The sequence below is a fragment of the Enterococcus plantarum genome, from assembly GCF_001730295.1.
Taxonomy (GTDB): Bacteria; Bacillota; Bacilli; order Lactobacillales; family Enterococcaceae; genus Enterococcus_L; species Enterococcus_L plantarum.
In genome coordinates, this window is record NZ_MIKA01000001.1 from 57,672 (window position 1) to 115,342 (window position 57,671).

General features: G+C 36.1%; 60 protein-coding genes and 1 other annotated feature (2 of these 61 cut by a window edge). Of the genes, 51 read left to right on the plus strand and 9 right to left on the minus strand.

Going from position 1 to position 57,671, the window contains the following annotated elements; translation table 11 throughout:
- From dnaE to holA, 17 genes are all read left to right on the plus strand, one after another.
- Window positions 1-772, plus strand: the end of a protein-coding gene (gene dnaE, locus BCR22_RS00245; protein WP_069652996.1) for a DNA polymerase III subunit alpha. It extends 2,561 nt beyond the left edge of the window; the window shows 772 of its 3,333 coding nt (coding positions 2,562-3,333); its start codon lies off the left edge, out of view; it ends in the stop codon at window positions 770-772.
- A gap of 171 nt (window positions 773-943) precedes the next feature.
- A complete protein-coding gene (pfkA, locus tag BCR22_RS00250) occupies window positions 944-1,906 on the plus strand; it encodes a 6-phosphofructokinase (protein WP_069652997.1) in 963 nt (320 codons plus the stop codon).
- Between the two features lie 97 nt (window positions 1,907-2,003).
- Entirely contained in the window at window positions 2,004-3,761 is a 1,758-nt protein-coding gene (gene pyk, locus BCR22_RS00255; RefSeq protein ID WP_069652998.1) for a pyruvate kinase, read from the plus strand.
- A gap of 188 nt (window positions 3,762-3,949) precedes the next feature.
- A complete protein-coding gene (gene adhP, locus BCR22_RS00260) occupies window positions 3,950-4,969 on the plus strand; it encodes an alcohol dehydrogenase AdhP (RefSeq protein WP_069652999.1) in 1,020 nt (339 codons plus the stop codon).
- A 629-nt stretch (window positions 4,970-5,598) separates the two neighbouring features.
- Complete coding sequence (locus BCR22_RS00265) at window positions 5,599-5,901, plus strand: Fpa/YlaN family protein (protein WP_069653000.1); 303 nt, start codon at window positions 5,599-5,601, stop codon at window positions 5,899-5,901.
- Window positions 5,902-5,904: 3 nt separating this feature from the next.
- Window positions 5,905-7,095: an FtsW/RodA/SpoVE family cell cycle protein gene (locus BCR22_RS00270; RefSeq protein ID WP_069653001.1), complete on the plus strand. Its 1,191-nt coding sequence runs from the start codon at window positions 5,905-5,907 to the stop codon at window positions 7,093-7,095.
- 36 nt (window positions 7,096-7,131) lie between these two features.
- Window positions 7,132-10,560: a pyruvate carboxylase gene (locus BCR22_RS00275; protein ID WP_069653002.1), complete on the plus strand. Its 3,429-nt coding sequence runs from the start codon at window positions 7,132-7,134 to the stop codon at window positions 10,558-10,560.
- Between the two features lie 19 nt (window positions 10,561-10,579).
- Entirely contained in the window at window positions 10,580-11,701 is a 1,122-nt protein-coding gene (locus BCR22_RS00280) for a CAP-associated domain-containing protein (protein ID WP_069653003.1), read from the plus strand.
- A 2-nt stretch (window positions 11,702-11,703) separates the two neighbouring features.
- Window positions 11,704-12,135 carry a YlbF/YmcA family competence regulator gene (locus BCR22_RS00285; RefSeq protein WP_069653004.1) on the plus strand — a complete coding sequence of 144 codons (432 nt, stop codon included), beginning with the start codon at window positions 11,704-11,706 and terminating at the stop codon, window positions 12,133-12,135.
- Window positions 12,125-12,475, plus strand: coding sequence for a YlbG family protein (locus BCR22_RS00290; RefSeq protein ID WP_069653005.1), 351 nt, complete (start codon window positions 12,125-12,127; stop codon window positions 12,473-12,475). The genes BCR22_RS00285 and BCR22_RS00290 overlap by 11 nt, the downstream gene beginning before the upstream one ends.
- A gap of 104 nt (window positions 12,476-12,579) precedes the next feature.
- A complete protein-coding gene (rsmD, locus tag BCR22_RS00295) occupies window positions 12,580-13,143 on the plus strand; it encodes a 16S rRNA (guanine(966)-N(2))-methyltransferase RsmD (protein ID WP_069653006.1) in 564 nt (187 codons plus the stop codon).
- On the plus strand, window positions 13,136-13,639 hold the full coding sequence (gene coaD / locus BCR22_RS00300) for a pantetheine-phosphate adenylyltransferase (RefSeq protein ID WP_069653007.1): 504 nt from the start codon (window positions 13,136-13,138) through the stop codon (window positions 13,637-13,639). The genes rsmD and coaD overlap by 8 nt, the downstream gene beginning before the upstream one ends.
- Entirely contained in the window at window positions 13,629-14,690 is a 1,062-nt protein-coding gene (locus BCR22_RS00305) for a SepM family pheromone-processing serine protease (protein ID WP_069653008.1), read from the plus strand. Before coaD ends, BCR22_RS00305 begins: the two co-directional genes overlap by 11 nt.
- A 149-nt stretch (window positions 14,691-14,839) precedes the next feature.
- Window positions 14,840-15,463, plus strand: a complete 624-nt coding sequence (locus tag BCR22_RS00310; RefSeq protein ID WP_069653009.1) for a helix-hairpin-helix domain-containing protein — start codon at window positions 14,840-14,842, stop codon at window positions 15,461-15,463.
- Between the two features lie 165 nt (window positions 15,464-15,628).
- Entirely contained in the window at window positions 15,629-16,138 is a 510-nt protein-coding gene (locus BCR22_RS00315; RefSeq protein ID WP_069653010.1) for a ComE operon protein 2, read from the plus strand.
- 187 nt (window positions 16,139-16,325) lie between these two features.
- Window positions 16,326-18,443: a DNA internalization-related competence protein ComEC/Rec2 gene (locus BCR22_RS00320; protein ID WP_476729617.1), complete on the plus strand. Its 2,118-nt coding sequence runs from the start codon at window positions 16,326-16,328 to the stop codon at window positions 18,441-18,443.
- 49 nt (window positions 18,444-18,492) lie between these two features.
- Complete coding sequence (gene holA / locus BCR22_RS00325; protein ID WP_069653012.1) at window positions 18,493-19,524, plus strand: DNA polymerase III subunit delta; 1,032 nt, start codon at window positions 18,493-18,495, stop codon at window positions 19,522-19,524.
- Between the two features lie 160 nt (window positions 19,525-19,684).
- On the opposite strand, the gene rpsT is transcribed toward holA, so the two are convergent.
- Window positions 19,685-19,939, minus strand: a complete 255-nt coding sequence (rpsT, locus tag BCR22_RS00330; RefSeq protein WP_010764753.1) for a 30S ribosomal protein S20 — start codon at window positions 19,937-19,939, stop codon at window positions 19,685-19,687.
- A gap of 278 nt (window positions 19,940-20,217) precedes the next feature.
- Between rpsT and BCR22_RS00335 the strand changes: the two genes are divergently transcribed.
- The 3 genes from BCR22_RS00335 to BCR22_RS00345 all read left to right on the plus strand — a co-directional run bounded on the left by BCR22_RS00335 (window position 20,218) and on the right by BCR22_RS00345 (window position 22,541).
- Window positions 20,218-21,195, plus strand: coding sequence for an inorganic phosphate transporter (locus BCR22_RS00335; protein ID WP_141706519.1), 978 nt, complete (start codon window positions 20,218-20,220; stop codon window positions 21,193-21,195).
- A gap of 12 nt (window positions 21,196-21,207) precedes the next feature.
- Entirely contained in the window at window positions 21,208-21,831 is a 624-nt protein-coding gene (locus BCR22_RS00340) for a DUF47 domain-containing protein (RefSeq protein ID WP_069653014.1), read from the plus strand.
- A 71-nt stretch (window positions 21,832-21,902) separates the two neighbouring features.
- Entirely contained in the window at window positions 21,903-22,541 is a 639-nt protein-coding gene (locus tag BCR22_RS00345; RefSeq protein ID WP_069653015.1) for an HD domain-containing protein, read from the plus strand.
- Window positions 22,542-22,593: 52 nt separating this feature from the next.
- Here the strand turns inward: BCR22_RS00345 and BCR22_RS00350 are convergent, their stop codons facing one another.
- Both BCR22_RS00350 and BCR22_RS00355 read right to left on the minus strand, forming a co-directional pair.
- Window positions 22,594-24,507, minus strand: coding sequence for a heavy metal translocating P-type ATPase (locus BCR22_RS00350; protein WP_069653016.1), 1,914 nt, complete (start codon window positions 24,505-24,507; stop codon window positions 22,594-22,596).
- Between the two features lie 314 nt (window positions 24,508-24,821).
- Window positions 24,822-25,652: an undecaprenyl-diphosphate phosphatase gene (locus BCR22_RS00355; RefSeq protein WP_069653017.1), complete on the minus strand. Its 831-nt coding sequence runs from the start codon at window positions 25,650-25,652 to the stop codon at window positions 24,822-24,824.
- A gap of 178 nt (window positions 25,653-25,830) precedes the next feature.
- On the opposite strand from BCR22_RS00355, the gene BCR22_RS00360 reads away from it, so the two are divergent.
- From BCR22_RS00360 to BCR22_RS15590, 4 genes are all read left to right on the plus strand, one after another.
- On the plus strand, window positions 25,831-26,322 hold the full coding sequence (locus tag BCR22_RS00360; protein WP_069653018.1) for a PTS sugar transporter subunit IIA: 492 nt from the start codon (window positions 25,831-25,833) through the stop codon (window positions 26,320-26,322).
- Between the two features lie 209 nt (window positions 26,323-26,531).
- Complete coding sequence (locus tag BCR22_RS15135) at window positions 26,532-26,687, plus strand: MupG family TIM beta-alpha barrel fold protein (protein WP_167351491.1); 156 nt, start codon at window positions 26,532-26,534, stop codon at window positions 26,685-26,687.
- 111 nt (window positions 26,688-26,798) lie between these two features.
- Window positions 26,799-27,044, plus strand: coding sequence for a hypothetical protein (locus BCR22_RS00365; protein ID WP_069653019.1), 246 nt, complete (start codon window positions 26,799-26,801; stop codon window positions 27,042-27,044).
- 174 nt (window positions 27,045-27,218) lie between these two features.
- The gene (locus tag BCR22_RS15590) at window positions 27,219-27,338 is read left to right on the plus strand and encodes a phosphoheptose isomerase family protein (RefSeq protein ID WP_240485833.1); all 120 of its coding nucleotides are present in this window, start codon (window positions 27,219-27,221) and stop codon (window positions 27,336-27,338) included.
- Here the strand turns inward: BCR22_RS15590 and BCR22_RS15140 are convergent.
- The 3 genes from BCR22_RS15140 to BCR22_RS00375 form a co-directional block, all read right to left on the minus strand.
- Window positions 27,285-27,479, minus strand: coding sequence for a transposase (locus tag BCR22_RS15140; RefSeq protein ID WP_141706515.1), 195 nt, complete (start codon window positions 27,477-27,479; stop codon window positions 27,285-27,287). The genes BCR22_RS15590 and BCR22_RS15140 overlap by 54 nt on opposite strands.
- Window positions 27,480-27,567: 88 nt before the next feature.
- Window positions 27,568-28,269, minus strand: coding sequence for a histidine phosphatase family protein (locus tag BCR22_RS00370; RefSeq protein WP_069653020.1), 702 nt, complete (start codon window positions 28,267-28,269; stop codon window positions 27,568-27,570).
- Between the two features lie 43 nt (window positions 28,270-28,312).
- Window positions 28,313-28,939, minus strand: coding sequence for an MBL fold metallo-hydrolase (locus BCR22_RS00375; protein ID WP_069653021.1), 627 nt, complete (start codon window positions 28,937-28,939; stop codon window positions 28,313-28,315).
- Between the two features lie 200 nt (window positions 28,940-29,139).
- On the opposite strand from BCR22_RS00375, the gene BCR22_RS00380 reads away from it, so the two are divergent.
- The 6 genes from BCR22_RS00380 to BCR22_RS00405 all read left to right on the plus strand — a co-directional run bounded on the left by BCR22_RS00380 (window position 29,140) and on the right by BCR22_RS00405 (window position 35,062).
- Window positions 29,140-29,499 (plus strand): hypothetical protein, encoded by a 360-nt coding sequence (locus BCR22_RS00380; protein ID WP_083241704.1) that lies wholly within the window; start codon window positions 29,140-29,142, stop codon window positions 29,497-29,499.
- Between the two features lie 190 nt (window positions 29,500-29,689).
- Window positions 29,690-31,066, plus strand: a complete 1,377-nt coding sequence (gene guaD, locus BCR22_RS00385) for a guanine deaminase (protein ID WP_205634343.1) — start codon at window positions 29,690-29,692, stop codon at window positions 31,064-31,066.
- A 1-nt stretch (window position 31,067) separates the two neighbouring features.
- The gene (locus tag BCR22_RS00390; protein WP_069653023.1) at window positions 31,068-32,438 is read left to right on the plus strand and encodes a uracil-xanthine permease family protein; all 1,371 of its coding nucleotides are present in this window, start codon (window positions 31,068-31,070) and stop codon (window positions 32,436-32,438) included.
- A gap of 193 nt (window positions 32,439-32,631) precedes the next feature.
- The gene (gene guaC, locus BCR22_RS00395; protein ID WP_069653024.1) at window positions 32,632-33,609 is read left to right on the plus strand and encodes a GMP reductase; all 978 of its coding nucleotides are present in this window, start codon (window positions 32,632-32,634) and stop codon (window positions 33,607-33,609) included.
- Between the two features lie 140 nt (window positions 33,610-33,749).
- Complete coding sequence (locus BCR22_RS00400; protein ID WP_069653025.1) at window positions 33,750-34,079, plus strand: PadR family transcriptional regulator; 330 nt, start codon at window positions 33,750-33,752, stop codon at window positions 34,077-34,079.
- Window positions 34,079-35,062 (plus strand): permease prefix domain 1-containing protein, encoded by a 984-nt coding sequence (locus BCR22_RS00405; protein WP_069653026.1) that lies wholly within the window; start codon window positions 34,079-34,081, stop codon window positions 35,060-35,062. Before BCR22_RS00400 ends, BCR22_RS00405 begins: the two co-directional genes overlap by 1 nt.
- 54 nt (window positions 35,063-35,116) lie before the next feature.
- Here BCR22_RS00405 and BCR22_RS00410 read toward each other — a convergent pair whose 3' ends face one another.
- A complete protein-coding gene (locus BCR22_RS00410; RefSeq protein ID WP_069653027.1) occupies window positions 35,117-35,665 on the minus strand; it encodes an ECF transporter S component in 549 nt (182 codons plus the stop codon).
- A gap of 4 nt (window positions 35,666-35,669) precedes the next feature.
- Window positions 35,670-36,500 carry a bifunctional hydroxymethylpyrimidine kinase/phosphomethylpyrimidine kinase gene (gene thiD, locus BCR22_RS00415; RefSeq protein ID WP_069653028.1) on the minus strand — a complete coding sequence of 277 codons (831 nt, stop codon included), beginning with the start codon at window positions 36,498-36,500 and terminating at the stop codon, window positions 35,670-35,672.
- A 386-nt stretch (window positions 36,501-36,886) separates the two neighbouring features.
- On the opposite strand from thiD, the gene BCR22_RS00420 reads away from it, so the two are divergent.
- The 8 genes from BCR22_RS00420 (at window position 36,887) to thrB (ending at window position 45,671) form a co-directional block, all read left to right on the plus strand.
- Window positions 36,887-38,320: an aminotransferase-like domain-containing protein gene (locus BCR22_RS00420; RefSeq protein ID WP_069653029.1), complete on the plus strand. Its 1,434-nt coding sequence runs from the start codon at window positions 36,887-36,889 to the stop codon at window positions 38,318-38,320.
- Between the two features lie 38 nt (window positions 38,321-38,358).
- Window positions 38,359-39,084 (plus strand): nitroreductase family protein, encoded by a 726-nt coding sequence (locus BCR22_RS00425; RefSeq protein ID WP_069653030.1) that lies wholly within the window; start codon window positions 38,359-38,361, stop codon window positions 39,082-39,084.
- Between the two features lie 117 nt (window positions 39,085-39,201).
- The gene (locus BCR22_RS00430; RefSeq protein WP_069653031.1) at window positions 39,202-40,926 is read left to right on the plus strand and encodes a phospho-sugar mutase; all 1,725 of its coding nucleotides are present in this window, start codon (window positions 39,202-39,204) and stop codon (window positions 40,924-40,926) included.
- A 191-nt stretch (window positions 40,927-41,117) separates the two neighbouring features.
- Complete coding sequence (proC, locus tag BCR22_RS00435; RefSeq protein ID WP_069653032.1) at window positions 41,118-41,894, plus strand: pyrroline-5-carboxylate reductase; 777 nt, start codon at window positions 41,118-41,120, stop codon at window positions 41,892-41,894.
- A gap of 143 nt (window positions 41,895-42,037) precedes the next feature.
- Window positions 42,038-42,325, plus strand: a complete 288-nt coding sequence (locus BCR22_RS00440) for an ArsR/SmtB family transcription factor (protein ID WP_069653033.1) — start codon at window positions 42,038-42,040, stop codon at window positions 42,323-42,325.
- Between the two features lie 134 nt (window positions 42,326-42,459).
- The gene (locus tag BCR22_RS00445) at window positions 42,460-43,749 is read left to right on the plus strand and encodes a homoserine dehydrogenase (RefSeq protein WP_069653034.1); all 1,290 of its coding nucleotides are present in this window, start codon (window positions 42,460-42,462) and stop codon (window positions 43,747-43,749) included.
- 3 nt (window positions 43,750-43,752) lie between these two features.
- Window positions 43,753-44,811, plus strand: coding sequence for a threonine synthase (gene thrC / locus BCR22_RS00450; protein WP_069653035.1), 1,059 nt, complete (start codon window positions 43,753-43,755; stop codon window positions 44,809-44,811).
- Window positions 44,808-45,671 carry a homoserine kinase gene (gene thrB / locus BCR22_RS00455; protein ID WP_069653036.1) on the plus strand — a complete coding sequence of 288 codons (864 nt, stop codon included), beginning with the start codon at window positions 44,808-44,810 and terminating at the stop codon, window positions 45,669-45,671. The genes thrC and thrB overlap by 4 nt, the downstream gene beginning before the upstream one ends.
- 60 nt (window positions 45,672-45,731) lie before the next feature.
- Here thrB and BCR22_RS00460 read toward each other — a convergent pair whose 3' ends face one another.
- The gene (locus BCR22_RS00460; RefSeq protein ID WP_069653037.1) at window positions 45,732-46,589 is read right to left on the minus strand and encodes a pyruvate, water dikinase regulatory protein; all 858 of its coding nucleotides are present in this window, start codon (window positions 46,587-46,589) and stop codon (window positions 45,732-45,734) included.
- A 99-nt stretch (window positions 46,590-46,688) separates the two neighbouring features.
- Here BCR22_RS00460 and BCR22_RS00465 point away from each other — a divergent pair, with 99 nt between their 5' ends.
- The 13 genes from BCR22_RS00465 to glyS all read left to right on the plus strand — a co-directional run.
- The gene (locus BCR22_RS00465; protein WP_069653038.1) at window positions 46,689-47,117 is read left to right on the plus strand and encodes a Fur family transcriptional regulator; all 429 of its coding nucleotides are present in this window, start codon (window positions 46,689-46,691) and stop codon (window positions 47,115-47,117) included.
- A gap of 207 nt (window positions 47,118-47,324) precedes the next feature.
- Complete coding sequence (gene rpsU, locus BCR22_RS00470) at window positions 47,325-47,501, plus strand: 30S ribosomal protein S21 (protein ID WP_002356740.1); 177 nt, start codon at window positions 47,325-47,327, stop codon at window positions 47,499-47,501.
- A 25-nt stretch (window positions 47,502-47,526) separates the two neighbouring features.
- A complete protein-coding gene (locus BCR22_RS00475; RefSeq protein ID WP_069653039.1) occupies window positions 47,527-47,976 on the plus strand; it encodes a GatB/YqeY domain-containing protein in 450 nt (149 codons plus the stop codon).
- Window positions 47,977-47,981: 5 nt separating this feature from the next.
- Window positions 47,982-48,107: a hypothetical protein gene (locus tag BCR22_RS15815; protein WP_258379373.1), complete on the plus strand. Its 126-nt coding sequence runs from the start codon at window positions 47,982-47,984 to the stop codon at window positions 48,105-48,107.
- A 57-nt stretch (window positions 48,108-48,164) separates the two neighbouring features.
- The gene (locus BCR22_RS00480; protein ID WP_069653201.1) at window positions 48,165-49,133 is read left to right on the plus strand and encodes a PhoH family protein; all 969 of its coding nucleotides are present in this window, start codon (window positions 48,165-48,167) and stop codon (window positions 49,131-49,133) included.
- 32 nt (window positions 49,134-49,165) lie between these two features.
- Window positions 49,166-51,364, plus strand: coding sequence for an HD family phosphohydrolase (locus tag BCR22_RS00485; protein ID WP_069653040.1), 2,199 nt, complete (start codon window positions 49,166-49,168; stop codon window positions 51,362-51,364).
- On the plus strand, window positions 51,364-51,840 hold the full coding sequence (ybeY, locus tag BCR22_RS00490) for an rRNA maturation RNase YbeY (RefSeq protein ID WP_069653041.1): 477 nt from the start codon (window positions 51,364-51,366) through the stop codon (window positions 51,838-51,840). The genes BCR22_RS00485 and ybeY overlap by 1 nt, the downstream gene beginning before the upstream one ends.
- On the plus strand, window positions 51,824-52,225 hold the full coding sequence (locus tag BCR22_RS00495; protein WP_205634344.1) for a diacylglycerol kinase family protein: 402 nt from the start codon (window positions 51,824-51,826) through the stop codon (window positions 52,223-52,225). Before ybeY ends, BCR22_RS00495 begins: the two co-directional genes overlap by 17 nt.
- 12 nt (window positions 52,226-52,237) lie before the next feature.
- A complete protein-coding gene (gene era, locus BCR22_RS00500) occupies window positions 52,238-53,140 on the plus strand; it encodes a GTPase Era (protein WP_069653043.1) in 903 nt (300 codons plus the stop codon).
- A gap of 92 nt (window positions 53,141-53,232) precedes the next feature.
- Window positions 53,233-54,024: a DNA repair protein RecO gene (recO, locus tag BCR22_RS00505; RefSeq protein ID WP_069653044.1), complete on the plus strand. Its 792-nt coding sequence runs from the start codon at window positions 53,233-53,235 to the stop codon at window positions 54,022-54,024.
- A gap of 460 nt (window positions 54,025-54,484) precedes the next feature.
- Window positions 54,485-54,651 (plus strand) — a binding site (T-box leader).
- Between the two features lie 70 nt (window positions 54,652-54,721).
- Entirely contained in the window at window positions 54,722-54,964 is a 243-nt protein-coding gene (locus BCR22_RS00510; RefSeq protein WP_069653045.1) for a hypothetical protein, read from the plus strand.
- Between the two features lie 103 nt (window positions 54,965-55,067).
- Window positions 55,068-55,976, plus strand: a complete 909-nt coding sequence (gene glyQ / locus BCR22_RS00515) for a glycine--tRNA ligase subunit alpha (RefSeq protein ID WP_069653046.1) — start codon at window positions 55,068-55,070, stop codon at window positions 55,974-55,976.
- A 1-nt stretch (window position 55,977) separates the two neighbouring features.
- Window positions 55,978-57,671: the 5' portion of a glycine--tRNA ligase subunit beta gene (gene glyS, locus BCR22_RS00520; protein ID WP_069653047.1), read on the plus strand. It continues 388 nt past the right edge of the window; only the first 1,694 of its 2,082 coding nucleotides appear in the window; the start codon lies at window positions 55,978-55,980; its stop codon lies off the right edge, out of view.

Genomic DNA, 57,671 nt, shown 5'->3' on the forward strand with positions numbered 1-57,671 from the left:
TGGGGCCTTTGATGGACTACAAGCAAATCGTCGTCAGTTAGCGGTTAGTTTAGACAGTGAAATTCAAAACATCATTTATAGTGGTGGCAGTATGAATCTTTTAGAAGATACGCTGAAACTGAAAGAAGTAGAAGTTGCTGATTATACGTTGGAAGAGAAACTGGAGCAGGAAGAACAATATTTAGGTGTTTATTTATCAGGACATCCTACAGAGGAATTTAAGAAGACACGTTTAGCTAAGCAAGTGATGTTAGTTAGCGATGTCGTGGAAAATCAAACGGCACGTTTATTGATTTATGTAAAAGATAGCCGAGTGATCCGTACAAAAAAAGGCGAACAAATGGCGTTTGTGGAAGGTGATGATCTAACTGGATCACTCTCTTTAACACTTTTCCCGACAGTATTCAGAACACTTCGTCAAACTGTTGAAAAAAATCAAGTCTATTTTGTAGAAGGCAAAGTAGAAAAAAGTAATTACAATCAAGAACTTCAATTGTTGGTAAATCAAATTGAAAAAGCTAGTGCTATTGAAAACAGTATTAGTGCAACAACTTGTTATTTAAAAATTGTTGCGGCGAAAGATCAGAAAGAAGTGTTGCAAAGTGTCCACGAGGTCATTCAACAAAATAAAGGCAATACGCCAGTAATTATTTACTTTGAAGAAAATGGTAAAAAAGTAGTCTTAGGAGAAGAGAATTGGGTAGCGGATACGCTAAGTGTAAAAAAACAATTAGAGGCGATTTTAGGGAACCAAAATGTTGTTTTCAAATAATTTACGGTAAAAAATACTAATTGTTTTCATCTTTTTTCAATTATTTCTTCTTAAATCAAGACATTTTGCACTATTAATGGTAAAATGAGTGACGTAATATTTTTGAGTAATGAATAACTGTGACTAAATTTGTTACAGCTTAAAAGTATAATATATGAGGTGAAAGAACGAATGAAACGTATCGGTATTTTAACCAGTGGGGGAGACGCCCCAGGAATGAACGCTGCAATTCGTGCAGTGGTACGTAAAGGGATTTTTGACGGAATCGAGGTTTATGGAATAAACTATGGTTTTGCAGGTTTGGTGGCAGGTGACATTCGCCGTTTAGACATTGCTGATGTTGGTGACAAAATTCAACGTGGAGGAACATTCTTATATTCTGCCCGTTATCCAGAGTTTGCAACAGAAGAGGGGCAATTAAAAGGAATCGAACAATTGAAAAAATTTGGGATTGAAGGTTTAGTTGTTATTGGTGGAGATGGTTCTTACCATGGCGCGATGGCACTAACAAAACGCGGTTTCCCAGCTGTAGGTATTCCAGGAACGATTGATAATGATATTCCAGGAACCGACTTTACGATTGGATTTGATACAGCAATTAATACAGTGTTAGAATCAATCGACCGTATCCGTGACACAGCAACATCACATGTGCGTACTTTCGTTATTGAAGTAATGGGACGTGGTGCAGGTGATATCGCCCTTTGGTCAGGTGTTGCCGGTGGAGCTGACGAAATTATCATTCCAGAACATGACTTTGATATGGTCAATGTTGCTAAACGCATCAGAGAAGGACGCGATCGCGGCAAGAAACATTGCTTGATCATCCTAGCAGAAGGCGTAATGGGTGGTAATGAATTTGCTGATAAACTTTCTGAACATGGCGATTTCCACACACGTGTCTCTATTTTAGGACATGTTGTCCGTGGCGGTTCACCAAGTGCTCGCGACCGCGTATTAGCAAGTAAATTCGGTTCGTATGCAGTTGAATTGTTAAAAGCAGGAATTGGCGGACAATGTATCGGGATGCTGGATAACCAAGTTGTCTCAGCAGATATCGTTGAGACATTGGAAAATCACAAACATAAACCTGACTTATCACTTTATGATTTAAATCAAGAGATTTCTTTCTAAAGATATGCTGAGCAATTTCAGCTATCTTAGGTATCCCTTGAGGAAAATAGATAATCTTTATGACGTATAAACAAAAATGGAATAGGAGCGTTTGGTAATGAAAAAAACGAAAATCGTATGTACGATCGGACCAGCTAGTGAAACTGTTGACATGCTAGTAAACTTAATGAATGCAGGAATGAATGTTTGCCGTTTGAACTTCTCTCACGGTGATTTTGAAGAGCATGGTAACCGCATTAAAAATATTCGTAAGGCTGCAAAAATCACAGGAAAACGCGTAGCAATCTTGCTTGATACAAAAGGACCTGAAATTCGTACAAACGAAATGGAAAATGGGGCAATCACATTAAGAACTGGTGATTCAGTGCGCCTTTCTATGACAGAAGTTTTAGGAACAAACGAAAAGTTTTCAATCACTTATCCAGAATTAATCAACGATGTAAATGTTGGCTCTCATATTCTTTTAGATGATGGACTGATTGACTTAGAAGTAACAGATATCGACCGTACAGCTAACGAAATCGTTACGCTCGTTAAAAACGAAGGCGTTCTAAAAAATAAAAAAGGTGTTAACGTACCTGGCGTTTCTGTAAACCTTCCTGGTATCACAGATAAAGATGCTGCTGATATCCGTTTTGGTATCGAACAAGGCGTTGACTTTATCGCGGCAAGTTTCGTTCGTCGTGCAACTGATGTTTTAGAAATTACGAAAATTTTGGAAGAAGAAAATGCAACACACATCCAAATTATTCCTAAAATCGAAAACCAAGAAGGTATCGATAACATTGATGAAATCCTAAAAGTTTCTGATGGTTTAATGGTTGCTCGAGGCGACATGGGTGTTGAAATTCCAACAGAAGACGTTCCAGTTGTTCAAAAAGACTTGATTAAAAAATGTAATGCTTTAGGTAAACCAGTTATCACAGCTACTCAAATGCTAGATTCTATGCAACGTAACCCGCGCCCAACACGTGCGGAAGCAAATGACGTTGCGAATGCAATCTATGACGGAACAGATGCAGTAATGCTTTCTGGGGAAACAGCTGCTGGGGATTACCCATTAGAGGCTGTTCAAACAATGGCTCGTATCGCAGTCCGTACTGAAGAAGCATTGATCAACCAAGATTCATTTGCATTAAAACTTTACAGCAAAACGGATATGGCTGAAGCGATTGGTCAATCAGTTGGACATACTGCACGTAACTTGGGTATCCAAACAATCGTAGCAGCAACTGAATCAGGTCACACTGCTCGTATGATTTCTAAATATCGTCCAAAATCTCATATCGTTGCGATTACTTTCTCAGAACAAAAAGCTCGTAGCTTATCATTATCTTGGGGTGTTTATGCAACCGTTGCTGACAAACCATCAAGCACTGATGAAATGTTCAACTTAGCAACACGCACTTCTCAAGAAGAAGGATTTGCAAGTGAAGGTGATTTAATCATTATCACAGCAGGCGTTCCAGTAGGTGAGAAAGGGACAACAAACTTAATGAAGATCCAAATGATCGGATCAAAATTAGTTCAAGGTCAAGGAATCGGTGAATCATCAGTTATTGCTAAAGCAGTTGTAGCAAATACAGCAGAAGAAGCAGTTGCTAATGCAGTAGAAGGTTCTATTCTAGTTGTTAAAACAACTGACAAAGATTATATGCCTGCAATCGACAAAGCAATTGCGTTGGTTGTTGAAGAAGGTGGATTAACTTCCCATGCAGCAGTTGTTGCAATTGCGAAAGATATTCCAGTAATCGTTGGGGCGGCGGATGCAACAAACTTAATTGCTAATGATGAATTGATCACTGTTGATCCTCGTCGTGGTATTGTATACCGTGGAGCAACAACAGCAATCTAAATTTTTTAATTATAACTTATACAAGAACCGGAATGAATCAGGAAAAGTGATTCATTTCGGTTCTTTTTTATGTGTGTTAAACGAATTTTTATTATTTGTGAAATTCTTCTCAAAAAGACTTTTAAAACGATTTCATACATGGTACAATATAATTGTTACCATATATTAAAAAACACAGGAGTGATAGAATGAAAGCAGCTGTTGTAACGAAAGAAAATAATGGAAAAGTAGAGATCAAGGAATTAGATATCAGACCGCTTGAAACTGGTGAAGCTTTAGTGGATGTTGAATATTGTGGTGTTTGTCATACTGACCTGCATGTCGCTCACGGAGATTTTGGTGAAGTTCCAGGGCGAGTGATTGGTCATGAAGGAATCGGGATCGTTAAAGAAATTGCTCCAGGTGTCGAGAGTTTAAAAGTAGGAGACCGCGTAAGTATCGCTTGGTTCTTTGAAGGATGTGGCACTTGCGAATATTGTATCACAGGCCGTGAAACGTTCTGCCGCCAAGTAAAAAATGCTGGATTTTCAGTGGATGGTGCAATGGCTGAACAATGTATTGTTAAAGCAGACTACGCTGTTAAGGTACCAGAAGGCCTAGATCCAGCTCAAGCCAGCAGTATTTCATGTGCAGGGGTTACGTGTTACAAAGCAATCAAAGTTTCTGATGTAAAACCAGGACAATGGGTTGCTATCTACGGTATTGGTGGCTTAGGAAATTTAGCGATTCAATATGCTAAAAATGTGTTTAATGCTAAAGTCATTGCTGTTGACATCAATGATGATAAATTAGAATTCGCCAAAGAATTAGGTGCTGATTTAGTTTGCAATCCATTAACAGATGGTGATGCTGGAGCGTGGATTCAAGAGAAAGTCGGCGGAGCACATGCAGCAGTTGTTACGGCTGTTTCGAAAGTTGCGTTTAATCAAGCAGTAGATTCTGTAAGAGCTGCTGGTAAAGTAGTTGCAGTTGGATTACCGCCAGAAACGATGGATCTAGCAATTGTTAAGACTGTTTTAGATGGAATTCAAATCGTAGGATCATTAGTTGGAACACGCAAAGATCTTGAAGAAGCATTCCAATTTGGAGCAGAAGGTAAAGTTGTACCCGTTGTGGAAACTCGTTGTTTACATGAAGTCAATGACATCTTTGAAGAAATGGAACAAGGAAAAATCAAGGGTAGAATGGTTGTAGATTTAAAAAAATAACACAATTATAAATTAAATAAATAAACAGAATAGCAAAGACCCTAAAAGAAAGAGCTGAAATTCTAACTTTGTAGGGTCTTTTTTTATAACAAGCAAGTGAATAGTAGCCTTTTCTAGATACTTTGATAGCTTCTTAAAATAGATTCTGTTACTATTGATAGTAGAATTTATTGGAAATTTATCAAGGATAAAATAGTTGAATGAACGGGTTCGATTCCCTAATCAAATCTATGTCATTTATTTTTATGGAATTTTAGGAGGAACAAAGATGAAGGAAAGTGCAAAAGCAGGTATTTCATTTGGAGGTGCATGAGCATTAGTCATTTCGTATGTAAATTGGCATAGTATTCTATGGGCAATGTTTCACGGGGTGTTGAGTTGGTTTTATGTAATCTATTACGTAATTGTATATGGCGTAAATTGATAGCGAGCAGTTAGAGCTGACTAGTATAAAAGAGTTGATTTTTGGATCAATTTTGAAATAGACTGTCATAACAATGAGATTTCCATTTATTTCTGTTTGCTAAACATAAAAAAATTTTTTAAACGAGTGATTTTCAGAAAATTTCTGTTAATCAAGGGACAAATTATGCTATAATTACATAATTAAGATGGGAGGTTTAGTGCAAATGGAATCCATTTCAAAAGATTTTGCCGTTCAGCTGTTAAACGATGATGCACAAAGGATTATGATGTTGATTCGTAATCAAAAAAATAGCCTATGCATTTCCCAGTGTAAGGCGTTTGAAGAAGTCGTAGACACGCAAATGTATGGTTTTTCTCGTCAAGTGACTTATGCCATTCGACTAGGTATTTTAAGTTCAAAACAAGGACATCAAATGCTAAGTGATTTAGAAAAAGAACTTAATCAATTATATAGTGACGTTTATGAGGAAACACAAGAAAAAAAAGAGATTGGCAAGGAGGTTTAAGCTTTGCCGAACAAGATAAAAAAAAGGCATCTGTTAGATTATAGTATTTTGATTCCCTATTTGGTTCTTAGTGCAGTGGGATTAATCATGGTTTACAGTTCTACTTCTTCTCTGTTAGTGTCACAAGGCAAGCCACCGACCGGAATGGTTATCACCCAACTGCAATTTTGGCTTTTAAGTTTAGTAGCAATGTTTTTTATTTACAAGATGAAAACAAGCGTCTTTCAAGTCAAAGGCTTTATTATGTTTGCAATTGTGGTTATTTCGGTTCTTCTCTTAGCCGTTCGATTTACGACATTAGGTTCAGAAATCAATGGTGCTAAAGGTTGGATTCAAATTGGTTCGTTCTCAATGCAACCGGCTGAATATCTAAAAATAATGGTGATTTGGTATCTTGCCTATATTTTAGGCCGAAGACAGAAATATATCGATAAAGAATTTAAAAAAGCAGTGTTTAGACCGATGCTTTTGGTGGGCTGTTTAATCTTCCTTGTTGCGATCCAACCGGATTTCGGAAACGCAGCCATTTTGACCTTATTGGTTATTATTATGATACTCTCTAGTGGCGTAAATTATATGTATACATATATAGTGGGCGGCGCTGGGATTTTGGGTAGTATTGCTGTTATTCAAACGTTACTTTTAACTGGAGGAAAGATTATTCCAGAAAGATATCGATATGTGTATCCGCGCTTTGCCATTTTCTTAAATCCATTTAAAGATGAACGGAATGCGGGGCATCAATTGGCAAATTCTTATTACGCGATCAATAATGGTAGCTGGTTTGGAAAAGGTTTAGGAAATAGCATTCAGAAAAAAGGATTTTTACCAGAAGCACATTCAGATTTTATTTTTGCTATAACGATTGAAGAATTGGGCTTATTTGTATCACTAATCATACTAGCAATTTTAATGTTTATGATTGCGCGAATCATTTTAGTTGGCGTACGCTCAAAAAAACCGTTCAATTCACTAATGTGTATTGGTATTGGTACAATGTTGTTGTTGCAGGTTTTTATCAATTTGGGCGGAATTACTGGAGTGATTCCTTTAACAGGTGTAACATTTCCTTTCCTAAGCCAAGGAGGGAACAGTGTATTGATTATTTCAATTGCAGTTGCATTCGTATTGAATATCAGTGCAGATGAAAAAAAACAAAAAATGGACCAAGAATACCAATTACTTGGTAATTAATAATTGAAGGTCAAATAAACAGGTAGGAGTGAAAGAATGAAAAAAGTTTTAGTCGCAAATCGTGGAGAAATCGCAATTCGTATTTTTAGAGCCTGTACAGAGATGCACATCGGGACAGTGGCAATCTATGCAGCAGAAGACGAATATTCAGTTCATCGTTTTAAAGCTGATGAAGCCTATTTAGTTGGTAAGGGAAAAAAACCAATAGAAGCCTACCTTGACGTGGAAGACATAATCAGAATTGCAAAACAATCTGGTGCTGATGCTATACATCCGGGTTATGGTTTTCTTTCTGAGAATTTGGAGTTTGCCCGTCGTTGTAGAGAAGAAGGCCTTATTTTTGTAGGGCCATCACTGCATCATCTAGACATTTTTGGCGATAAAATCAAAGCGAAAGAAGCCGCTGTGGCTGCTGGGATTTCTTCGATACCGGGTTCAGATGGTCCTGTCGATACAGTAGAAGGTGTCTTGGACTTTGGTCGGACACATGGTTTTCCGATTATGATCAAAGCGGCACTTGGTGGTGGCGGTCGTGGCATGCGCGTAGCTCATGACGAAAAAGAAGCAAGAGAAGGGTATGATCGAGCGAAAAGTGAAGCTAAGGCAGCTTTTGGTTCTGATGAAGTCTATGTTGAAAAATATATTTCCAATCCAAAACATATTGAAGTTCAAATTTTAGGTGATAGTCATGGGAATGTGATTCATTTATTTGAACGTGATTGCTCTGTTCAACGCCGTCATCAAAAAGTTGTGGAAGTAGCTCCATGTGTTTCAATGAGTGAAGAAAAACGCAAAGAAATTTGTGGTGCTGCGGTTCAATTAATGAAGCACGTTCAATATATAAATGCTGGGACAGTTGAATTTCTAGTTGAGGGCGATCAATTTTATTTTATCGAAGTGAACCCACGTGTTCAAGTAGAGCATACCATCACTGAAATGGTCACAGATATAGACATTGTAGTTTCACAATTACAGATTGCTCAAGGTCTTGATCTTCATAAAGATATGAAAATTCCACAACAAGAAAATATTACGCTAAATGGCGCTGCAATCCAATGCAGAATTACAACGGAAGATCCATTGAATCATTTCATGCCTGATACTGGTAAGATTGATACTTATCGTTCACCAGGTGGTTTTGGCGTCCGTCTAGATGTTGGAAATGCCTATTCAGGTGCGGTTGTTACGCCCTATTTTGATTCATTGTTGGTTAAAGTTTGTACTCATGGTTTTACGTTTGAAAAAGCGATTCAAAAGATGGAACGTAGTTTGAGAGAATTTAGAATTCGTGGTGTTAAGACGAATATTCCATTTTTACACAAAGTAATTGGCCATCCAGAATTTCAATCAGGGGAAGCAAAAACTACCTTTATCGACAATACACCGCAATTATTCGAATTTCCTAAATTAAGAGATCGCGGGAATAAAACAATGAAATTTATTGGTGAAGTTACAGTCAATGGATTTCCTGGTATTGAAAAATCAACGAAGAAATATTTTGATGCACCGCGTATACCAACTGATTTAGAGTTACGTAATGATTATGTAACGGCAAAAAATGTTTTAGATACAGATGGAGCGCAAGGCGTAATCGAATGGGTCAAAAAACAAGAAAATGTTTTATTAACAGATACAACTTTCCGCGATGCACATCAAAGTTTATTAGCTACTCGAGTAAGAACACAGGATTTCAAAGAAATCGCACGTTTAACTGGCGAAGGGTTGCCTGAGCTATTTTCGAGTGAAATGTGGGGCGGTGCAACTTTTGATGTTGCATATCGTTTCTTAAATGAAGATCCATGGCAAAGACTACGCAAAATTCGTAAGTTAATGCCGAACACATTATTACAAATGTTGTTTAGAGGGTCAAATGCGGTTGGCTATCAAAATTATCCAGACAATGTAATCGAAGAATTTATTAAAGAGTCAGCAAGACAAGGAATTGATGTTTTCCGTATTTTTGATAGTTTGAATTGGTTACCGCAGATGGAAAAAAGTATTCAAACCGTTAGAGATACCGGGAAGATTGCAGAAGCTGCTATTTGTTATACAGGGGATATCAATGACCCTTCAAGAGCAAAATACAATGTTGAGTACTACAAAAATATGGCCAAAGAACTTGAAAAGATGGGTGCTCATATTATTGCAATCAAAGATATGGCAGGTTTATTAAAGCCACAAGCAGCGTATCGTTTGATTAGTGAGTTAAAAGATACGACTGATTTACCGATACATTTGCATACACATGATACAAGCGGTAATGGTATAATCACCTATTCAGCTGCGACTAAAGCTGGAGTGGATATCGTAGATGTGGCTACAAGTGCAATGAGCGGGGCAACAAGTCAGCCTAGCATGAGCAGTTTATATTATGCGTTAGTGAATGGTGATCGTACCCCCGATGTTAACATCGATAATACGCAAAAAATCAACCATTACTGGGAAGATGTTCGTATGTATTACCAATCATTCGAAAATGGCCTAAATGCACCGCAAACAGAAGTTTATATGCATGAAATGCCAGGTGGACAATATTCTAATTTACAACAACAAGCTAAGGCTGTCGGCTTGGGTCACCAATGGGATGAAATCAAAAAAATGTATCATACTGTCAACTTAATGTTTGGCGATATTGTTAAAGTGACGCCATCTTCAAAAGTCGTAGGGGATATGGCATTATTCATGGTTCAAAATAATCTAACAGAAGAGGAAATCTATGCCAATGGAGAAGACTTGAGTTTTCCAGAGTCAGTCGTTACCTTCTTCCAAGGGGACTTAGGTCAACCAGTAGGTGGGTTTCCTAAAGAGTTACAGAGAATTATTCTAAAAGGACGTCCAGCCTTCACAGAAAGGCCTGGAAGTTTGGCAGCGCCTGTAAAATTTGATAAGGTAAAAGCAGAATTAACTGAAAAAATTGGTTATGAACCAAAACTAGAAGAGGTATTGAGTTATTTAATGTATCCTCAGGTATTCTTGGACTATCGTACTTCTTATCAAAATTTTGGTGATGTGACGTTATTAGATACGCCAACCTTCTTCCAAGGAATTCGGCAAGGTGAATCAGTAGAAGTTCAAATCGAAAAGGGTAAGACGTTGATTATTCGTTTAGATGAAATCGGTGACCCTGATATTGAAGGAAACCGGGTATTATTCTTTAATTTAAACGGTCAACGACGTGAAGTAGTTATTAAAGATACCTCTATCAAATCCTCTGTCCAAGCAAAACGCAAAGCAGAACCAACAAATAAAGAGCAAATCGGTGCTACAATGTCAGGCTCTGTTCTCCAAGTTTTAGTTCAAAAAGGGGACAAGGTTAAAAAAGGAGATGCTTTGTTGGTAACAGAAGCGATGAAGATGGAAACCACTATTGAAGCTCGTTTTGATGGGATTGTTGAACATATTTATGTATTTGAAGAAGAACCGATCAGTTCAGGCGATCTGTTGATAGAAGTAAAAGAAAATTAACCGAAAAGTGGGGGAAAAGATGAAACGATTTTTAGCTTTTTTAGGCGTTTTCTTGATAGTCATTGTAGGTGGCTATTTGCAGCCAGTCTTTTTCCCTGCTGAAAAAATGCAGCAAGAAGCAGATCATGGGAGACAAGTTGCCTCCCATACTGCTTTACCTTATGAAGAAATACCAACTTCGGGTTATGCTACGTACATAGGAAAAAAAGCAACTGATTTCGTTACTGAGTTTGGTGAACCGCTTGAAAAAAAAATGACAGTTATGGGATATGAGTTATGGATATATGGTGTGAAAGATTCAGATTATCTAGAAGTGAATGTTCAAAACGAAAAAATCTCTTCAATCAAAGCATTGAATGACTCAAAAGAAACGTTACCATTTTCTATTGGTATGAAGTTGTCTGATGTTTCAGAATTGATGACCATTTATTCGAATTTTGCCTTTACATACAAAGAAACCAACTACAATGTGGAGTTAATGGAAGAAGATATGAATTATCGTCCTCTGATTGCATTTGATAATAAAACATTCGCTATTTTATTTTTCAATCATGGCACAGGTAAGCTTTCAGCAGTTACTTATTTAGATAAAAAAACATTATTAACCTTAATGCCATACCAATTAGTAGAAGGTGAACTTGTGCCTTTTCCGGTAAAAGAACAGCCTCCTGGATTTGATGCTGTCACAAGTAATCAAGTGCTCAGAACAATCAATTTGTTGAAACTTGCAGAAGGATTACCAGCATATCGTGTGAATACTGAAAGTCAAAAAAATGCTCAAAAGCTTTTTGATACATTAAATAAAAATTCTAAAAATGTTCTTTCAACAGAACGAGTAGAAAATTGGCAATATAGCAAAGAACAAATGACTTCTGAGACCATGTTTACACTGACCAATGATGAATACCAAAAATTATTAAAAGCGGGTCAATTAGACAAGAAAAAAGCAACAGGGATGTATACAGAACCCGTTTATGATCCAACCTTCACTGTGCTCTCATGGTTTTCTGATTCATTATATCATTCTCGATTTGCTCATCAAGAAAATGAACACATTGGCGTTGCTTTCTCTAAAGCAAGTATGTTAGTCTTATTACAAGAGACTGAAAAAGAAATAACTCAAACAGAGGAAAGTGAATAAGTATGATAGTGACAGAAAAACTTTTTGAAATAGAAGATCAGACAGAAAAACTTGTTCAAGCCATTTTAGCAAGTGAGACCATTGAATCTTATAAAATAAATCGTCAAGCAATGTATGGATCTAAGGACGTCCGAGAGAAGCAAAAAGCATTTTTAGAGGCAAAAGATTCCTTCGAGCGCATCGAAGCTTATGGAAACCATGCGCCGGATTTCCGCACTAAACAACGAGCAGTTCGCCAAGCGAAGCGTGCGTTAGATCTGAGTGAAGAAGTTGCTGAGTTTCGATTCTCTGAAACTGGTGTTCAAACGATATTAGATTTAGTGGGTATGGCAGTAGCGAAAACAATTTCAGCTGATATCAAAGTAGACGCTGGAAATCCATTTTTTGAAAAGGGAAAACATTCGGGGTGTGGAGGTAATTGTCATGCAAGTTAAGGAAGAAAAAGAATTTACCATTCAAAAACGTCGTTGTTTAGTTGTTTTTGTATACAGTTTAAAGCAATTAAAGACATTGAAACGCTATGGATTGATTCATTATGTCTCACGTCGGATGAAATATGTTGTGCTTTATATGAATGAAGAAGATATTGAAAGCTCAGAAGCTAAAATAAATGGTTTGCATTTTGTACGGAAAGTAGAACGGTCTTATCGTCCAGATGTGGAAATGAATTTTGCTGAAAAAATCGGAACAAAAGCGGCGTATCAGTACGAGAAAGAAGAAGGCTTTGAGGTCGAAGAATTAAGTACTCAAATTCGTTTAGCTGAAAATGTGTAAAAATTGAGATGAAAAATGTGTACGAACTTCAAACATTTTTCATCTTTTTTCTGTATAGTTGATATACTATTAAAGTACATTAAGTGATAAGGAGCGTTTAAAGAATGCGGGTTATATCTGGAGAATATGGTGGACGACGTTTAAAAGCATTAGTTGGTGATAATACACGCCCTACAACGGATAAGGTAAAAGAATCGATTTTTAATATGATAGGACCGTATTTTGATGGTGGAACGGTGTTAGATTTATATGCAGGAAGCGGCGGTTTAGCGATCGAAGCTGTGTCCAGAGGAATGGATCTAGGGATTTGTATTGAAAAAAACTTTTCTGCTATTAAAATTATTAAGGAAAATATTGAAGTAACAAAAGAACCAAACAAGTTTATCGTAAAAAAAATGGATGCTAATAAAGCATTATTATTTTTAAAAGAAGAAGAAATAACGGTCGATTTGGTGTTACTTGATCCGCCGTATGCCAAACAGGAAATCGAAGAGCAAATAGAACAAATGCTTGCTCAAGATTTACTAAGTGAAGTGGGTATCATTGTTTGTGAGACGGATAAATCTGTGAAGCTTCCAGAAATCATTGGTACATGTGTAAAATCTCGTGAAACAACCTACGGTATCACTCAAATAACGATTTATAAACAGGAGGTAAGCGATGAGTAAAATTGCTCTTTTTCCTGGAAGTTTTGACCCATTGACGAATGGCCATTTAAATATGATTGAACGTAGTACACTGTTGTTCGACAAAGTCATTATAGGCGTTTTTGTCAATACAAATAAAACAGCTCTTTTTTCCTTAGAAGAAAAGCTTATCTTCATTAAGGAAGCTGTTGCCCATTTAGAAAATGTGGAAGTTATCGTTCAAGAAAAGAAACTCACTGTTGAAAGTGCTGAAGAATTAGGTGCTAACTTTTTAATTCGTGGAATCAGAAATATCAAAGACTATGAGTATGAAAAAGACATAGCGAGAATGAATCATCATTTAGCACCTCATTTAGAAACTGTTTTTCTATTAGCTGACGAAACCTATGGTCACATCAGTTCAAGTTTACTAAAGGAAATGCTGGAATTTGGCGGGGATGTCTCTGAATATCTTCCTCAATCTGTCAATCGAGCACTAAATCAAAAGAATCGTGAGATGAAACGAAATGAAGAATGAACATGAAGAAAAATTATCAATCAAGTCGACGCTCCCTTTTATTATCGTTATAGTGTTGATTATTATAATGATCTTTCCAATTCCTTTTTACATTGAAGGGCCTGGTACAACGGAGAATTTAAAAGATTTTGTGACTGTGAATAATAAAAAAGATACGGAACCAGGTGCGTTTTATTTAACAACTGTTGGCGTTCGTAAAGCAACAGTAGGTTCTGCTTTAAAAGCAAAATTTTCAACTTTTGAAGAACTAGTAAGCAAAGAAGAATTGATGGGATCAAGTACAAGTAGTGAATATGATCGAATTCAGCAATATTATATGAATTCGTCGAAAAATGCTGCAATTGAGCAGGCGTTAAAACTCGCTGATGTACCCTACAAAATGAATTTCAAAGGTGTATATGTTTTAGCAATAGAAGATAATTCAAGTTTTAAAGGAAAAATTTCTGTTGGAGATACTGTTACAGGAATCGATGGACATACATTTAAAAGCAGTGAAGAATTTGTAGACTATGTAAAAAAACAAAAAATTGGGCAAAAAGTGACTGTAAGCTACTTACAAGATGGTAAGGCTAAGAAAGCAGAAGGTAAATTGATTGAATTACCAACCGATAAAAAGGCAGGTATTGGCATCGGATTGACTGATCATACTGAAATTGAGTCTACGGTTCCGGTTGAAATAGATGCAGGTGATATCGGTGGTCCATCAGCAGGCTTAATGTTTACCTTAGAGACATATGAGCAACTAATACAAAAAGGGATTCGTAAAGGACATAAGATTGCTGGTACAGGAACAATCAATACTCAAGGAGTCGTTGGGCGAATAGGTGGTATTGACAAAAAAGTTGTTACTGCTAGTAACAATGGAACAGAAATTTTCTTTGCACCGGATGACGAAATCACGAAAGAAATGAAAAAAGCTGAACCAGAAATTAAAACAAACTACGAAGAGGCAAAAGCAGCCGCTGAAAAAATAGGAACAAAAATGAAAATTGTACCTGTAAAAAATGTACAAGATGCTTTAAATTATCTTGAAACATTGAATGAAAAATAAAAAAATGGACAACGAGGTGTTAACTTCGTTGTTCATTTTTTGTTTTATTGCAAAAGCCTAATAAATATCGGGAAATCAAAGAATTTTTTTATTTTTAATCATGAAAATAAAAAAGTAATGCGTATCTTTATTTAGAAGGGGGGGAAATCATGGATTATCGTAAATTAATACAACAATACAAACAGTATATTATCAGCGGTATTATTTTGTTTAGTATTACTTGCAGTGTTATTGTCATCGTTCTTGTTAACTCTCGTCAAGATACGTTACCAGAAGACGAATTGGTTCCAAATTCGGTGAGTTCACTTCAATCGAGCGATCAAGAATCAACTATAGCACAAATATACGTGGATATAAAGGGCGCTGTAGAAAAACCAGGATTGTATGAAGGAACTCTGAATATGCGCGTCTGGGACGCTGTGATGCTTGCTGGTGGGGTGAAGGATATTGCGGATACGAAAAGAGTCAATTTTTCTGAGCGAATTGCCGATCAGATGGTCATTTACATACCAGAGATAGGTGAAGAAGCCCAAAGCGCCGAAAATAATAGTCAGTCAGAGGAGAGTCAAAGTGAAGACGTAAATAAAATCAATCTAAATCAAGCCAGTGAAGCTGAATTACAAACGTTGCCTGGTGTTGGTCAAAAGAAAGCTCAAGAGATCATTCGTTATAGGGAAGAAAATGATGGATTTAAAACAATAGAAGAGATAAAGAATATCTCAGGTTTTGGTGAAAAAACATTTGAAAAATTAAAAGATGCTATTACTTCATAGAATTGACGAGAGTTAATCGATATAAGATGCAACAATTTTATAAATATCATGTGTCGGTTCTTGACGAGACTTTTTCTATAATTTACTATTTGTATATCCTATTACTAATTCAAAAGAATCAGCAAAAATAAATTGGACAATAACTACATAAAAAAGGAGAATAAAATGACATTAGAACGAATTCCTTGGGATCAATATTTTATGGCACAAAGCGTGTTATTATCATTAAGAAGTACTTGTACACGTTTGGAAGTTGGGGCAACAGTTGTGAGAGATAAACGAATTATCGCAGGGGGATACAATGGGTCGGTTAGTGGAGACGTACATTGTATTGATGATGGCTGTTATATGGTTGACGGACACTGTATTCGCACGATTCATGCTGAAATGAATGCTATTTTACAGTGTGCCAAATTTGGTATCCCGACAGATGGAGCTGAAATTTATGTGACTCATTTTCCTTGTTTGCAATGCACGAAAATGATTCTACAAGCAGGAATCAAAAAAATTCATTATTTAAAAGATTATCGGAATGACCAATATGCAATGGCCTTGATTGAGCAAGTTGGCGCAACGGTAGATCAAGTAACGTTATCCAAAAAATACTTTGCTGAATTACAATTAGGAGAAGAAGAGACTGCTTCACTGGAAGAAGCTTCTCAAACAGATCAATAACTACTGGATTTTTCCAGTACTTGTAGGTATAGGAACAGTTTTTTTAATTTTAGAACCTAGCTTTTTAAATGGTATTATTTGGTTTTATTTTATTAGTCGAATTCTTGGCACAAGAAATAAGGCGATTATCAGCGTCAGTATTTTGTGCCTGTTTATTCTAGCTATTTCTTGCTGGTTGACCTTAAACGTGGAGCACCAAAAAAAGTTTCCAGAAGCAGTCGAAGTGGGTGGCCATCTATCTGTGTTGCCTGATAAATATACAATAGATGGTGATAGTCTTCAAATGGAAGGAAGCTTCTATATATCTAAAAAAGAAAAGCGTAAAGTGGTCGCTTTTTATCGATTTCGTTCAGAACGGGAAAAACAAAGTTGGCAAAAAATAAATATGCCTATTGATATTACTCTTTTGGGGGAATTTGAAGTACCGTTAGCTCAAACAAACCTTAATGGATTTAATTATCGAAAGTATTTAAAAGAGAAGGGCATCTATCAAACCTTATCGATTAGAGACATTTACAAAATCGAAACTGGAAATCCAAAGATGTATGATGTTTTTGCTTGGTTAAGTTGTTTTAGAAAAAAAGCGATTGATCATTGTGATAATCTGTTTTTGAAAGAAACCTCGTTACATCTTAAAACACTGATTTTTGGGTTTAAATCTAGTGAATTTTCTCAAAAAGAAGACATGTTAGCTAACTTGGGAATACTTCATTTGTTTAGTTTGTCTGGAATGCATGTGACATTTTTTATTGGAAGTTTCAGGTCTTTCTTCTTACGATGTGGGATCACGATTGAAAGGTTATTTTGGTTACAATTGTTGTTCTCAATTATTTATGCAGGATTAACTGGCTTCTCTATAAGTGTTGTTCGAGCATTGATCCAAAGTATGATTTCACTTGGAAATCGTGAATTTAAATGGCGCTTATCTGGGTTGGATTGTTGGAGTTTGTCATTAGTCGTTAACTTGGTTTTTCAACCTTATGTATTATTTTCAACTGGCGGTCAGTTGAGTTATGGCCTATCTTTTTTCATTTTATATGTTCATCCTATTGTAGAACGGGTTAACAAGCGATTTATTCGGATGTATTGTTTTTCACTTCTATTAACAGTTACGATGATTCCGTTAGTCGGACGAACATTTTTTGAATGGCAGTTAACAAGTAGCCTGTTTACGTTTTTGTTACTACCCATTTTTGAGCGAGCTATCTTACCCTTGTTAACGATTAGCTTTTTAGGATCATTCATTTATAAAATAAAACTAGTGATCGATAGTCTAGAACTATATTTCGTCATGCAACAATCCATTTTTGAGTGGTTAAGTCGATACAGCACCTTTACAATTGTTACGGGCGTTTTTACACCAGTTCTTTTTTTGTTGATTGTTATAGTCCTTTTTTTAATGCTACACTTGATGTATCAACGTTCAAAAAAAGTTTATTTGTTAGGTGCAGGGTTACTATTGTTGATGAATAATAAGTATTTTTCTTTCATTGGTACGATTGCTTTTATCGATGTTGGACAGGGAGATAGTATTTTTATCCAAACGCCGTTTCATCAAGAGAATATTTTGATTGATACGGGTGGGAGAATAGCGTTTGACAAAGAAAAATGGGCAATTAAAACCAACCAAACAATAAATGCTGATTATTCCGTCATCCCATATTTGAAAAGCAAAGGAGTAAAGTATCTTGACAAAGTATTGATTACTCATGGTCATATGGACCACTTCGGTGATTTACTTAAGATCAACGAAAAAATACCGATTCGTTCATTATACTTCCCGGAAGGAACAGAAAATAAATCTGCTTTTCAGCAAACGCTAAATCGTTTAAAGGCTAAAGGGATAAAATGTTATCCAGTTTTAGCAGGAGCATCTATTCGCCATTCGATTTCCTTAGAGATACTGGCTCCAACTACTGCAGGAACGGGTGAAAATAAAGATTCTATGGTTGTTTACACAAAGGTTTCTGGTCAACGCTTCTTATTTACAGGCGATTTAGAAAAAGAAGGGGAGCGACAATTGATACAGCGTTTTCCAACTTTGCGGGCAGATATATTAAAAGTAGGGCATCATGGGAGTAAGACGTCATCTGATTCTTTATTCATCAAGAAGATTAAACCCAGAGAAGGAATTATTTCTTGTGGACGCAATAATCGATTTAATCATCCTCATGAAGAAACGATTGTCACATTTGAGCAAGAGCAGATCGTTCAATTTCAAACAGATAAAAACGGAATGATCTATTATGAATGGACACCATTTTCAAAAATGTCATCAGTTAAAACAATCATGGAAGAAGACTAGCATTTCTTATAGTGCCATGATAGGATGGAAAAGAGAAATGAGGGAATTTATGAACTTACAAGAGGCATTAAAACAAGTCAGACAACAGCAGTTTGCTTCTGTTTATTTAATCCAAGGAACAGAAGGATATTTAAATGAGTTATTTAAAACAGAATTGATGGAGCAATTAATTAAAACAGAGGATGATCAATTTAATTATTCTTCCTTCGATATGGAAGAAGTACCGTTATCTGTAGCAATGGAAGAAGCTGAAACTATTCCTTTTTTTGGTGACTATCGGTTAGTTTTTATCGAAAATCCTTATTTTTTAACTGCTGAAAGAAAAATGAATGGATTAGACCATGATATTGATAGCTTACTCAACTATTTAGAACAACCATCTCCCACAACAATTTTAGTATTTAGTGCACAAGTTGAAAAATTAGATGAACGAAAAAAAGTAACGAAATCACTAAAAAAACAGGCTGAAGTTATTGATGTTAATCCAATGGGAGAACGAGAAGTAAGGCAATATTTAGATCAGACGATTCAAGGTGAAGGCTATGAGATTAGACCAGAGGCTTTTGATTTACTGCTGCAGTTGACGGATTTGAATTTATCCAAAGTCATGGGAGAACTACAGAAATTGTTTTTGTATTCCTCTGACAGCAAAATTATTTCGTTAAATGGCGTCAAGGAACTTGTACCTAAATCCTTAGAACATAATGTATTTGATTTGACCAATGATGTTTTAACTGGAAATGGTGAAAAAGCAATTCAATTGTATGAAGATTTATTACTGCAAGGTGAAGAAACTATTAAATTAAATGCGATTTTATTAAATCAAATCCGTTTATTTTTACAAACAAAAATTTTAGCAAAAGTAGGATATCAACAAGCGAATATCGCTGAAACACTTAAAATTCACCCTTATCGTGTTAAATTAGCTCTACAGCAAGTTCGTCGATTTGAACTAGATCGTTTGGAGGCCATCTACGATGAGCTAGTTGAGAATGATTATAAAATGAAAACAGGAAAAATGGATAAAGAGCTGCTATTTGAATTATTTATTCTTAAATTGTCTGGGCAAGTGAACAGATAACAGGAATGCGAATAAACCAATCGTCTATATCTCTAGCGCTGTTTATATAAAAAAAGAAATTAAAACCAAAAAAAGAAGTACGTGATCAAATCTGTTAGAGTTGATTACGTACTTTTTACACTAAAAAAGAAGCTAACACGAAGTTAGCTTCTAAAAATCCTTATTTTGCTAATTTTTTGCTTAGACGTGATTTATCACGGCCTGCTTTGTTTTTATGGATTAATCCTTTTGTTTCAGCCATATCAACAGCTTTAATAGCTTCTGTATATAACGCATCAACATTGTCAGCGCCAGCAGCTACAGCATCTTCAAATTTCTTGATAGCTGTACGCATTGCATTTTTTTGAGATGAATTTTGAGCATTCTTATTAGCATTAGTACGTACACGTTTAATTGCAGATTCAATATTTGGCATTTCTTTCACCTCCGATAAATTAAGGTCTTACACAGGAAAATCCATATGTAATTCAACACTAATCATTATACCTAATCCAAACAGGCATTGCAATAAAAGATGACAAGTTTTTTTCCTTAACAGTAAAAATATTGATTTTATCGCATGGAAATCGTTTTGAATTTACGGTTGATAGGAAATTTAGATACTTTTTTTTAAAAATATGCTATCATAACAGGGTAAAATGAAATGGTGGTGTCAATGTGAATATTGCTCTAATTGTAACGATTACCCTTGTGATGGGCGTTATTTTCGTCAATGGTTGGACTGATGCGCCTAATGCAATTGCAACCGCTGTCTCAACTCGCGTTTTAAAGCCGAATGTTGCGATTTGGATGGCTGTCGTAATGAACTTTTTTGGTGCGTTGGTGATGACATATTTTAATGCACAGGTGGCAGAAACGATCAGTAACATTGTTAGTTTTGATGCACAAGGGAATGCTTCACAAGTGGCTTTAGCAGCATCTTTATTTTCAATCGTGGTCTGGTCAGTAGCAGCATGGTATTTTGGTATTCCAACTAGTGAGAGTCACGCGTTGATTGCTGGCTTAACAGGTTCTGCAATGGCTTTAGGAGGAATCGGAGCAGTTAATGGTTCTGAATGGTCGAAAGTACTTGTTGGACTAGTCGTCTCAACAGTCATGGGCTTTGGTGGAGGTTATCTTGTCACAAAGCTAATTGTAATCCTTTTCAGAGGTGTAGCTAGAAGAACAGCAAATAAAGTTTTCACCTACGGACAAGCATTTGGTGCTGCTGCAAATGCCTTTTTCCATGGTGCGCAAGATGGTCAAAAATTCATGGGCGTATTCATGTTAGGACTTTATTATAATAATTTGGCAGAAAAGTCTGGTTCAGGATTTATCATTCCAATTTGGGTCATGATTCTTTGCTCTGTCACAATGGGGTTTGGCACATCTGTAGGTGGTATGAGAATTATCAAATCAGTTGGGATGGACATGGTAAAATTAGAACGGTATCAAGGATTTGCAGCTGATTTAAGTACAGCTGTGTGTTTATTTGCGGCTTCAATCTTTGGTATTCCTGTTTCTACTACACACACTAAAACAACTGCAATCATGGGTGTGGGTGCTTCCAAACGAGTATCAAGTGTTGATTGGCGTATTGTAAAAGAAATGCTGATTGCTTGGATCTTGACATTTCCAGGTTGCGGGATTATTGCCTTTATTATGGCAAAATTATTTATAGCACTATTTTAAGGAGAGAATAAAATGGCTAGAAAAAAGCAATTTGATTATTTTGGTGAATTAGAGCATTTAGCAAAAAATGCGCATCAAGCAGCAGAATTATTAGAAATGATTACGCTTAATTATTCACTTGAAACATTGGAGAATGAAGCAGAGAAAATTCATTTATTAGAACGTGAAGGGGATCAAATCGTTCAAAAAATCATGAATGAATTATATATTTCGTTTATTACTCCTATTGATCGTGAAGATATCGTAGAAATTACACAATGTCTAGATGACGTACTTGATACTATCAACAGTATTACTTACTTACTTAGCAGCTTAGTTGTGAAAGAGCTAAATGATAATGCCATGGTCTTTATTACATATGGAGTAAAAGCTACGGCAGGTGTATTAACTGCAACTAAAGAGTTTGCAAAATTTAAAAACTCAAAAACATTGCATACAATGATCAATGAAGTAAGTGAAATTGAGGGGAAAGCTGATAAATTATACAGTGAAGCGTTAAAAGATTTGTTTACGAATGAGCAAAATCCCATTGAAGTTATTCGCTGGAAAAATGTCTATGATCAATTAGAAGAATTTTTAAATGCCAGTGAATCAGTTGTAGATGTAATTGGTGGCTTAGTCATAAAAAATAGTTAATAACGATAATAGGTTGAGGTAAATCAAAATTTATCTCAGCCTAATACTCTACATTTAGTCGGAGGAATTGAATGGATAATAAATACATTGATGAAATTAGACGTTTTAGCCTGTCAAAAATGGAAAAAGATCAAACAGGTCATGGTCTGGATCATATAAATAGAGTTGTTCGCTTAGCAGATAAAATCGCTGGAACTGAAACGTGTAATCATTTTATCGTTACAGCTGCAGCCTATCTTCATGATACTGTGGATGATAAATTAGTGCCTGATTCGCACCAAGCATTTCAACAGATGGAAGAATTTTTACAAGATATTAACGTTCCCAATGATCAAATTCAGCAAATAACTCATATAATCATGAACCTTTCTTTTAGTCAAGAGATTAACGGAACAGCAGAAAAACTAACGATTGAAGGACAAATCGTGCAGGATGCTGACCGCTTAGATGCTATGGGCGCAATTGGAATTATGCGGACGATTTATTATGGCGCACGCAGAGGAAATCCAATTTATAATCCTGAAATCAAACCAAGAACCCTTCAGTCAAAAGCCGAATATCGAGAAGAAAGCACGATCATCAATCATTTTTATGAAAAAATTCTTTTACTTAATAAAAGCTTGAATACAGAATATGCGAAAGTATTAGGCCAAAAACGCCAAGAATTTTTAGAAGTTTTTTTAACTGAATTTTTTGAAGAATGGAATTAAAAGAAGCAACTGAAAATAACGCTATCAGTTATCCAGTTGCCCTTTTTTACGCTTATACAAATTTCGTTTTTTGTGTGTGGTATTTTTTAGAGACGTGACGTTCATTTGGGATCGTTTTTAACATTCTTAATCCATTTAAAATAACAAGAATTGTGCTTCCTTCATGCCCTATAACGCCTAGTGGCAAATTAATCATTTGAAAAAAATTAGATAGAATCAACAATACGATGACTCCAGATGAAAAAACAATATTTTGAGTGACGATTCTTTTTAATTTTTTTGAAAGAAGGTGACTCATTTGAAGCTTCTCTAAGTCATTTTTCATTAACACCATATCTGCTACATCCATCGCTATATCAGTTCCTTGCCCCATGGCAACACCAATTGCAGCATTGGCTAAGGCAGGTGCATCATTTATGCCATCTCCGACCATTGCGTTGATTCCATAACGCTCTTTTTGTTTCTTGATTATAATGGTTTTATCTTCAGGCAAGCAATTTGCATGGATTTCATCTATCTCAAGTTCAGTTGCCACAGCGGCTGCTGTTTTATCGTGATCTCCTGTAATCATTGTAGTATGGATACCCAATTGTTTAAAATAACTGATTACTTTTTTTGCTTCTGGTTTTGGAACATCTAAAAGACCAAAATAGGCAATGATTTCTTGATTTTTAAATAAACAAATCACCGTTTTACCTTCAATTTGCAGTTGTTCAATTTCTTGTTGTATTTCTTCATTTATTCTTGTTTGATCATCGAATTCACTTTTTCCAATTCGCCAAACGGTTGAATCAATCGTTGTCTCCATCCCGAAACCGATAATATTTTTTACATCGATTTGACCATAGACTTCTGTATTATCATGATCAAAACGGGTAATAAGCGCTTGTGCTAATGGATGAGTTGATTGTCTTTCCATCGCTAAAAGTATATCTAAGCCTTCTTGCTTATTTTTTAAAAATACGGCATCTGTCACTACAGGAATGCCACGAGTTAACGTTCCAGTTTTGTCAAAAGCGATTGCTTTTAGAGAAGCTAAATTTTCTAAATAAACGCCACCTTTAAACAGCACACCATTTCTTGCACCATTAGAGATAGCAGCTAATGTTGCAGGCGTGGCTGAAGCGACTAAGGCGCAAGGGGATGCAACGACTAATAAAACCATGCCTCGATAAAAACTTTCATTCCATGACCAGCCTAAAAATAAATAAGGAATCAAAATCATTAATGGGATTGCAATCAAGACGATTTTCACATAGCGATTTTCCAGTTTTTCAATAAAGCTAGCTGTTTGTGAAGGTGTATTTTGAGCCTCATTTACGAGTCTGATAATTTTAGCAAATAAAGTATCTTCACTATTTTTACTAACGGTCATCGTAATTGCCTCACCTAGATTGATTGTCCCACCAAACAACTCGTCATTGCGTTGTTTTTCAACTGGAACAGATTCTCCAGTGATTGCCGCTTCGTCAATAGTGGAAGTCCCTTTACTTAAAACGCCGTCGATTGGAATACTTGCACCTTTAGGGACTAGTAAATGATCACCAATCTTTAATTGAGTAACAGCAACCTCAGTTGTTTTACCTAAATCATTTAGTAAGTAGGCTGTTTCTGGCTGTAGATTCATTAAACTGGCTATTTCTTTTTTACTTTTAGTTGTCGTATATTCTTCTAGCGCACCACTAAGGCAGAAAATGAAAGTCAGCATAGCGCCTTCGAACCAATTACCAATAATACACGCTCCAATTGCTGCTAAAGCCATAAGTAAATCGACATTTAGATGTTTATGTTCAAGCGTATCAACTACCCCTTCTTTTGTTTGTTTATATCCACCAAATATGATTGCGAAAATGAAACTAATCGGATAAAATGCTGTTCCTGATTTTTCTAAAATAAATCCTACGATCATAAATACTAAACATAAAATAGTGGATAGTAATGCTTTTTTTTCTTCTGAATACTTCATGATTATCACTCCTCACAAAAAAGAATAGCATAAAATAAATCTAATTGATAATCATAATACCTAAATGAGAATGATAGTGATTATCATTTAGTTTAAATGCTTATTTAAAAGTGTTTTAATATATTTTTGAAGAATATTTATTCTAATTAATATTGATAATCATTATCAACAAAAATAGAAAGTATGTATCAATTTCTAAATAAAAAAAGGGTGTGGGACATGACTCTAAAAGTCACACCCCACACCCCTAAGGAATCAGGATAAACGATGGTAGAAGAAGCAACTACTACGCTTTGCTTCAATCTCAATTGTTATTATGAAAATAGCCAATAACTGATGAGTAATACACCAAGTACAATTCGATACCAACCAAAAGCAGTAAAGTCGTTTCGTTTTAGATAGTTCAATAAGAACTTGATCACAATAATTGAAACAACAAAAGCTACAATCGAACCAGTCAGTAGAATAAGAATTTCACTAAATCCAAATGTATTTCCTTTCATGACGAACTTTACAATTTTTAGGAAGCTTGCGCCGAACATAACAGGAATACCAAGGAAAAATGAAAATTCTGTTGCGACAAATCGTGATGCACCGATAATGATAGCGCCAAGAATTGTTGCACCTGAACGAGAGGTACCTGGAATCAATGATAAGACTTGAAAAAAGCCGACAATTGCGGCAGCTTTATAGGTAAAGTCTCTCAAATCAGTACATTTTGGTTTACGATCTCGATTTCTTTTTTCAATCACTACAAAAGCAACCCCATAAATAATCAGCATCAATGCTACGGTAAAGAAGTTATGGAATTTTGCTTCTAGCCAGTCATCTAACGGAATCCCAATGATAGCAGCTGGGGCACAGGCAACAACAACTTTTGACCAGAGAATCCATGTATCTTTCTTTTCTGTTTCATTTTTTTGCGGTGAGAAGGGGTTTAACTTGTGGAAATAAAGAACGACGACAGCCATAATCGCACCAAGCTGAATCACGACATTAAACATTTCCATAAAGTCTTTGCTGAGGTTCATTTTAATGAATTCATCGACTAAGATCAAATGTCCTGTACTACTGATCGGAAGCCATTCAGTTACGCCCTCGATAATACCTAGAATAATTGCTTTCCATAAATTTGATAAAAGCATAGGTTCAATCCTTTCCAGCATAAAATAGTAAATCACTAATAGTATACCTTTTAGTATCAGAAAAACCAACTAACTTTTAATGCGTGCAAAAAAAATTAGAAACAAGCTACTTCAGTGTTGTAATTATTCTGAGAATTTTTTATACTAGTACTATTCATAAAAATTGGAGGAAAAATAAATGTTTGGATTTTTGAAAAAGAAAGAACCAGTTCAATTAAATGAAACGCTATATGCAGTAGCAACGGGAAATTTGATCCCAATTAGTGAAGTCAATGATCCTGTTTTTTCACAAAAAATGATGGGGGATGGCTTTGCGATTATTCCGGAAACAGGGGAAATTTATTCGCCAATTGAAGGAGTTGTCTTAAGTGTTTTTCAAACAAAGCATGCTGTGGGCATGAAAATGGCAAATGGGCTTGAAATTTTACTTCATATGGGTATCGATACAGTTGAGCTTAATGGAGAGCCTTTTAATATAAAAGTAAGTGAAGGGTCTAAAATATCACAAGGAACGTTAATTGCTGAAGTTGATTTACAAGGCATCATATCTGCTGAAAAAGCAATCGATATGGTGGTTGTGATTACGAATATGGATGCAGTAAAAAGCTTCGATCTTAATAAGACAGGACAAGTCAATGCAGGTGAAGAAATAGGAACTGCTAAAGCATAAGCAAGTAGTTAGGATGACTCAAAAGGGCAGAAAAACATTAAACCGTTTTTCTGCTCTTATTTAGTTTTTATTGAAAATAAATGTTGAAATAAATATAAAAATACACTTAAGTTGAACTATAATTTTATAAAAACTATGGATGAAAGCAGATTAGAAAAGAGTGGATACGATGTATGGAATGTCGAATTCCTTAAGTGAAGAGAGGACTTTTGAAATGCGTATGTATTCAAAAAATGAGCGAAATCAGTTTTAAAGGAATATTTACTTCCTTACATATCCCAAAAGATGATGCATTAGTATTTGTGGGACGGTTGAAAGAACTTGATCAAATTGCTAAAAATACAGAGATGAAATTGAAAGTTTGAAACCTTAGCATAAATATTATACGTGATCTGAAATAGTTATTTTTCAGATAGTGGCTTTTTTTCTGGGAAACAAATAGTAAAGAGGACCAATAAAAGACAGGTTGCCTACTCTTGAAAAATCGCTATGATAATCCATTTTCAGCGCCTTTAGATTTAAGTGAGAATTATCTGGTCGATGATGTTTATCTGGGCGAACACAAAAATTGTATAGACGAAGTCCTTGATGTGATTCGCATTGAGGATACACGTTTCAAAAAGATAAAAATAATCCAGCCAGAATTATTACTAAAGCGAAAAATCGATAGCGTAACAATTGATAATTTTTTTATGGAAGGGATCTGGGCGGAATTCAAATAAAAAAATCAATGTCGTTGCACAACTTGTATTAGAGGACTGTTCATTATTGCGGTTAATAAAAGTAAACAGATTCACAATGGATCATCATTTGTTTGCATCTGCAATTGGCACAAATAAACGAAAGGAATTTTTATTGGAATCTCACATTCAGGTACAAATCAGGAAATAAATGCTTTGGCGGATCTTGCTATTGAGAAAGGCTTGGCGGTAATTGGTTTGACCGCTAACTCTAATTCAGCGTTAGCACGAAAAAGTTCGATTCTGTTGCTGACACCTATTGGAGAAGAAGCCTAATTTGTCTACAATCTTTACCCATTTGTTTACATTTAAATCAGCTGGAATACCGTATCGGCGAGCTAGAGTCACATACCCAACTTCACCCCTCTGATACGCTTGAACTACTGATTTTTTAAAGTCATAATCATATTTAACCATTATAAAAAGCCCCCCCAATTTAGATTTTCTGGTCTAACTTAAGGGGCTCACTTCACTTGTTTTTTCTCGCACTCTTATTTTTGATAGTTTAGGTAGTAGAGAAAATCGCATGTCCTTTGTCGATATAGTGGGTATCATTGACTGTATCAATTGTAAATTTACCATTTTCATAGATTAATTTAGTCACACTGCCATTTTCAAGAGCAATCTGCATAGGTAAACGATTATCGATCAATGACATTAAGAATGAAATCGTCAATCCATGAGAAACAATCATGACATTACCACCACCATGTTTCTCTCGATGGTAGGCAATATCTTTAAATCCGCTCCAAACTCGGTCACGGATTTTATCGTAAGGTTCTGCCCAGTTTGCCGTGTCAGCAGTGATGATAGCGTCAGCCAATTCTTTATAGCTGATGCTATTTGTCATCATATCCTCATAGTTTTTATATGCTAAGATTCTAGGAACAACACCCCAAAGTTCGCCATCATACCCTCCATCCAGAGAGCCAAAACACCATTCACGAATGCGGCTATCGGTATTGTAAGGAATGTTTGCGCCATTTTGATGTTCTTGTAAAATGATACGCGCAGTTTGCATTGCGCGTCCGCTGTCACTAGAGTATGCCTCTTTAAAATCGATCTCTCGTAAACCAAGACCTAAATAGAGAATCGTCTTTTCTCCCTCTCTAGTCAAGGGGGTATCTGACCAGCCTTGAGTTCGACCTATTGTATTGAACATCGTCTTACCGTGACGGATGATGTAGAGTGTTGTTGGTTCATTCATATCCTAGTTCCTCCTTTAGTAGCTCGATAACGATTGATCCTTTTTAGTTAAAAAATGGATTGGTTTTCTTTTCGTGTTCGATAGTCGTTGCGTCTCCGTGTCCAGAATAGGCTGGAAATTCATCAGGTAACGTGAAAAGATAGGTTTTGATACTGTGAAGTAATTGCTGCATGTCACCAGTGTGTAAATCAGTTCTACCAATGCTTCCTTTAAATAACGCATCACCTGTAACAACAAAGTCATCAAACACGAAACTTACACTCCCAATTGAATGGCCAGGTGTTGGTACTACAGTAAACGACATACCACCTAAATTGTAATCAGTCATTTCAAATTCTACTTCAGCAGGTTGTACAATAATATCAGCAATGTCATTGTGGCGGCCCAAGCCAGATAAGTTAAGGACCGGGTTAGATAACCATTCTTGTTCTAATGGGCTAACATAAACAGGAATAGTGTATTGGTGGCGGAGTTCCTCAACTGCACCGATGTGATCATAATGAGTATGTGTTAGTAAAATAGCAATCGGTTTTTTACCTGTCTTTTCAATTAATGCAGCTATTTTTTCTGCTTCAGCACCTGGATCAATGATTAATAAATTCGTTTCATTATAAATTAAGTAACAATTTTCTTGGATAACACCCGTTTGGATTCGTTCGATTTTAAGCATAGTTATTTGCCTCCTAATAAATATGATTTCTACTTCAGTATAACTCAATTATCGCCAGAATCAAAAAACATCGCTATCCTTATTAGCATATTATGAAAACTTAGATGAGAAATATAGAGCCAATGGATGAAGTATCAATAATGTACATTTATTTTCCAATCAATCATAATAGAGAAAGAGTAAAAAGGAGTCGATTGAAAATGAAAAAAGTTAATGCGTTTTTAAAACAAATTCCAGCTCTATTATCCAGTAAAGTCTCTATATTTATTTACCTATTTCTTTTTTTCTATCTCGTTGTTTTCGCTGTTCTAACAATGTGGATTCCTATATTGAAAAATGTACAACCTTCTGCTAATGTTCAATTGATTTTAGGGAATTACACCAATGTCTTGAGTGCTTTAGGTGCTTCTTTGGCCGCAGGAAGTGGTACTCTTATCCATCACAGCTTATCAACACTGCATAAGAAACACGATAAAATGCATGATGAGCTGCAAAAAACGATTGCCGAACTGCATGATAAAATCGATCATTTAGAGGCTGAGAAAAAACAACTAAAATAATGGATGATAGTTTGCTTTGTAAAACAAAACGTTGTAAGTTTTGTTTTACTTTTTTTGCTTCGAACAGGATGAAAGTTCGTGTTTTGGATATTTTTAGCAAATTTTCAACACGGGATTAAGAAAAAATGTGGAATAAATACGAATTATTCTATATAATGATGTTTGTATTGTTATGAGAGGAGCAATTATCTTGTTTAAATTTATTGTAAAAGGAACTGGATTTTCAAGTATTGACTCAAAAAATGTAAAAGCATTCAAGAACTGTCTGTTTTGTATCTCAGAAGAAGGTACGGTAGGTGCCATTATCTCTCCAGAAGAAAAGGAATATCAAGCACTTATTAAAGAGTATTCCGAAAAAAATAAATTTCAAGAATTAACTCAGGGACAGTTTATTCTCCCTGGTTTTATCGATCTTCATATCCACGCACCTCAATGGGCGCAAGCTGGAACTGCGTTGGATCTTCCTTTATATGACTGGCTGAATACGTATACTTTTCCGCTAGAAGCCAAATTTTCTGATAGGCACTTTGCAGAGACTGTTTATTCAGATTTAGTTTCCCAATTAATAAAAAATGGCACTACAACAGCCTTGTATTTTGCGACAGTGCATCGTCAGTCTAGTTTGCGTTTAGCAGAAATTTGTAGCGAAAAAGGGCAGAGAGGTTTAGTTGGTAAAGTTGTTATGGACGATCCAGAACAGAACCCTGAATATTATCGAGATGCGACAGCGAATGAAGCGTTAGCGGAAACAGAGCTATTCATTCAAGAGGTACTAGAATTAAATAAGCGAACACCTCAAGGAGTCTATCCAGTTGTAACGCCTCGTTTTATTCCAAGCTGTACAGATGATTCTTTAAAAGGTTTGGGTGCTTTGGCGGCTAAATATGATGTTCATATTCAATCTCATTGTAGTGAAAGTGACTGGGCACATTCATTTGTTCAAGAGCGTTTTGGTAAAAATGATGCATTTGCATTAAATGATTTTGGATTACTAACAGAAAAAGCTATTATGGCACATTGTGGTTTTCTGTCAGACGATGATATGGCATTATTTGCCGATAAAGGAACGGCAGTTGCGCATTGTCCGATTTCCAATGCATATTTTGGTAATGCCGTTACACCAATTGCTAAACTATTAAACAATTATAAAATAGAAACAGGATTAGGTAGTGATATTTCCGGTGGGTTTTCACCAAGTTTGTTTGATAATATTAGACAAGCAGTAATATCTTCTCGAATGCTAGAAGACGGGGTCGATAAAGAATGTTGCAGTGAAAAGCGTGGTGTTGCAGGTTCTAGTATTTCTTTAAACGAAGCTTTTTATCTAGCAACCGCAGGCGGTGGGGAATCATTGAGCTTACCAATAGGAAAGTTAGCGGTTGATTATGCTTGGGATGTTCAAATTGTGGATAGTAAAACATTACCTATCTTTTCTGACGAAGAACCGTTATTGTCTATTTTCCAAAAGATTCTTTACTTATCGCGCCCTGAACATATCCATGAGGTTTGGATTCAGGGAAAAAAAGTTCATGATAGAAATAGGATGGAAGTAGAGGTGCAAGCATAAAATGGGTGAAACAAAAACAAAACCATCAAAACTAACGGTTGGTCCGAATGATGATTTATCAATTGGGCAATCAGTCCTTTTAGGCATTCAGCATGTTTTAGCAATGGATGTTTATGTCGTACCGTTTATTATTGCGTCAATTATTGGTTTGACAACAAAAGAGTCTTCGGCGTTGATTCAATCAACCTTTATAGCTGCAGGGCTTGCTACGATTATTCAATCGTATTTTTGTATGAAACTACCTGTGGCACAAGGTCCATCATTTATCCCGATTGGATCCGTTGCAGGTATTTATTTTGCCAATAGTCAAAATGGCAATGGATGGGGAACTGTTTTAGGTGCAAGCTTGATTGGAGCAATTTTAGTTATTATTTTAGGTGTAACAGGTATTTTTAATCGTTTGATCAAAGCTTTTGTACCACCGATTGTTGGAGGGACAATCATCTTTATTGTTGGTTTGTCGTTGATGCCAGTTGCGTTAAATGACAATGTTTTTAATGCTTCAGGAGATTTAGGTCAAAACATTTTACTTGCAATCATTGCGGCAGTATCACTCATTTTCTTCGCGATGATCGGATCGCGTTTTACTGGAAAAGGTCGGATTTTTAGAATTTCTTCAGTTATTTTGGCATTAATTATTGGGAGTTTTGCAGCTCAATTTATGGGGATTCTTGACGTATCTCAAGTTGGAAATGCACCATTAATAAGTGTTCCGCAATTACCTTTTGTTGATTTTCATTTTTCATTTGATGTTTCATCTATTTTAACAATGGCTATTATTTACATTGTGCTGATGGCTGAAACGACAGGAACTTGGTTTGCAGTAAGCAATGTCTGCGAAGAGCCATTGACTGATGAAAATATCAATAGAGGAGTTGTAGGAGAAGGATTGGGCTGTTTGATTTCATCATTACTAGGGACAACCCCAGTTACAGGATACTCAACCAATGCAGGAATCATTTCGATCACAGGCGTTGCTAGTAAAAAAGTATTCGTAGCAGCAGGTGCCTGGTTTGTCGTTTTTGGTTTATCGGGTAAACTGTCAACGCTGATATCTTCAATACCTGCGCCAGTGATTGGCGGTGTTTTTGTCATTGTTTGTGGCATTATTTCAATAAGCGGACTCAAAGTAATGAAAGAAGTTGATATCAATGAGAAACAAATGTACGTAATTGCGATACCAATGATCTTAACACTTGCATTAACGTTGATCCCTAAAGAATTTATTCAATCATTACCACAATTTTTGCAATATCTTTTCAGCTCATCTGTCGCCACTGCTTCGATTGCTGCTATACTTTTAAATTGCTTATTGCCTAACGAAAAGATTGAGGAATCAATAACTGAACATGAAGGTGAAAAAGCCATATAAAATAGCAGAAAAATAAATTTTCGATCAAAACACGAATAATGTTCTTCATATTATTACATTTTTCGTTATTTACCTTTGACTTTTGCAGATGAATAGTGTAAATTAGCATAGGTGTTCGAAAATGCGAACTTTTATCAAGTTAATGTTCGTGTTTTTGCGTGTTTTATTAGAATTTATTAGGAGGCAATACAGTATGAAAGTTTTTGATTACGAAGATGTCCAATTAATTCCCAATAAGTGTATTGTGAACAGTCGTTCTGAATGTGATACAGTCGTGAAACTAGGGAAACATACCTTTAAAATGCCTGTCGTACCTGCGAACATGCAGACGATTATTGATGAAGATATTGCGGAGTTTCTAGCAAAAAATGATTATTTTTATATCATGCATCGCTTTGATGAAAATGCTCGAATTCCTTTTATTGAAAAAATGAATGCGAAAGGCTTGATTACATCTATAAGCGTAGGTGTAAAAGAAGCTGAATACGGTTTTGTAGAAGAATTAGCGGAGCGGAATTTAGTTCCTGATTATGTAACGATTGATATTGCCCATGGGCATTCCAATGCAGTGATCAATATGATTCAACATCTGAAAAAACATTTACCAGATACGTTCGTTATTGCTGGAAATGTTGGGACACCTGAAGCTGTGCGCGAATTAGAAAATGCCGGAGCGGATGCAACGAAAGTCGGTATTGGGCCGGGGAAAGTTTGTATCACGAAAATCAAAACAGGTTTTGGCACTGGCGGGTGGCAGTTAGCTGCACTACGTTGGTGTGCTAAAGCTGCAAGAAAACCGATTATTGCAGATGGTGGGATTCGTACACCAGGAGATGTGGCAAAATCAGTTCGTTTTGGTGCAACTATGGTCATGATTGGGTCATTATTTGCTGGTCATGAAGAATCACCAGGTGAGACCAAAGTAGAAAATGGTGTAGTCTATAAAGAATATTTCGGTAGTGCTTCGGAATTTCAAAAAGGTGAAAAGAAAAATGTTGAAGGTAAGAAAATTTGGATTCAACATAAGGGCAGCTTAGCAGATACGCTAACAGAAATGCAACAAGATTTACAATCTTCCATCTCTTATGCTGGCGGACGTGATCTTGAAGCAATTCGTAAAGTCGATTATGTTATTGTAAAAAATTCGATTTTTAATGGTGATACAATTTAACAAAAATAAAGAGGTTAGACTATTGCGCATAGAGCAATAGTCTAACCTCTTTATTTTTACTTTACCTGTCGTAGTAATTGTGCTATTATTATTACAACGACAGACGTAGTACGACAGATAGAGTAATTGGAGGTGATTTAATGATCGGCAGTGATGCAATCAGAGGGTATAACGATACATTTATTTTATCTGTATTGCAGGAAGGAGATTCATATGGTTACGCAATCTCCAAAAGAATTACTGAAATTTCAGAAGATAATTATTCAATTAAAGAGACAACATTGTATTCTGCCTTTAACCGTTTGGAAAAAAATGGTTTTATCGATTCTTTTCCGGGTCAAATCACACACGGTAAAAAAAGAACTTATTATAAAATCACATCATCTGGAAAAGAATATTTAGAAGAAAAAATCGCAGAATGGGTATTAACTAAAAAAGTCGTTGAACGTTTTATCAAGGAGGAAAAATAATGAACACTATTAAGGATTATATCGACAGTTTATTTTTAGGAATAACCGAAACTAGTCAAACCAAACAATTAAAAGAAGATTTATTAGCAAGTGCAGAAGATCGGTATGAAGATTTAAAAAAACAAGGCAAATCTGAAAATGAAGCAATTGGTAACGTCATTTCAGAGTTTGGATCAATTGATGAATTAGTCGAAGAAATGAATATAAAACAAGAGTTTATCGATGACAAAGGATTCGAGTTAGATGGAATTACTTTAGACGAGTCTATTCGTTTTTTTAATATTCGACGTAAAGGCGCTACATTCATTGGTTTGGGTGTGATGACAATTATGATAGGTGCAGCAGCTTTCTTCACATCTGTGGGGGTGTCAGGCGGGACGTATGGTACAGGTTTTGGGTTGCTATTTTTCTTTCTCGGTGCGGCCGTGGGTGTTCCTTTATTTATTATCGCCGGAACAAGCATGGGTAACTCAACTAGAAAGCTAGACGATCGTTTTATTCCCACTCAAGTAAAAACAGAAGCTAAGAAAAGAAAAGAGGACTTTCAACGATCGTTTGTCTTTTGTATGGTAGCTGGAGTAGTATTGTGCATTTTGTCAGTGATACCTGTAGTCTTATTCTCTTTAGTGGATCCAACAGTTGGGAACGAATTATTTGGCGTTGGTTGCATGTTTCTGTTAGCATCTTTAGGTGTATTCTTCTTTATTTTTGGTGGTGTCATCATGGGAAGTTTTAGTAAAATCCTTGAACAGACCTATTTTATTTCAGTTGAAGGAGAATTAGGGCCAAAAGCGAAAGCTGAACGAGATGGTCAAAAACCTAGTTGGTTCCAGACGCTTGAAAAAATTTATTGGCCAATTATAGTTGCTGTCTTTTTGTGCCAAGGTTTCTTCTTAGGAAATTGGGGAACAAATTGGATTATTTTTCCAATAGGTGGGATTGCTTTTGGAATACTGGAAAATATTTTTAGTAAAAATGAATAAAAAGGCGAGGCAAAACTAATGATCTGTTTTGTCTCGTCTTTTTTTTAAAACTAACTAAAATGATTGTCTCGTGAAGATGATTGTCATTGCCTTTTTTAACGGGAAATAGACAAGTGATACAATAACGATGGTCGTTGCGACATTAATAAAAGTAGCCGGTAGTTTTGACAAGGCACTTATAAAAGAGATGCTAAAGTCTGCGCCTGCAAGTAGTCCCATTGCCGTATTCTTTAATTGAGTCATAATGATCTTGACAATACCAGTTACAGCAGCTACGACAATAACTTTCCATACGGTATCAATATTTTTCTGGAAAAATAAAATGGTTAGAGCTGCTGCACCGCCAACGATAAAGCTTTCTAAAATAAAATAAGGAGCTTCAGCAGCAAAACCATTTAAAATATCAAAAATAGCAAAACCTAAACCACCAGCAAGAGCTCCTTTTTTGTAGCCGATCAAAAGAACGGCTAATAATAAAACTGAATTACCCAAGTGAGCAAAAGCACCAGTAGGCATAGGAATTTTAATCATTGTACCTAAAACCGTCAAAGCCGCAAATAGGCCGACTAAAACAATTGAAGTTGTTGAACTTTTCTGATTCATTAAATCACTCCTCTTTTTTGCCCATTCGATCTTCGGCGTGATTGTAAGCACCATGCCAAACATGACCGAGAAAAGGATTGATTTTTTGACCATTTTTAATAGCGGCGGATACAAATTTTTTAGCAAGAGCAACAGCATCAATGACTGGATAGCCTTTAGCAAGACCAGCAGTTACAGCTGCTGCGAAAGTACAACCTGCTCCATGATTATAGTCAGTAGAAAATAACTCATCCTCAAAAACAGTAAACGTACTTCCATCATAAAACAGATCGACTGCCCTATCTGTTTTTAAGCGGTGACCACCTTTAATTACAACATTTTTAGGTCCCAGCTCAATGATCTTTTTTGCTGCATCTTTCATTTGTTCAACAGAAGTCAGTTCACCTATTCCAGATAAAATCCCGGCTTCTACTAAATTGGGTGTTGTTATCGTCGCTGTAGGCAATAACAAGCGAGTCATTGCGGCGACATTTTCAGGTTGTAGTAGTTCATTTGTACCTTTACAAGCCATTACAGGATCAATTACGATATTGCTCATTTTGTAGTTATCAATATAACCTCGTGTTATTTCAATTGCTTCAATAGTTCCAAGCATTCCTGTTTTCATCGCATCGAGTGGACCACCAGCAAAAATAGTTTTTAACTGTTTTTCCACTAATGCAGGTTCAATCGGTGTAACAGTATGACTCCAACCCTCGTCCGGGTCCATAGTCACAATGCTAGTTAAAGCTGAAAAACCAAATGTTCCATATTCTTCAAACGTTTTTAAATCAGCTTGAATCCCTGCGCCACCACTAGAATCCGAACCAGCAACTGTTAATACTTTTTTTATCATCGTCTAACCCCTATTCGAAAATATTTTAATATATGTATTGTAAAACAAACATAAGTTGACAAAAACAGCCAATTGGGTTATTTTCAGGTCATCCAATTGCTGCGAATCACGAAGAACGAAGAGATTCGATGATGAGCAGTACAAGACGAGCAAAGCGAGAGTTGCTCCTTCGTTATGAATCACGAAGAACGAAGAGATTCGATGATGAGCAGTACAAGACGAGCAAAGCGAGAGTTGAACCTTGAATATGAATCAAGCATAATTAGTAAAAAATATGTAAACAACTAAACCTTATAAGAACGTATCTTGCTATAATAGTTCTCTTAATTTAATGATTCGACTAAAGGATATGATTCTCTACTTCAAAAAAATGGGAGGTAAAATAAATGTGGTCATTAAAAAAAGAAAAAGGTGTTCCAGTGTATGTAAGTATCATCGAATTGATTCTCTCCTACATAAAAAATGGTGATCTTTTACCTGGTGAACATTTACCTTCAGAAAGAAAATTAGCAACTTACTTTCAAGTCAATCGTTCCACTGTTGTGCATGCGTTAGATGAGCTTGTTTCTTTAGGCTGGATCATTAGAAAACAAGGGAGTGGAACATTCGTCAACGAAGGGAAGTGGGGAATCAGTACAACGCCAAGAACAGATTGGCGTCTTTACCTAGAACAAAATGCTTTCGCTAAGGTTGATCCGTTCACAGAACAAATTGAAAGGCTGATCAAGCAATCAGATACAAACGTTTTGGATTTGTATACGGGAGAATTGCCAATGGACTTGATTCCAAGTTTTTCGTTTCCACCTTTGACATGGAAACATTTTTTGGAAGAAGAGCAACAAAATGACTTAGGTTATCTGCCATTAAGGCAATCAATCAGTCGTCAAACGGAAAAAGATTATGGGTTCTCACTTCCTTCAGAGAGTTTATTGATTACGTCAGGCGCACAGCAAGCGTTATTTTTAATTTTACAAGTGTTGTTACAATCCGGTGATAGTGTAGCAATCGAAGATCCTTCTTTTCTTTATGCACTTCCTATTTTTCAAGCAGCAGGTATTCGTCTTTATGGCGTGAAAATGGATCAAGAAGGAATCAATCTTGAAGCGCTTGAAAAAATGATTCGTCAACATCGAGTCAAAATGGTCATGGTCAATCCATCATTTCAAAACCCGACAGGGAAAACAATGTCAATGGAACGAAGACAAGCATTGGTTAAACTGTGTCAAAATTATCAAGTTCCAATTTTAGAGGATGATGTTTTTGCTAACCTTAATTTTGTTCCGTCAGATCAAATCCTGCCTTTAAAAAAATTGGACCCTGAAAATGTCCTATATATCGGTTCTCTTTCAAAAATCTTGGGATCGACAACTAAAATAGGATGGCTGAGTGCACCGACTTCAGTAAATCAGCAATTAGCAGAAGCAAGAAAGATGATGGATTTTTCGTTAAGTATTTTCCCACAATTATTGGCGAATTTAGCCTTAACAGATAAAGAGTTTTCAAGTAAAATCACTCACTTGAAACAGACTGTAGAGCAACGAGGCAAATCAGTATTCGATGTGTTAGACAAAATGGTCGAGTGGGATGTAACTATGCCTAAGGGAGGGTTTTATATTTGGGCAACTTGGAAACAAGGAAAACTTCGGCCAAAAGATTGGACGATATTTTTACAAGAAGGATTGTTGATTGCACCAAGTTTTTTCTTTAGTGAAAATCAAGATAGTATACGAATTAATTTTACCAGAGTTGATGAAAACAATTTGCTGATATTGAAAGAAAAATTACGAGCAGTCACACAAAAAATTGCTATGGATTCCTAAACACTATGATAAAATAAGGATAAATGGAGGGAATCTACATGAATAAAACGATTGAAATTTTGAAAAATCGACGCAGTTATCGTGATTTTGACGAGAATCATGCTATTTCTAAAGAAGAATTACAAGCAATACTAGATGCGGCTCGACAGGCACCGAGCTGGATGAATGGCCAATTTTACAGTATTATCGTTCTTCAACAAAAGGAACTACGTGAACAATTAGTTCAGTGGAATCCAGGCAATCCGCATATAGCAAAAAGCTCAGTATTTTTGGTCTTTATAGGAGATCTTCATCGTACAAAGATGGTCAGTACAGCTCACGAAACTTTATATCCTATTGACGAAAGCATTGAACCGATTCTTTTAGCTACGACTGATGCTGCTTTGGCGCTTGAAAATGCAGTGATAGCTGTTGAAAGTTTAGGATTAGGCTCAGTTGTTGTAGGAAGTATCCGTAAACATGGAAAGGAAATCAGCCAATTGTTAAACTTACCAGAGTATACTTTTCCATTATTTGGTTTGAGTATTGGGAAACCGACAGTTGAGATGGAAATCAAACCACGCTTGCCTGAACCAACAGTTATTCACTATGATCGATATCAATCCTATGCATACACCTTGATCGAACAATATAATCAAATAATGGAAGCCTTTGGTGAAGCGAGAGAAACGAAACCCTGGAGTCAAAAATTTGCGGATTATTTCGGAACAAAGCCAACGATGATGACAGACCAATTATTACAATGTCAACGGCTATTAAAGTAATACTCCTAGTTGCTTGACAAGTTAAGCTGTTTTTACGTGACTTCACTTTCTTCTCAAGCTCCGGAATGATATACTTAAACTGGGAAAGAATATAAATGATTAAAAGAGGTGTTAAACATGTCTTGGGAACAAGTCTATGAACAGTGGATGAATGAAGAAAATATACCAGAAAATTTAAAAAAAGAATTGCAAGATTTAAAAGAGGATCCTGAAAAATGTGAAGATGCTTTTTATGCACCTTTAGAGTTTGGGACTGCTGGTATGCGCGGTATTTTAGGTGCTGGTGTCAATCGAATGAATATTTTTACGATTCGTCAAGCAACCGAAGGATTAGCTCGATTTATGGATGCTGAAGGAGCAGAGACAAAAAGACGCGGAGTCGCAATTGCCTATGATTCTCGTCATATGTCACCGGAATTTGCAATGGAAGCGGCAAAAACATTAGCACAACACGGTATTCCAGCATTCGTTTTTGAAAGTTTACGACCAACACCTGAATTGTCTTTTGCAGTTCGTTACTTAAATGCCTTTTCAGGGATCATGATCACAGCTTCTCACAATCCTGCAGCTTACAATGGTTATAAAGTCTATGGGGCAGATGGCGGACAAATGCCACCAGCTGATGCTGATGCTTTAACGAAATACGTTCGCGAAGTTGAAAACCCATTAAAAGTAGAAGTGTTATCAGAGGATCAAGCAAAACAAAGTGATTTGATTACGATTATTGGTGAAGAAGTTGATACTGCTTACTTGAAAGAAGTAAAGACAGTGACAATCAATCAAGAGTTGATCAATGATATGGGCAAAGAATTAAAACTAGTTTATACGCCATTGCATGGTACTGGGAAAATGCTAGGTGAAAAAGCGTTGAAACAAGCTGGATTTGAAAAATTTGTACTTGTTCCAGAACAGGCAATTGCAGATCCAGATTTTACAACGGTTAAATCACCAAATCCAGAAGAACACTCTGCTTTTGAATATGCTATCCGTCTAGGTGAAAAAGAAGATGCGGATCTATTGATTGCAACTGATCCAGATGCTGATCGTTTGGGTGCAGCAGTTCGTTTACCAAATGGAAGCTATCAGGTTCTAACAGGGAATCAATTGGGATCGATCATGATTCAATATATTTTAGAAGCACATAAACAAGCAGGAACTTTACCAGAAAATGCAGTTGTTTTGAAATCAATTGTTTCCAGTGAATTAGCCACAGCGATCACAGCGAAGTACAATACAAAAATGGTAGATGTCTTAACAGGATTTAAGTTTATTGCTGAGAAAATCGAACAGTATGAGGAAGACCATTCTCAATCATTTATGTTTGGTTTTGAAGAGAGTTATGGTTATTTAGTAAAATCATTTGTTCGTGATAAAGATGCAATCCAAGCTCTTGTCTTATTAGCCGAAGTTGCAGCATTCTACAAGAAACAAGGAAAAACCCTTTATGATGGGCTACAAGATATCTTTGAAGAGTATGGTTATTTTGAAGAAAAAACAATTTCAGTCACTTTAAGCGGAATTGAAGGCAGTGAAAAAATCAAGGCACTAATGAAAAAATTCCGTGAAGAAGCACCAACCTCATTTGCTAATATCAAGGTAACACAAACAGAGGATTTTAAAGAATTAACGAGAACATTCACTGATGGAAAAGTCGAAGCATTATCAACGCCACCTTCAGATGTATTAAAATATTTCTTGGAAGATGGTAGCTGGATTGCGATACGCCCGTCTGGAACTGAACCCAAGATCAAATTTTATTTGGCTACAAAAGCTGCTTCGCAAACAGAAGCTGATCAAAAAATAAATAATTTCGAACAAGCTGTTAATGCATTAACAGAATAAAAAGAACGAGATTTAGAGGTTGAGATAAAAAGCATTAAGCTTCGATAAATAAGAAGAAATTCACGGGAATTGTACGTCGATTTTTTGTGAATTTCAGCTTATTTAATCAGAAGATGCTTTCTTCTCGCCGCTTATTTGGGTTGATAGGAAATTACTAATTCATGATGAGAAACATATAAGGAGTGGTAGAAATGAATATTGGCTTTATCGGTGCTGGTCACATGGGTAGCGCAATGATTGAAGGTCTTTTAAAAGCTAAAACTGTAGTGCAAGAAAATTTATTTGTAAAAGGCGGTTCAAGCGGTACAGCTGAAGTGTTACAAAAAAAACTTGGGTTCAAATTAATCAAAGATTATGATGCTTTAAAAGACTGCCAAGTGATTTTTATCGCTACAGGAGCAAAAATCGTCCTAGATATTTTAAAACAAGCAGCGCCAAGTCTGAGCAAAGGGACGATTCTTATTTCAGTTGCAACTGGACATACGGTAGAAGAAGCCCAAGCCATTTTAGGTGATGAAATTTATGTTGTTCATGCTATTCCTAACACGCCAGTCAGTGTCAATGCAGGAATGATCGGTACTGTTTTTTCAGATGAGATGCCTGCAGAATCAAAAACTGAGGCAACTCGTGTCTTGGAAACGTTAGGAAAAGTCGAAGAAGTTAGTGAGAGTATTCTAGGCACCTTTGGTACTGTTGCTGGATGTAGTCCAGCATTTGTTGATATCTTTATGGAAGCATTGGCTGATGGTGCTGTATTGGAAGGCATGCCTCGTGCTCTTTCTTATGAAATCATTGCACAAATGATGTTGGGCTCTGCCAAACTTGCGATTGAAACTAAAAAACATCCTGGAGAGTTAAAAGATGGTGTAACATCTCCAGGAGGAAGTACAATCAAAGGCGTTACAGCGTTAGAAAAAAATGGATTCAGATATGCTGTGATTGATGCAGTCAAACAAGCGAATAGTTAACATGAATAAAGTTGAAAGACAATTTGGGATCAGTTCGCTATCCTATATTGTCTTTTTTTAAACTATGTGAAAGAAAAATTCTATCCTCTTTTAAAAAAAGTTTGCTATAATAAGCAAGAGAACAAACGAAAGGAAGCTCAGCGATGAAAGAAATAGATGAGATTCAAAAAGTTAGTCAGCTATACAAAGTGTTGAGTGATCCAACTAGGTTAAGAATTTTACTACTATTAAAAAAGGGAGAGCTTAATGTAACAGCAATCAGTGCTCAGCTGACAATGGAACAGTCAGCAGTTTCCCATCAATTAAAATTATTAAGAGACAGCCATGTAGTGAAATCAAGACGTGAAGGAAAAACAATCTATTATACACTGGATGATCATCACGTTATTGATATTCTTAATCAAACATTCGAACATATCAAACACCAATAACTCGCCTTTTCTGTAGGTTTACTAAGGTAAATTCAAAGAAAAGGGTAGTTTTTTTTACGTCAGTTAGGTATACTAGAAACATGTTTTATTAGAAAAAAATGAAATGTTTCTAATTAATAGTTGGAGGAAGAAGAATGAAGGAAAAACTAAAAATTGGTTTACTTGGATTAGGTACAGTCGGATCAGGTGTACCAACAATTTTACAAGAACATCAAGAAAAAATTTCGCAAGTGACGGGTATGGAAGTCTCAATTTCAAAAGCCTTAGTTCGTGATGAAGAAGAAAAACGACGTTTAGCTGAGAAATTTGATATTCAACTCACAACAACTATTGAGGATATTATCAATGATGATGAAATCAAGATTATTGTAGAATTAATAGGCAAAGTAGAACCAGCAAAAACCTTCATTACTAAAGCACTTCAAAATGGTAAACATATCGTGACGGCGAACAAAGATCTTTTAGCGCAACATGGGAGCGAACTAGTAGCCATAGCACAAAAAAATCATTGTGATTTATATTATGAAGCAAGTGTTGCTGGTGGAATTCCTATTTTGCGGACGATTGCCAATAGTTTAGCTGCAGATAATATCCAAAAGGTGTTAGGAATTGTCAATGGAACAACTAACTATATGTTGACGCAGATGGTTTCAGAAAAGAAAACATATGATCAAGCACTAAAAGAAGCGCAAGAATTAGGGTTTGCTGAATCTGATCCAACAAATGATGTAGATGGTATTGATGCCGCCTATAAAATGGTTATTTTAACTCAATTTGCTTTTGGGATGGACATTCAGTTGGACCAAATTGAGACACGTGGCATTCGTGGTCTATCCTTAGATGATGTTGAAATGGCTGCTCAATTAGGCTATGAAGTGAAATTGATTGGTTCTTCGGAGAACAAAGAAGGCAGTATTGCAGTAGAAGTTGGGCCGATGCTGGTGGCAAAATCACATCCGATTGCTTCTGTCCGTAATGAATTTAATGCTGTTTTTATTGAAAGCTCAGGCGTTGGTGAATCAATGTATTATGGACCCGGTGCAGGTGCGAAGCCGACTGCAACAAGTGTCGTTAGCGATATTATCACGATTGCTAAGAATATCCGTCTAGGAACAACAGGACAGATGTTTAATTCTTATCAACATGATAAAAAACTGGCAAAAGATGAGACAGTCTCTGGAAAATATTATTTCTCAATTGAAGTGCCGGATCAACATGGTCAAATCTTAAAGTTAACTCAGATAATGACGGAAGCAAATGTTAGCTTTGACCAGTTAGTTCAGCAAAAGTCTGACGGTACTAGAGCTAGAATCGTTGCAATCACACATACAATTTCAAAAAAACAAATGAAACAAGTAACAGAAGAAATCGGATCAACTGATGGATTCGAACTATTAAATACATTTAAGGTATTGGGGGATTAATCAATGTACGAAGGATTATTAAAACAATATAAGGAATATTTACCGATCACAGACAAAACACCCATGATTTCATTGGCTGAAGGAAATACACCTTTGATTCCATTACACAGCTTATCAAAAGAATTAGGAATCAATTTATATGGAAAATATGAAGGACTAAACCCAACTGGTTCATTCAAAGACCGTGGAATGGTAATGGCTGTAGCGAAAGCGGTTGAAGAAGGAGCAAAAGCAATTGTTTGTGCCTCAACTGGAAATACAAGCGCAGCCGCAGCCGCCTATGCTACTAGAGCAGGTGTCAAAGCGTATGTTGTTATTCCAGATGGTAAGATTGCAATGGGCAAATTAGCACAAGCGATTATATATGGTGCAGATATCATCTCAATTCCCGGTAATTTTGACGAAGCATTAAAAACAGTTCGTAATATTGCTGAAACTGAAGCAGTTGCATTAGTGAATTCGGTGAATCCGTATCGTTTAGAAGGGCAAAAAACTGCAGCTTTCGAAGTGTGTGAGCAACTAGGAAAAGCGCCTGATGTGTTGGCTATTCCAGTTGGAAATGCAGGAAATATCTCTGCTTATTGGAAAGGATTCAAAGAATGGCATGATATAAAAGGCACATTATTGCCAAGAATGCATGGCTTTGAAGCAGAGGGGGCTGCGGCTATCGTGAAAGGTGAAGTGATCGAACAACCTGAAACAATTGCAACAGCGATCCGTATCGGGAATCCAGCTAGCTGGAAGTTAGCTGAAGCGGCTCGTGATGAATCAAAAGGGCATATCGATTCTGTTACAGATGAGGAAATCCTGAATGCTTATCGCAAAGTAGCGGCCCAAGATGGTGTATTTGTTGAACCAGGCTCTGCTGCCTCTTTAGCAGGTGTTATTCAACACGTGAAAAACGGGAAAATCAAACCAGGTGAAACGGTTGTAACGGTTTTTACTGGTAATGGATTGAAAGATCCAGATACAGCAATCAATGCAACGGATGTAAAAATCTCTAAAATGAGTGATTTAGAAGAAATGCGTCTACATTTACGCAACGGAGTGTCTGAACTATGAAAATAAGAATTCCCGCAACCAGCGCAAATCTAGGTCCGGGTTTTGACTCATGTGGTATTGCTGTATCGCAATATCTTCATATCGAAGTGTTGGAAAATACGAAGGAATGGAAAATTCTCCATTCTTTAGGAACAGACATCCCAACCGATGAAACAAATCTACTGATTCAAACGGCATTAAAATTAGCTCCCGAACTTTCACCTAAAGTATTAAAAATGACGTCAGATATTCCTTTGGCTAGAGGTCTAGGTAGTAGTTCGAGCGTAATTGTAGGAGGGATCGAGCTAGCCAATCGTCTAGGGAATTTGAACTTATCTCAAAAGGATAAATTACAAATTGCAACGGAGATTGAAGGTCATCCAGATAATGTTGCTCCAGCAATATACGGTGATTTTGTTGTGGCAAGTTATATTGATGGCGAAGTACATTCTGTAAAGCATCATTTTCCAATGTGTGACGTGATTGCATATATTCCAGATGTTCAACTATTGACAGCTGAAAGTCGTAGTGTACTTCCTTCTTCTATTCCGTATAAAGAAGCGGTTCAAGCAAGCTCTATTGCCAACGTAATGATTGCTGCAATCTTGAACGGCAATTTACCATTAGCTGGTATAATGATGGAAAAAGATCGCTGGCACGAATCTTATCGTAAAAATCTTGTTCCACATTTAGATGAAATACGAGCTCTAGGTCATAAAGTTGGGGCGTATGGTGCATTTTTAAGCGGGGCTGGTCCGACGGTATTGATTTTGTCTCCAGAAGAAAAAACAGATCAAATGGTTCAAGAACTAGAAAAATTACCTCTTTTAGCTACCATCAATGTGCTATCGGTAGATAAAGAAGGTATTCAAGTCTTTTAAAAAAATAAGAGCAGTGAGATGTTTATTGACCTCAATGCTCTTATTTTTTATTTTACTAATTTAAACCTCAGGCGATTCCGTTGCATAATAACTATGATCTTCTAAATTCAACGCATTTAAAATCATTGAAGCCGTCTCTTCAATTGATAAAGAAGCAACATTGATTACCACACAACCTAATTTTTCGTATAAATCATTCGCAAACGTTAACTCTTTTCTGATCTTTTCAATATCTGAATAAGAAGTATTGGCTGGCAGCCCATAAGTTCTCATTCGTTCTTTACGGATACCGTTCAAGATATCTGGATCATTTGTCAATCCAACAATTTTTTTAGGATTCGTTTCCCACAATTGTTTTGGTAAATGCGCTTCAGGAATCAACGGTAAATTTGCTACTTTTAAATTTTTATTGGCCAAAAATAGACTAAGCGGTGTCTTAGATGTTCTAGAAACGCCTAATAAGAGTACATCCGCTTCTAAAAACCCTCTCGGATCTTTACCATCGTCGTATTTTACAGCAAATTCCATTGCCTCGATTCGTTTAAAGTAATTTTCATTTAAATGATGCAAAGCCCCTGGTTCTCTGGTAGGTGCTACACCGGTCAATCTTTCGATTTCAGCTACTGGTGGTGTTAAGATATCAAAGTGATATAAATCATGTTCTTCAAAAAAATCATTCGCAATCTTTACTAAACGATCATTTACAATCGTATGTAAAACCATGGCATTTTCACGTTTGGCATCCTCAAGTGCTTTTCTTAGTTTATCTTCTTCTTTGGCAAAGGTTCGTCTAAATAGCGAAAAGTCTACAGTAGGGTATTGTGCCATAGAAGCGGCTGCCAGTTTTGAAGCTGTTTCTCCTGCTGAATCAGAAATGACGAAGATCGTCACACATTTTTTTTGTTCATTTGTTGTCATAGTATGATTCCTCTCTTGCTTTTTTTATAGATTTATTATACCATACCTTCATGAATCTTATTCGTAATGATTTTGATTTAAGAATTGGAGGTTACCATGATGACACAGTCAAATTCAAAAGTAGAGCAGTCATTAGCAGTGATGAAAAAAAATGGCTTAAAATACACAAAAAAAAGAGAAGCAATGATCACGTATCTAATTAGAAGGAATCGTTATATTTCTGCTAGAGAAGTTTATGAATTTATGAATCAAGAATATAAAGGTGTAAGTTATGATACTATTTACCGAAATTTACACGATTTCGAAACGTTTGATCTGTTAGAAACAACTGACTTGAATGGAGAAAAAAAATTTCGTTTTCATTGTTGTCAGGAAGTTGGGCATCATCACCATTTTATCTGCACAGTTTGCGGAAAAACAAAGGAAATTCACATGTGCCCGATGGATTTTTTTAAAGAACAATTAAGTGGTTGTGAAATTGAAGGACATCGATTTGAAATTTTTGGTCGATGTGAAGAGTGCCAGTGAGTATTTTTTTCAGAAAAAATCATGAATATAGCATATGTGTGTATAACTTTACTCATTTTGAAACTTTTTTGTGCATTTTTTCAATACAAAGGTTGACGTTAAAATAACCATTCGATATAATAAGGAAAGAACGGTAATTTATTTATGGTAAACAATTCATAAATATAAAAAACGGTTACTTTTTAAGCTCGGAGGGAGGGAATTAACATGTCAAAAACTGTCGTTCGTAAAAACGAATCTCTTGACGATGCTCTTCGTCGCTTCAAACGTTCCGTTTCAAAAGCGGGTACTTTACAAGAATCTCGTAAACGTGAATTCTACGAAAAACCAAGTGTAAAGCGTAAGAAAAAATCTGAAGCAGCTAGAAAACGTAAAAAATTCTAGTTTTCGATGAATTGGAGTTGGTTGTATGTCATTACTAACAATATTGAATGACGATATCAAGGCAGCAATGAAGTCAAAGGATAAAGAAACATTATCCGTACTTCGTATGCTGAAAGCAGCCATTCAAAATGAGCAGATTAAAACTGGCCGTGATTTGAACGGAGAAGAAGAGTTAACAGTTTTGTCTCGTGAGATGAAACAACGCAGAGATTCTTTATCAGAGTTTGAAAATGCGGAGCGTGACGATCTTGCTGACAAAGTAAAAATCGAAATCGCAATTGTTGAAAAATATATGCCAAAACAACTATCTGACGAAGAAATTCGTCAGATAGTTCAGACGGCAATTGATCAGACCGAAGCGTCTTCATCAAAGGAATTTGGTAAAGTTATGAGTGCTGTAATGCCTAAAGTCAAAGGTAAAGCAGACGGCAATCAGGTCAATGCAATTGTAAAAGAATTACTACAAGAGAATTAGTCAAAATGAAAAAACCAACGGATTTCCGTTGGTTTTTTTGTTCAAAAATTGCAGAACAAGAAGTGGGCGGTATGGATGCTTCTGTGAAAAAAGAAAAACAAGTATCTAGTTTTAGCCCACTCTCTTTTTAATAAATAAATAATATGGTATGATTATAAAGAATGAAAAATAAAGGAGATGGGCATTTTTTGACAGAAAATCAGTCAATATCTTTGGAATTGAAATTAAACGATTCTGATGATGTGAGTATGCTTTTAGGAACCCATGACAAACATATAAAATATTTAGAAGAAAATGCACTAGTTACAATCAACACACGAGGTGAGATGATTCAATTAATTGGAGAAGAATCAGAAGTTCAATTGATTGCATCTGTTTTACGTACACTTTTAGTACTGATTAAGCGTGGCATTAAAATCAGTACGGCAGATGTTGTTTCTGCTTTGAAAATGGCAAGAAGTGGCGATTTGGATACGTTTGTGACAATGTACGAAGAAGAAATCCTAAAAGATCACCATGGTAGAGCGATTCGCATAAAAAATGTTGGCCAAAAAAAATATATCGATGCCGTACGAAAACGTGATATTATTTTTGGAATCGGTCCAGCAGGAACGGGTAAGACCTTTTTAGCTGTGGTTATGGCTGTGTCAGCATTAAAAAAAGGAGAAGTCCAAAAAATTATTCTGACCCGCCCAGCTGTTGAAGCAGGAGAAAGTCTAGGTTTTTTACCAGGCGATTTAAAAGAAAAAGTAGATCCTTATCTACGACCTGTTTATGATGCGTTATATCAAGTTTTTGGTATGGAACATACGAACCGTTTGATGGAGCGTGGCGTTATTGAAATTGCACCATTGGCTTATATGAGAGGGCGAACGTTGGATGATGCTTTTGTAATTCTTGACGAAGCTCAAAATACGACCGTTGCTCAAATGAAGATGTTTTTGACAAGGTTAGGGTTTAATTCAAGAATGATCGTCAATGGAGATACCAGTCAGATCGACTTGCCTAAGGGTGTAGCGAGCGGGCTGATTCATGCAGAAAAAACATTACAATCTATCGATAAAATAGCGTTCGTTCATTTTGATGCCGGAGATGTTGTAAGACATCCAGTTGTTGCTCAAATTATTCGAGCCTATGAAAAAGAAAATCAAAAATAGGTTAAAAACTGCGGAAAGGAGTGAAAATTCCGTTGAAATACTGGTTACTAAAATTACGCGATAAATTAGGGAAGGCTTATATCCCTATACTTTTACTCGTTTTTTCAAGTTTTTTATTCATCATTATGTTTGGTAGTGTGTATCAGAAAAGAGTGGAAATAAAAGAAGGTCAGCTTGCTGAGAATACCATTCGAGCGAATAAAAATATTGAAAACACTTATGAAACGGCACAAAAGAAAAAGTTAGCAGCTGAAGCTGTTACTCCTGAGTACATTTATCAGGAAGAAACAGCAGATGTTCAGCACAAACGAATCGAAAAGCTATTTAAGCTTATTGTGAATGCAAATGAAAAGACAGAAAAAGAATATGAAGAAAAAAAAGCGAAAGCTAAAAAAGATGAAACGATTCCGAGACCAACAATTGAAGAAAGAATCGCAAATTTAAAGTCTCAATTTGAATCGTTAGATCAAGACGAAGTCGCTTTTTATCAAAAATTTCCGAATGTATTTTATCAAAACATTTTTTCATTGACTGAAAGTCAGATTCAGCAAGTAAAAAATGAAAGTTTGAAGATTGTTGATGAAAAGATGAAGGATCATGTTCGAGAAGCTGATTTGGATTCTATTCGGCAAAGTGCAATTGAAAAAATCCAATTTCTTGATGTTACTAGTACGATGCAACAAGAAATTCGTTATATTGTCAATCAAGGAATTGTAGCGAATGATTTTGCAAACGATAAAAAGACAAAAGAAATGCGTCAAAATGCTATGGATGCCGTACCGCCAGCGATGATCTATCAAGGTGAAATTATCGTTCGTGAGGGAACGCAGATTGACAGCAAAGCAATGGAAAAATTGGAAATATTAGGTATGACAAATCAAAGTACCTCGTTATTTCCGATGGTAGCATTAGCATTAGCGATTGTATTACAAGTATTCGTTCTGATTTTCTTTACGAAACAAGTGACAGAAGAAGGTAGACGTAGACATTTTATTTTATTCTATGTAGGGGCAATGTCTTTAAGTGTCATATTGATGAAGTTTTTCCAAATTTTCCAAACAGAACAAATGATGTATATTTCATTGTTCTTTCCGGCAGCATTTACGCCACTTGTATTAAATTATTTTGTAAGTAGAAGAGCGGGCGTCTTGGCAGCTGTTTTCCAAGTCATTTTTTCACTATTTATATTTTATAATTCTATTGGAACCAACTCATTGACTATTATTTTAGTCAGTTATATGTTTTCTGGTCTGTTGGCAACAGTGGTCAAACGGACACGGATCGCTGAACAAGGATTGGTTGCAGTTTTTTGGGTCATTATTTTCCCAATATGTGTTGATTTTATTTTAATGGTTTACCAGGGGATGAGCTTTTTTGACAGTAAATCATGGACAATGATGATTTGTGCCTTAGCCGGTACCGTCTTGTCCTTCTTAGCGACGATGGGCCTTCATCCTTATATTGAGTTACTTGTAACTGATGACAGTGTGATTGTCTTAAATGAGCTAAGTAACCCAAATCACCCTCTGTTAAAACAACTACTTGAAGAAGCGCCAGGAACGTATCATCATAGTATGATGGTAGCAAGTTTAAGTGCGAATGCAGTTGCTGAAATCGGTGGGCGTTCATTATTGACTCGAGTTGCTTGTTATTATCATGATATCGGCAAGATTAAACATGCTAATTTCTTCGTTGAAAACTTACCGGCTGGAGCCGAAAATCCACATAATTTCTTGTTGCCAGAAGATAGCAAACAAATTATATTTGGACATGTTATCGATGGAGCAAAAATATTAGAAGAGTATCGTATGCCTGAAATGGTCATCGACATTTGTCGTCAACATCATGGAACAACGTTAATGAAGTTTTTCTATGTAAAAGCAAAAGAGCGAAATTCTGAGATATCTGAAGCAGATTTCAGATATCCAGGTCCAAAACCTCAAACAAGAGAAGCGGGAATCGTTAGTATTGCAGATACATGCGAGGCTGCAGTTCGCGCCATGGATCATCCAACAAACGACAAAATCCAAGCGTTTGTTCATAACGTTATTCAGGATCGAATTTCGGATGGGCAATTGGATGATTGTGGCTTAACGATGAAAGAAATTCGAATCATCGAGAAATCTTTAGTCAATGGGTTATGTAGTACGTTCCATTCTAGAATCAAGTACCCAAAGATGAAATCTGAAGCAGAAGAAATGAAAGTTGAACAAGAAAAGAGAGATGACTAATGGATATTTCATTTATTGATGAAACAACTAGTTTATCAAAAGAAAATTTAGAAGAAGTTGAAAATCTGCTGCAATTCGCAGCTGATTTTCTGAAAATATCTGAAGATACAGAAATGTCCGTATCCTTTATGGATAATGCAGGGATTCAGGTAATCAATAGAGAGTATCGCGGAAAAGATGTTCCCACTGATGTGATCAGTTTTGCGTTAGAAGAAGAAGGCGAAGATGAATTGCCGATTATTTTTGAAGATTCTGCAGAAGCTTTTCCAAGAAATCTTGGCGATATCATGATATCGACTGAGCGAGCGACCGAACAAGCAGAAGAATACGGTCATTCTTTTGAACGTGAATTAGGCTTTTTGGCTGTGCATGGTTTTTTACATTTAAATGGTTACGATCATATGGAACCTGAGGATGAGAAAGAAATGTTTGGTTTACAGAAAGAGATCTTAGATGCCTATGGACTCAAAAGATAAGCGGACGCAGAAGAATAAACATTTTATAGCCTCATTGGAGTTTGCTCTTCAAGGAATCAAAACAGTATTCAAGGAAGAACGGAACATGCGGACCCATACTGTAATGGGGATTGTAGCAATTGTTATTGGTATTGTCTTTCGATTGACGACACCAGAATGGTTGTGGTTGTTACTTGCAATCTTTCTAGTATTAGTGATGGAGATTATTAATACAGTATTTGAAAATGTCGTAGATATGGTGACGGATTTCCATTTTCATCCAATTGGTAAAAAAATAAAAGATATGGCTGCAGGCGCAGTTCTTTTAACGACAGGATTTGCTGTAGTTGTTGGAATACTGTTGTTTGTTCCGAAAATTTGGCAGATAATACAAGATTTTTTATAGAGGAGAGAAACAATGACTGAAACACATAAATCCGGATTTGTAGCGATCGTAGGAAGACCAAATGTTGGGAAATCTACTTTGTTGAATCGTATTGTCGGACAAAAAATTGCAATTATGAGTGATAAAGCTCAAACGACCAGAAATAAAATACAAGGAATTTATACAGTTCCAGAAGCACAAATCGTTTTTATTGATACGCCCGGTATTCACAAGCCGAAACATCGTTTAGGTGATTTTATGGTTGAGACAGCTTATAGCGCATTACGAGAAGTAGATGCAACCTTATTTATGATCAGTGCAGACCAAAAAAGAGGTAAAGGCGATGATTTTATCATTGAACGCCTTAAAACGATGACGAGCCCTGTTTATTTAGTAATCAACAAAATCGATACAGTTCATCCAGATCAGCTTTTAGGCATCATAGAAGACTACTCAAGTCAAATGGAATTTGCAGAAGTTGTACCGATTTCAGCTACTGAAGGAAATAATGTGGATCGTTTGATGGCTGTTTTAGTTGATCAGATGCCGGAAGGCCCACAGTATTTTCCAGATGACCAAATAACAGATCATCCTGAGTACTTTATTGTTTCGGAATTAGTACGTGAGAAAGTATTGTTGCTTACTAGAGATGAAATTCCTCATTCTGTTGCTGTCGTAGTTGATTCGATGAAACGCGATGAGAATGATAAGGTACGTATTCAAGCAACGATTATCGTTGAACGAGATAGCCAAAAAGGAATTATCATCGGTAAGGGCGGTAAGATGCTTAAACAAATCGGAACAAAAGCCAGACAAGATATTGAACATTTACTTGACGATAAAGTTTACTTAGAGCTTTGGGTAAAAGTACAAAAGGATTGGCGTGATAAAAAAGTACATTTACAAGACTTTGGTTATCGCAAAGACGATTATTAGGAAGAACGAGTGAACAATTCTGTATTATTACGGAATTGTTCTTTTGCGTCTATCTCTGCTAAAATAGACTAGAGCGTATAGGAGGCGAAAACATGACTTTAGGGGAAACGAAAGGGATTATTTTATTTACCAAAGACTACAAAGAAAAAGATAAATTAGTCAAAATTTTTACGGAATCTTTTGGTAAATTGATGTTTTTTGTCAAAGGAGCACATCGCAAAAATAATCCGATTGGTCCTGCTATTTTGCCTTTTACAGAAGCCATATATATTGGGGACTTTAGATTAGATGGATTGTCATTTTTGAATGGAAGCAAAGAAGTCCAAGCATTTCGAATGATCCAGAGTGACATTTTTATAAACGCTTATGCAACCTATATTTTAAATTTAGTGGATGCGGCAATCGATGATCGGACTTACGATCCCAACTTGTATCATTTTGTTCAGCAGGCATTGCGTTTGTTAAACGAGGATAAAGATGCGGAGATTATCACAAACATCTTTGAAATCCAGTTATTAAGTCGTTTTGGTATTACGCCTGAATGGACACATTGTGCAGTCTGTGAAGAAACGCGGGGGAAATTTGACTATTCTTCGAAGTATAGCGGGGTTCTTTGTGAGCGACATTGGCATCTTGATAACCATCGTTACCATGCCGATCCAAGAGCAATTCATTTCATTCGTCTTTTTTCTGCGATTTCATATGATAAGGTTCAGGATATCAATGTTAAGTCAGAAACAAAGGCAGCAATCAGGCAAACGATTGATGAACTATATGATGAGTATGTTGGGATCAATCTAAAGAGTAAGAAATTTATCGATCAAATGAAAAGTTGGGAAGATACTTTGAAACTACCAAGACGAAAAATAAAGGACGAAGAATGAGACAAGACTGTATCTTAACTTTAAATCGTTAAGCAGTAGTATGTATAGTTGATTTTTATCGAGATCCTTATAATATCATCAAGTAGACAAATATTCCGTTTAGTCACAATTTCTTTTGTTTCCAACTTCTCATTTGTATTAGAGTTTTTTTAAGTGGTAAACCTTTTAACTATTGCAGTTTTAGGTGTGGAGGATTCAGATTCACTTGATTTCGAAGATTGTTTTTCATTTTTTCTTTAGCCAGAACGATAGCGTGGTTGAAAGCAGAACGTTACACTTCTGGACTTATCATTAAAAGACAATACGAATGTTGTAGCATTATCGTTTTTTTCTGAAAGCTCAAGATACCTATCATGTACATAAGAGACAGAGAGAAAGCAATTTATGGCTTGTGTCTTATGATAATTCGAAAAATGATTTGACATCTAATCAATCAACGATTATTATAAAGAGTAATTAAATAAATACGTTGAAAAAGAAGAGTAAAAAGAACTGCTGTTAGAGCGAATCTGGGAAAGTGTAAGCCAGATACAAGCAACTTTTGAAGGGCGCTTTTGAGTATTATTAAACGAAGCTGCCGGTAGTTATATCGGAAGTAGGGTGGAACCGCGATTATTCGTCCCTATGTCTCATGGAGGCATAGGGACTTTTTTGTTTTCTCGCTAAACGGATGTTTTACTAAAAAAGGAGGGGCAGTATGGATTTCACTGTACGATTTTTACCTGCTGATTTTTCAGAGAATCGATTAAACGTGTTATCACTTGTTAAACTATCAGTACAAATCAAAGAAAGTGACGGTACAGTCATCGAAGAATTTGAAACGAATCCTAGCGAAAAGAGTTACAAAATTAATACGGAACTCACGCCAACAATGAAGGTTGAAGTATCTGTTGTGCCAAATGAAGTCATTGAGTTTTATCCAGTTGTCACAGCTTTATAAAGAAATCGGTTCGTTTTGAGTAGAAAAAAACTTCATAGCTTATTTTACTGAATTTTAGTCAAAGCGAGCTACGCTTTTTAGTATTTAAAATAGGAGGATCACAATGGAAAAAAAACTGACAGTTCAAGAAATGATTTTAACATTACAAAAATTTTGGTCATCAAATGGTTGTATGCTAATGCAAGCATATGACACAGAAAAAGGAGCAGGTACAATGAGTCCATATACTTTTTTACGAGCAATTGGACCAGAACCATGGAATGCTGCTTATGTAGAGCCTTCAAGAAGACCAGCAGATGGACGTTATGGCGAAAACCCTAACCGTTTGTATCAACATCATCAATTTCAAGTTGTGATGAAGCCTTCACCTGAAAACATTCAGGAGTTGTATTTAGAAAGTCTAGAGTTGCTAGGAATCGACCCATTAGCGCATGATATCCGTTTTGTCGAAGATAACTGGGAAAATCCTTCAATGGGGTGTGCTGGTCTAGGATGGGAAGTTTGGCTAGATGGTATGGAAATTACTCAGTTTACGTATTTCCAGCAAGTAGGCGGACTAGCTTGCCATCCCGTTACTTCAGAAATCACTTATGGAATCGAGCGACTAGCGTCTTATATTCAAGAAGTAGAAAGTGTTTACGATTTAGAATGGACACAAGGTGTTAAGTACGGAGAAATTTTCAATCAGCCAGAGTATGAACATTCCAAATATTCATTTGAAATTAGCAATCAAGATATGTTACTAGAAAACTTTGATAAATTTGAAAAAGAAGCGAAACGTTGTATTGATGAAAGTTTAGTTCATCCTGCGTATGATTATATTTTGAAATGTAGTCACACTTTTAATTTATTAGATGCTCGTGGCGCTGTTTCAGTGACAGAGCGTGCTGGATATTTAGCACGCATCAGAAATTTAGCAAAAGCTGTGGCAAAAATTTTCGTCGCTGAACGTGAAAAATTAGGATTCCCACTTTTAAACAAAGAAAATCAAACAACTAAGGAGGCAAAATAATATGGCGAAAGATTTATTACTTGAAATTGGTTTGGAAGAAATGCCAGCTCATATTGTCAGCCCAAGTCGTTTACAATTGGAAAACAAAATAGTAAAATTCTTAGACGAAAATAACTTAACGTATGAAACTGTTCAAAGTTTCTCGACGCCTCGTCGTTTAGCGATTCGTGTGACGAAATTACCTGAGCAACAAGAAGATACACAAGAAGAAGTAAAAGGTCCTGCTAGAAAAATTGCGCAAGATGCTGAAGGTCACTGGAGTAAAGCAGCTGAAGGATTCGTTAGAGGTCAAGGTTTGACGACGGATGCAATTACATTTAAAGAACTGAATGGTGTGGAATATGTTTATGTGACAAAGCATAATCAAGGTCAAAAAACGATTGATGTATTAACTGGTTTGAAAGATGTGATTACTAGTTTAACATTCCCTGTTACAATGCATTGGGCTGATTATGATTTTGAGTATATTCGCCCGATTCACTGGATCGTAGCTTTACTGGATGATGAAATTATTCCTTTTTCTGTACTCGATGTAACGACTGATAAAAGTTCTCGAGGACACCGTTTCTTAGGTGATGATGTAACGTTCAATCACTCAGCTGAATACGAAGAAAAAATGAAAGAACAATTTGTTATTGTAGATCCTAATGAAAGAAAAGCGCTGATTGTAAATCAAGCGAATGAGTTAGCGGATAAAAATAATTGGAAATTGGACTTAGATGAGAAATTGTTGGAAGAAGTCAATAATTTAGTTGAATACCCAACTGCTTTTGTAGGCGGATTCGATGAAAAATATCTATCAGTTCCAGATGAGGTATTGGTTACATCAATGAAAGAACACCAACGTTATTTTGACGTCCGGAACGAACAAGGATTATTATTGCCACATTTTATTTCTGTCAGAAATGGAAACAACGTCCATATTGAAAATGTAATCAAAGGAAACGAAAAAGTTTTGATTGCTCGTTTGGAAGATGCGGAATTTTTCTACAATGAAGATAAAAAATTATCGATCGACGAATGTGTTAATAAATTAAAAAATGTTACTTTCCACGAGAAAATCGGTACGATTTACGAAAAAATGCAGCGAGTAGGCATTATTGGACAGATTATCGGAAAGGAAGTTGGTTTATCAGATGCTGAGTTAACAGATTTGAAACGAGCTTCTGAAATTTATAAGTTTGATTTAGTCACGAATATGGTGGGTGAATTCCCAGAGTTACAAGGAATCATGGGTGAAAAATATGCTTTGCTTCATGGCGAAAAACCTGCTGTTGCTCAGGCTATTCGTGAACATTATTTACCAACGTCAAGTGATGGTGCATTACCTGTTTCTGCTATTGGATCTGTTTTGGCGATTGCTGATAAATTAGACAGCGTATTTTCATTCTTTGCAGTTGGGATGATTCCGAGCGGCTCTAATGATCCTTACGCTTTACGTCGCCAAACATACGGTGTGATTCGCATCGTTGAAAGCAAAGGCTGGCAATTCCCGCTAGTTCAATTGCAAGCGGATATTGATGCGGCTGTTAATGCGGATAGTCAAAAATATGGCATTCAATTAACAAGTGGACAAGAAGAAGTTATTGACTTTGTGAAAGCACGTTTGCGCCAGTTGCTAACCACGAAAGATATTCGGCATGATGTGATCGATGCAGTGATTTCGTCTGAGCAAAAAGACTTGGCAAAATTATT

Bases quoted from the DNA above. Each gene is read 5' to 3' on its own strand.
- BCR22_RS00375 (WP_069653021.1), bottom strand. From the start codon at position 28,939: ATGCTTAAAATCGAACGAATCCAAACGGGTGTTATCCAAGAAAATTGT.
- BCR22_RS00465 (WP_069653038.1), top strand. From the start codon at position 46,689: ATGACACAGTCAAATTCAAAAGTAGAGCAGTCATTAGCAGTGATGAAA.
- adhP (WP_069652999.1), top strand. From the start codon at position 3,950: ATGAAAGCAGCTGTTGTAACGAAAGAAAATAATGGAAAAGTAGAGATC.
- BCR22_RS00430 (WP_069653031.1), top strand. From the start codon at position 39,202: ATGTCTTGGGAACAAGTCTATGAACAGTGGATGAATGAAGAAAATATA.
- BCR22_RS00345 (WP_069653015.1), top strand. From the start codon at position 21,903: ATGGATAATAAATACATTGATGAAATTAGACGTTTTAGCCTGTCAAAA.
- BCR22_RS00340 (WP_069653014.1), top strand. From the start codon at position 21,208: ATGGCTAGAAAAAAGCAATTTGATTATTTTGGTGAATTAGAGCATTTA.
- BCR22_RS00335 (WP_141706519.1), top strand. From the start codon at position 20,218: ATGGGCGTTATTTTCGTCAATGGTTGGACTGATGCGCCTAATGCAATT.
- proC (WP_069653032.1), top strand. From the start codon at position 41,118: ATGAATATTGGCTTTATCGGTGCTGGTCACATGGGTAGCGCAATGATT.
- BCR22_RS00495 (WP_205634344.1), top strand. From the start codon at position 51,824: ATGGACTCAAAAGATAAGCGGACGCAGAAGAATAAACATTTTATAGCC.
- BCR22_RS00370 (WP_069653020.1), bottom strand. From the start codon at position 28,269: ATGAATGAACCAACAACACTCTACATCATCCGTCACGGTAAGACGATG.
- BCR22_RS00360 (WP_069653018.1), top strand. From the start codon at position 25,831: ATGTTTGGATTTTTGAAAAAGAAAGAACCAGTTCAATTAAATGAAACG.
- BCR22_RS00400 (WP_069653025.1), top strand. From the start codon at position 33,750: ATGATCGGCAGTGATGCAATCAGAGGGTATAACGATACATTTATTTTA.
- rpsU (WP_002356740.1), top strand. From the start codon at position 47,325: ATGTCAAAAACTGTCGTTCGTAAAAACGAATCTCTTGACGATGCTCTT.
- BCR22_RS15815 (WP_258379373.1), top strand. From the start codon at position 47,982: ATGAAAAAACCAACGGATTTCCGTTGGTTTTTTTGTTCAAAAATTGCA.
- BCR22_RS00390 (WP_069653023.1), top strand. From the start codon at position 31,068: ATGGGTGAAACAAAAACAAAACCATCAAAACTAACGGTTGGTCCGAAT.
- BCR22_RS00420 (WP_069653029.1), top strand. From the start codon at position 36,887: ATGTGGTCATTAAAAAAAGAAAAAGGTGTTCCAGTGTATGTAAGTATC.
- BCR22_RS15140 (WP_141706515.1), bottom strand. From the start codon at position 27,479: ATGGTTAAATATGATTATGACTTTAAAAAATCAGTAGTTCAAGCGTAT.
- era (WP_069653043.1), top strand. From the start codon at position 52,238: ATGACTGAAACACATAAATCCGGATTTGTAGCGATCGTAGGAAGACCA.
- BCR22_RS00350 (WP_069653016.1), bottom strand. From the start codon at position 24,507: ATGAAGTATTCAGAAGAAAAAAAAGCATTACTATCCACTATTTTATGT.
- BCR22_RS00305 (WP_069653008.1), top strand. From the start codon at position 13,629: ATGAAGAATGAACATGAAGAAAAATTATCAATCAAGTCGACGCTCCCT.
- holA (WP_069653012.1), top strand. From the start codon at position 18,493: ATGAACTTACAAGAGGCATTAAAACAAGTCAGACAACAGCAGTTTGCT.
- BCR22_RS00310 (WP_069653009.1), top strand. From the start codon at position 14,840: ATGGATTATCGTAAATTAATACAACAATACAAACAGTATATTATCAGC.
- thrB (WP_069653036.1), top strand. From the start codon at position 44,808: ATGAAAATAAGAATTCCCGCAACCAGCGCAAATCTAGGTCCGGGTTTT.
- BCR22_RS00315 (WP_069653010.1), top strand. From the start codon at position 15,629: ATGACATTAGAACGAATTCCTTGGGATCAATATTTTATGGCACAAAGC.
- guaC (WP_069653024.1), top strand. From the start codon at position 32,632: ATGAAAGTTTTTGATTACGAAGATGTCCAATTAATTCCCAATAAGTGT.
- BCR22_RS00440 (WP_069653033.1), top strand. From the start codon at position 42,038: ATGAAAGAAATAGATGAGATTCAAAAAGTTAGTCAGCTATACAAAGTG.
- thiD (WP_069653028.1), bottom strand. From the start codon at position 36,500: ATGATAAAAAAAGTATTAACAGTTGCTGGTTCGGATTCTAGTGGTGGC.
- BCR22_RS00510 (WP_069653045.1), top strand. From the start codon at position 54,722: ATGGATTTCACTGTACGATTTTTACCTGCTGATTTTTCAGAGAATCGA.
- ybeY (WP_069653041.1), top strand. From the start codon at position 51,364: ATGGATATTTCATTTATTGATGAAACAACTAGTTTATCAAAAGAAAAT.
- rsmD (WP_069653006.1), top strand. From the start codon at position 12,580: ATGCGGGTTATATCTGGAGAATATGGTGGACGACGTTTAAAAGCATTA.
- BCR22_RS00425 (WP_069653030.1), top strand. From the start codon at position 38,359: ATGAATAAAACGATTGAAATTTTGAAAAATCGACGCAGTTATCGTGAT.
- BCR22_RS00410 (WP_069653027.1), bottom strand. From the start codon at position 35,665: ATGAATCAGAAAAGTTCAACAACTTCAATTGTTTTAGTCGGCCTATTT.
- BCR22_RS00445 (WP_069653034.1), top strand. From the start codon at position 42,460: ATGAAGGAAAAACTAAAAATTGGTTTACTTGGATTAGGTACAGTCGGA.
- BCR22_RS00285 (WP_069653004.1), top strand. From the start codon at position 11,704: ATGATAGTGACAGAAAAACTTTTTGAAATAGAAGATCAGACAGAAAAA.
- recO (WP_069653044.1), top strand. From the start codon at position 53,233: ATGACTTTAGGGGAAACGAAAGGGATTATTTTATTTACCAAAGACTAC.
- BCR22_RS00290 (WP_069653005.1), top strand. From the start codon at position 12,125: ATGCAAGTTAAGGAAGAAAAAGAATTTACCATTCAAAAACGTCGTTGT.
- BCR22_RS00280 (WP_069653003.1), top strand. From the start codon at position 10,580: ATGAAACGATTTTTAGCTTTTTTAGGCGTTTTCTTGATAGTCATTGTA.
- BCR22_RS00275 (WP_069653002.1), top strand. From the start codon at position 7,132: ATGAAAAAAGTTTTAGTCGCAAATCGTGGAGAAATCGCAATTCGTATT.
- BCR22_RS00475 (WP_069653039.1), top strand. From the start codon at position 47,527: ATGTCATTACTAACAATATTGAATGACGATATCAAGGCAGCAATGAAG.
- BCR22_RS00405 (WP_069653026.1), top strand. From the start codon at position 34,079: ATGAACACTATTAAGGATTATATCGACAGTTTATTTTTAGGAATAACC.
- coaD (WP_069653007.1), top strand. From the start codon at position 13,136: ATGAGTAAAATTGCTCTTTTTCCTGGAAGTTTTGACCCATTGACGAAT.
- pyk (WP_069652998.1), top strand. From the start codon at position 2,004: ATGAAAAAAACGAAAATCGTATGTACGATCGGACCAGCTAGTGAAACT.
- rpsT (WP_010764753.1), bottom strand. From the start codon at position 19,939: ATGCCAAATATTGAATCTGCAATTAAACGTGTACGTACTAATGCTAAT.
- BCR22_RS00355 (WP_069653017.1), bottom strand. From the start codon at position 25,652: ATGCTTTTATCAAATTTATGGAAAGCAATTATTCTAGGTATTATCGAG.
- pfkA (WP_069652997.1), top strand. From the start codon at position 944: ATGAAACGTATCGGTATTTTAACCAGTGGGGGAGACGCCCCAGGAATG.
- thrC (WP_069653035.1), top strand. From the start codon at position 43,753: ATGTACGAAGGATTATTAAAACAATATAAGGAATATTTACCGATCACA.
- BCR22_RS00265 (WP_069653000.1), top strand. From the start codon at position 5,599: ATGGAATCCATTTCAAAAGATTTTGCCGTTCAGCTGTTAAACGATGAT.
- BCR22_RS00460 (WP_069653037.1), bottom strand. From the start codon at position 46,589: ATGACAACAAATGAACAAAAAAAATGTGTGACGATCTTCGTCATTTCT.
- BCR22_RS00380 (WP_083241704.1), top strand. From the start codon at position 29,140: ATGAAAAAAGTTAATGCGTTTTTAAAACAAATTCCAGCTCTATTATCC.
- glyQ (WP_069653046.1), top strand. From the start codon at position 55,068: ATGGAAAAAAAACTGACAGTTCAAGAAATGATTTTAACATTACAAAAA.